We start from the raw sequence: 57,303 nt of genomic DNA, 5'->3' as shown, positions 1-57,303 counted from the left end.
TCATCCGCACCTGGGCACGGCTTTCACTGCGCAGTTTGCGTGCCAGCTTGTGCCGGGTGCGCAAGGGCAGGTTGCGCAGGATGAACAGGGTGATCGGGTTGCGCAGGTAGCGGCGCAGCTTCATATAGCCTTCGTCGCGGGTGCACAGGCTGTCGCCGTGCATCAGCAGCACCGGCTCGCCGTTGAATTGCACTACACTCGGGTCTTTCAGCAGGGTGCAGCCGGCCTGCTTGCAGAAGGCCTTGCCGAGCATGAAATCACGATTGCCGTGCATCAGGAAAATGGCCGTGCCGCTGTCGCTGAGTTCGCGCAGGGCCTGGCAGATGGAACGCTGGAAGGGTGTCATGGCGTCGTCGCCAATCCACACCTCGAAAAAGTCGCCCAGGATGTACAACGCACTCGCCGAGCGGGCGCGTCCGGCGAGCAAATCCAGAAACGCCCGGGTAATGTCCGGGCGCTCCTCTTCCAGATGTAAATCTGAAATCAGCAATATCACTCAATGATCTCGGCTTTCTCGATGATCACGTCGTCTGCCGGTACGTCCTGGTGGCCGGACTTGGAAGTGGTGGCCACGCCTTTGATCTTGTCGACAACGTCGGTGCCGGCGGTCACTTTACCGAATACCGCGTAGCCCCAGCCTTGAACGTTCTTGCCGCTGTGGTTGAGGAAGCTGTTGTCCGCCACGTTGATGAAGAACTGTGCGGAAGCCGAATGCGGCTCCATGGTGCGGGCCATGGCGATGGTGTACTTGTCGTTGGAAAGACCGTTGTCGGCTTCGTTCTGGATGCTTGGACGCTTGTCTTTCTTTTCTTTCATGCCTGGCTCGAAACCGCCGCCCTGGATCATGAAGTTACCGATGACGCGGTGGAAAACGGTGTTTTCGTAGTGACCGGCTTTAACGTACTCGACGAAGTTGGCCACGGTGATCGGGGCCTTGTCGGCGTTCAGTTCGATGACGATGTCGCCGAAGTTGGTAGTCAGTTTGACTTGGGTCATGATCGGTACTCATTGAAGGAATTCGTGGTGTTGGAACATCATGCCCCGCCACCGGTTCAGCCTTTTTGGCCAAGGTGCGCAGTTTAGCGTGCCAGACGCGAATTTCGAGGCAGTTTTTTCATTTGCCGCCCATTAAATGCGACGGTTTACAGAGTGCGCTCTGTCAGGCACTTGACGGCATCGGCTATGATAGCGGCTTTGTTTTGTCCGGCCTTCATTACGGCCACGCACTTGTACGTTCAAGGATCCTATGAGCAAGCCCACTGTCGACCCTACCTCGAATGCCAAGACCGGCCCAGCCGTGCCGGTCAACTTCCTGCGGCCGATCATCCAGGCAGACCTGGACTCGGGCAAGCACACGCAGATCGTCACCCGTTTCCCGCCTGAGCCCAACGGCTACCTGCATATCGGCCATGCCAAGTCGATCTGTGTGAACTTCGGCCTGGCCCAGGAGTTCGGCGGCGTCACGCACCTGCGTTTCGACGACACCAACCCGGCCAAGGAAGACCAGGAATACATCGACGCGATCGAAAGCGACGTCAAATGGCTGGGCTTCGAGTGGTCCGGTGAAGTGCGCTACGCCTCGCAATATTTCGACCAGTTGCATGACTGGGCGGTGGAGTTGATCAAATCCGGCAATGCCTACGTCGATGACCTGACTCCGGAGCAAGCCAAGGAATACCGTGGCAGCCTGACCGAACCGGGCAAGAACAGCCCGTTCCGCGACCGCAGCGTCGAAGAGAACCTGGACCTGTTCGCCCGTATGAAGGCCGGCGAGTTCAAGGACGGCGCACGCGTGCTGCGGGCCAAGATCGACATGGCTTCGCCGAACATGAACCTGCGTGATCCGATCATGTATCGCATCCGTCACGCTCACCACCACCAGACCGGTGACAAGTGGTGCATCTACCCGAACTACGACTTCACCCACGGTCAGTCGGACGCCATCGAAGGCATCACTCACTCGATCTGCACCCTGGAGTTCGAAAGCCACCGTCCGCTGTACGAGTGGTTCCTCGAGCATCTGCCGGTGCCGGCCAATCCGCGCCAGTACGAGTTCAGCCGCCTGAACCTGAACTACACCATCACCAGCAAGCGCAAGCTCAAGCAGCTGGTCGATGAAAAGCACGTCAACGGCTGGGACGACCCGCGCATGTCCACGCTGTCGGGTTTCCGCCGCCGTGGCTACACGCCGAAATCGATCCGGAACTTCTGCGAAATGATCGGCACCAACCGTTCCGACGGCGTGGTCGACTTCGGCATGCTCGAATTCAGCATCCGTGACGACCTCGACCAGAGCGCCCCGCGTGCCATGTGCGTGCTGCGTCCGCTGAAAGTCGTGATCACCAACTACCCGGAAGGCCAGGTCGAAAACCTCGAACTGCCGCGTCATCCGAAAGAAGACATGGGCGTGCGCGCTTTGCCGTTCGCCCGTGAAATCTACATCGACCGTGAAGACTTCATGGAAGAGCCGCCGAAGGGCTACAAGCGCCTGGAGCCGGCCGGTGAAGTGCGTCTGCGCGGCAGCTACGTGATCCGCGCCGACGAAGCGATCAAGGACGCCGATGGCAACATCGTCGAACTGCGCTGCTCGTACGATCCGGACACCCTGGGCAAGAACCCGGAAGGCCGCAAGGTCAAAGGCGTGATCCACTGGGTGCCGGCCGCGGCCAGCGTCGAGTGCGAAGTGCGCCTGTACGATCGCCTGTTCCGTTCCCCGAACCCGGAGAAGGCCGAAGACAGCGCCAGTTTCCTGGACAACATCAACCCTGACTCGCTGCAGGTACTCACCGGTTGTCGTGCTGAACCCTCGCTGGGCAATGCACAGCCGGAAGACCGTTTCCAGTTCGAGCGCGAAGGTTATTTCGTCGCCGATCTCAAGGACTCGAAACCAGGTCAGCCGGTATTCAACCGTACCGTGACCCTGCGTGATTCGTGGGGCCAGTGATTCAAGGAAGTTAACGTGCTAACGATTTACAACACGCTCACCAAGAGCAAAGAAGTCTTCAAGCCGCTCGATGGCAACAAGGTGCGCATGTACGTGTGCGGCATGACCGTGTACGACTACTGCCACCTGGGCCACGGCCGCAGCATGGTTGCGTTCGACCTTGTGACCCGCTGGTTGCGCTTCAGCGGCTACGATCTGACTTATGTGCGCAACATCACCGACATCGACGACAAGATCATCAATCGGGCCAACGAGAACGGCGAGTCGTTCGAAGCCTTGACCGAGCGCATGATCGCGGCGATGCACGAAGACGAAGCGCGCCTGAACATCAAGAAGCCGGACATGGAGCCGCGTGCCACCGATCACATCCCGGGCATGCACGCGATGATCCAGACCCTGATCGACAAGGGTTATGCCTACGCCCCGGGCAATGGCGACGTGTACTACCGCGTCGGCAAGTTCATGGGCTACGGCAAACTGTCGCGCAAGAAGATCGAAGACCTGCGTATCGGTGCGCGCATTGAAGTCGACGAGTCCAAGCAGGACCCGCTGGACTTCGTGCTGTGGAAAGCCGCCAAGCCGGGCGAGCCGAGCTGGGAATCGCCGTGGGGCGCCGGGCGTCCGGGCTGGCACATCGAGTGCTCGGTGATGTCGACCTGCTGCCTCGGTGAGACTTTCGACATTCATGGCGGCGGCAGCGACCTTGAGTTCCCGCACCACGAAAACGAAATCGCCCAGAGCGAAGCGGCCACCGGCAAGACCTACGCCAACGCGTGGATGCATTGCGGCATGATCCGTATCAATGGCGAGAAGATGTCCAAGTCCTTGAACAACTTCTTCACCATTCGCGACGTGCTCGACAAGTACCATCCGGAGGTCGTGCGTTACCTGCTGGTGTCGAGCCACTACCGCAGCGCGATCAACTATTCGGAAGACAACCTCAAGGACGCCAAGGGCGCCCTGGAGCGTTTCTACCACGCGTTGAAAGGCCTGCCGAACGTGGCGCCGGCCGGCGGCGAAGCCTTCGTCGAGCGTTTCACCCAGGTGATGAACGACGACTTCGGCACGCCGGAAGCCTGCGCGGTGCTGTTCGAGATGGTTCGCGAGATCAACCGTCTGCGCGAGAGCGATCTCAATGCAGCGGCCGGCCTGGCGGCGCGTTTGAAAGAACTGGCCAGCGTGCTGGGTGTGTTGCAGCTCGAAGCCGATGACTTCCTGCAGGCCGGTGCCGAAGGGCGCGTGGATGCAGCTGAAGTCGAGGCGCTGATTGCCGCTCGCCTGGCGGCACGTGCCGGCAAGGACTGGGCCGAATCCGACCGCATCCGCGACCAGCTCACCGCCATGGGCGTGGTGCTGGAAGACGGCAAGGGCGGCACGACGTGGCGTCTGGCTGACTGATTGCTGCTTGAGTTACAGACAAAACCCGCCTTGTGCGGGTTTTTGTTTTTTCAAGATCAAAAGATCGCAGCCTTCGGCAGCTCCTACATATGGATTGCGTACACCTTGTAGGAGCTGCCGAAGGCTGCGATCTTTTGATCTTCGCTTTCAACCGTCCAACTGCCGCAACCGCTTGTAAAGTGTGTTTCGGCTAACCCCCAACAGCCGCGCCAGATACGAAATATTCCCCCCGACCGCCTGCAACTGCCGATTCAGTGCTTCCACATCATTCAAGTCGATGCCAAGCGGCTCCGGCGTCTCCACCGGTTCTATCTCCAGGTCGACAAAAAAATCATCCGGCAAGTGCTCTGCCCGCACCGGTTGCTCCTCGGCCATAGCCAGGGCCACCTGAATCACGCTGCTGACCTGGCGCAAGTTGCCCGGCCACGGGTGGCGGCCGAACAACGCCAGCACTTCCTGGCTCAAACCGGCCCATTGCGCCGGTTCGCGGTGCTGCTCCCACAGGCGCTTGAACAGCGCCTCCTTATCGCTGCGTTCGCGCAGGGGCGGCAGTTCCAAGGTCAGGCCGCCGATGCGGTAGTACAAGTCTTCACGAAACCGCCCCAGTTGTACTTGTTCGCGCAGCGAGCGGTTGGTCGCTGAAATGATGCGCAAGTCCACAGGGAACAATTCGCTGCTGCCCACTGGCTGAACGCAACGCTCCTGCAACACCCGCAACAGTCGCGCCTGTGTCGGCAGCGGCATGTCACCGATTTCGTCGAGAAACAGCGTGCCTTTGTCAGCCTTGCGGATCAGCCCGATGCTGCCTTTCTGGTTGGCGCCGGTGAACGCGCCTTTCTCATAGCCGAACAGCTCGGATTCCACCAATTCGGCGGGAATCGCCGCACAGTTGACGGCGATGAGCGCTTGTTTGCTGCGTGAGCTGGCCTGGTGCAGGGCTTTGACGAACACTTCCTTGCCGACCCCGGTTTCACCGTGGATCAGCAGTGGAATGTCTTTTTCCAGCAAGCGTTCGGCCTGGCGCACGGCTTTTTCCACGCGGCTGTCGCCGAAATGCAGGCTGTTGAGGCTGATGGCCGCAGGTGGAGTTACAACCGGCTCGGTGAACACTCGGGGTTGAATGGATGCCTGTTTCGGCCGCTTCAGCAGGCACTGGAAGCGGTTGCGTCCGGAGGTTTGCAAGGCGAAGGGCAGGCCTTCGGGTTGATTGAGCAGCTCCAGCAGCGAGACCTTGAACAGGCTCTCGACACTGACCCGCGACAGGCGGATGCCCAGCAGATTGTCGGCCCGGCGATTGGCCGACAGCACCTGGCCGCTTTCATCGAAAATCAGCAAGCCGGCCCATTGGCTGTCGAGGTTGTTCAGCCCGGTGTTGAACGTCAACTGGAAATGCTGGCCATGGAACAGGTTGAGGATCAGCCGGTTTTCCACGGTCTGGCTCATCATCTTGACCATGCCCAGGGTATGGGAGGGCGGCAGGTAGCTGTCGCTGGACACGTCCAGCACCGCGATCACCTTGCGCTCGGCATCGAAAATCGGCGCGGCGGAACCGGTCATGAAGCGGTTGGCCTTGAGGAAATGTTCATCGTGCTCGATGTGCACGGCTTGTTCGCAGGCCAGGGCGGTGCCAATGGCGTTGGTGCCGGTGCAACGTTCCATCCAGCTGGCGCCGGCGCTGAAACCCCGGGCCAGCTTCGGCTCGATAAAGCGCTGGGTGCCCCACGAGGTGAGTACCTGGCCCTGATGGTCGGCGAGCATGATCAGGCAATTGGAGTTGCTCAGGATGTTCTCGTAGTAGGGCAGCACTTCCTGATGGGTGGTTTGCACCAGTGAATGCTGGCTTTCCAGCAATTGCGCGATGCCCGCGGCCGGCAATTGGTCGAATGCCGGCGCGCTCTGATGACTGAGGCCGAACGCGCGGCAACGCGACCAGGAGTCCTGGATGATGGCGTCGTGGGACAGCGGCGATGCGGGTGCGGGCATGGCAGTCAGTCTCTGAATCAGCATTTTATTGTTGTTATGGCTACATGCACCCCCTGTAGGAGCTGCCGCAGGCTGCGATCTTTTGATCTTGTTTTTGAAGAGCAAGATCAAAAGATCGCAGCCTGCGGCAGCTCCTACAGATAGGCGTGAACGGTGTCTAGAGTGTTGTTCACTATTGTTCACTGTCAATGGGTGAACTGTTCAATTGTTCATTTCAGATTGTTCATTTGTGTTCAGCAACGAACGTCGACGGGCTGTGGTTTTCACTCATTTCAAGCTGAATCAAGGGCTTGGGATTTTTGGCACGGATGTCGCTTTATCGCTCCGGTCGCTTGATTCCAATAATAAAAGGCCGAGCCATGTCACTCACCCTGGAGCACGTCAGCCGCACCGTCGAGGGCCAGACCTGGATCGACGATGCCAACCTGAGTTTTGAACCCGGTTCCTTCAACGTTTTGCTGGGGCGCACCCTGTCCGGCAAAACCAGCCTGATGCGCCTGATGGCCGGTCTGGACAAGCCCGACAGCGGCCGCATCCTGATGAACGGCGTCGACGTTACCCAACGGCCGGTGCGCTTGCGCAATGTGTCGATGGTCTACCAGCAATTCATCAATTACCCGACCATGACGGTGTTCGACAACATCGCTTCACCGCTGCGCCAGGCCGGTGTATCCAGTGAGCTGATCCAGAGCAAGGTGCTGGAAACCGCGAAGATGCTGCGCATCGAAAAATTTCTGAAGCGTTATCCGCTGGAGCTTTCCGGTGGCCAGCAACAACGCACGGCCATGGCCCGGGCGCTGGTCAAGGATGCCGAGTTGATCCTGTTCGACGAGCCGCTGGTCAACCTCGACTACAAGTTGCGCGAGGAACTGCGCCAGGAAATGCGCGAGCTGTTCAAGGCGCGCCACACCATCGCGATCTACGCCACCACCGAACCCAACGAAGCCCTGGCCCTGGGCGGCACCACCACCATTCTTCACGAAGGCCGGGTGATCCAGAGCGGCCAGTCGTCCTCGGTTTATCACCAGCCGCAAACCGTGCTGGCGGCGGAGCTGTTCTCCGAACCGCCGATCAACCTGATGCCGGGGCGCATTGCCGGCAACGAAGTGAGTTTCGCCAACTTCGTGCACTTTCCGCTGAACGTCGATTTGCGCCCGGTGGGCGAGGGCGAGTTCCGTTTCGGCGTGCGACCCAGCCATATCTCGCTGGTGCCGAGCAATGACGATGACCTCGAACTGGCGGTGACCGTCGAGGTGGCCGAAATCAGTGGCTCGGAAACCTTCCTGCACGTGCGCAACGAGCATTTCCTGCTGGTGCTGCACTTGCCGGGTGTTCACGAATACGACGTCGATGCGCCGATCCGTATCTACATCCCGACCCATAAACTGTTTGTGTTCGATACGCAGGGCCGGCTGGTGCAGGCGCCGGGCCAGCGTGTCGCGAGGGTAGCCTGATGGCCGAAATCCGTTTGCAGAACCTCGCCCACAGCTACACCAAAACCCCGATGGGACCCGAGGACTACGCGATCCGCGAGATGGACCACATCTGGGAGCAGGGCGGCGCCTATGCGTTGCTCGGTCCTTCGGGCTGTGGCAAATCAACCTTGCTCAACATTATTTCCGGGTTGCTCAGCCCGTCCCAGGGGCATGTGCTGTTCGACGGCAAAGCGGTCAACGACCTGACGCCGGAGAAGCGCAACATTGCTCAGGTTTTCCAGTTCCCGGTGGTCTACGACACCATGACGGTGTTCGACAACTTGGCCTTCCCGCTGCGCAACCAGGGCATGGCCGAGGCAAGAATTCATACCAAGGTGCAGGAAATCGCCGAAGTCCTCGACCTGCAGAACCTGCTGAGCAAAAAGGCGCGCAACCTCACCGCCGACGAAAAACAGAAAGTCTCCATGGGGCGCGGGCTGGTGCGCGACGATGTGTCGGCGATCCTGTTCGATGAGCCGCTGACGGTGATCGACCCGCACCTGAAGTGGAAGCTGCGACGCAAGCTCAAGCAGATCCACGAGCAGTTCAACATCACCATGGTCTACGTCACCCACGATCAGCTGGAGGCCTCGACCTTCGCCGACAAGATTGCGGTGATGTACGGCGGGCAGATCGTGCAATTCGGCACACCACGGGAATTGTTCGAGCGCCCGAGCCACACCTTTGTCGGCTACTTCATCGGCAGCCCGGGGATGAACCTGATCGAGGTGCAGCCGCAACCGGGGGGCGTCGGGTTCGCCTCGACCCACCTGCCGCTGTCCGAGGCCATGCAGCAACGCATCGCCGAATCCGAATGGAAAACCCTGAAGGTCGGCATTCGCCCGGAGTTCATCCATGTGTGGGACGAAGCCTTTGATGATGCGCTGCGGGCACAGGTCGTACACGTCGAGGACCTGGGCACCTACAAGATCATGAGCCTCGACCTCGATGGCACGCCACTGAAAGTGCGTCTGGCCGAAGACAAACCGGTGCCACAGGGCACGGCGTACATCAGCTTTCCTGCGCAATGGCTGATGGTCTATGCCGATGATTTCCTGCTCGAAGCCCATGCCAACCAGGAGGCGCAGCCATGAACAAGGTGCAGAACAACAAGGCCTGGTGGCTGGTGCTGCCGGTGTTCCTGCTGGTGGCGTTCAGTGCGGTGATCCCGATGATGACCGTGGTCAACTATTCGGTGCAGGACATTTTCGACCAGTCCAGCCGCTATTTCGTCGGTGCCGACTGGTACAAGCAGGTACTGCTCGACCCTCGGCTGCACGACTCGCTGTTGCGCCAGTTCATCTATTCCGCCTGCGTGCTGCTGATCGAAATTCCGCTGGGCATTGCCATCGCCCTGACCATGCCGACCAAGGGCCGCTGGTCTTCGGTGGTGTTGATCGTGCTGGCGATCCCGCTACTGATCCCGTGGAACGTGGTCGGCACCATCTGGCAGATCTTCGGCCGCGCCGACATCGGCTTGCTGGGGGCGAGCCTCAAGGCCATGGGCATCAACTACAACTATGCGGCGAACACCGCGGACGCCTGGGTCACCGTGCTGGTGATGGACGTCTGGCACTGGACCTCGTTGGTGGCGCTGTTGTGCTTCTCCGGGTTGCGGGCGATTCCGGATGTGTATTACCAGGCGGCGCGAATCGACCGTGCCTCCGCCTGGGCAGTGTTTCGCCACATCCAGTTGCCCAAGCTCAAGAGCGTGCTGTTGATCGCCGTGATGCTGCGTTTCATGGACAGTTTCATGATCTACACCGAGCCGTTCGTGCTGACCGGCGGCGGCCCGGGCAATGCCACGACCTTTCTCAGCCAGACCCTGACGCAGATGGCCGTAGGGCAATTCGACCTGGGGCCGGCCGCGGCGTTCTCGCTGGTGTACTTCCTGATCATCCTGTTGGTGTCCTGGCTGTTCTACACCGCCATGACTCACTCTGACGCCAACCGTTGAGGCCCGCGCCATGAGCAAAAGAAAGCTTATCCCTTTGCTGCTCTACATCCTGTTCCTGCTGGTGCCGATCTACTGGCTGCTGAACATGTCCTTCAAGAGCAACAGCGAAATCCTCGGCGGCCTGACGCTGTTCCCGCAGGATTTCACCCTGGCCAACTACAAGGTGATCTTCACCGACCCGAGCTGGTACACCGGCTACATCAACTCGGCGTATTACGTGAGCCTGAACACGATCATTTCCCTGACCGTGGCACTGCCGGCGGCCTATGCCTTCTCGCGCTATCGCTTCCTGGGTGACAAGCACCTGTTCTTCTGGCTGCTGACCAACCGCATGGCGCCGCCGGCGGTGTTCCTGTTGCCGTTTTTCCAGCTGTATTCGTCGATCGGGTTGTTCGACACCCATATTGCCGTGGCCCTGGCTCACTGCCTGTTCAACGTGCCGCTGGCTGTATGGATTCTCGAAGGCTTCATGTCCGGCGTGCCCAAGGAAATCGACGAAACCGCCTACATCGATGGCTACAGTTTCCCCAAGTTCTTCATGAAGATTTTCATCCCTTTGATCGGCTCCGGCATCGGTGTGACGGCGTTCTTCTGCTTCATGTTTTCCTGGGTCGAACTGCTGCTGGCACGAACCCTCACCTCGGTGAACGCCAAGCCCATCGCGGCGGTGATGACCCGCACCGTTTCGGCATCCGGTATCGACTGGGGTGTACTGGCGGCGGCGGGGGTGTTGACCATCCTGCCGGGCATGCTGGTGATCTGGTTTGTTCGCAACCACGTGGCCAAGGGCTTTGCCCTGGGCCGGGTATGAGGAACTGATGATGGAATGGATGAGTTGGACCGCCCCCACAGCGGCGTTCTTCAGCGTGATTGGCCTGATCCTGGTGGTCATGACCACCTGGGAGTTGCGTTCGCCGAGCATCCTTCGGCGAGGTTTTCTACCGATTGCCACCACCCGTGGCGATCGCTTGTTCATCGGTCTTCTCGGCAGCGCCTACCTGCACTTGCTGGTAATCGGCGTCACCGACTGGAGCATCTGGGTGGCGTTCGCGTTGTCCCTGGTGTGGCTGTTGGCTGTGATGCGTTGGGGCTAGTCGAATCGCTCGGCACTGTTGCTCCGAAACCCTAAAAGGAGGTCTCTATGTTCGACAAAAACAATAAGCTGCGACATAGCATTTCATTGGCAGCCATGCTGGCACTCAGCGGTTTGAGCGCTTCGGCCTGGGCCGATGCCTACGAAGATGCCGCAAAAAAATGGATCGGCAGTGAATTCAAGCCATCCACACTGACGGCCGATCAGCAGCTGGAAGAATTGAAGTGGTTCATCAAGACGGCGGAGCCCTTCCGCGGAATGAGCATCAAGGTGGTGTCGGAAACCATCGCGACCCACGAGTACGAGTCCAAGGTGCTGGCCAAGGCCTTCACCGAGATCACCGGGATCAAGTTGACCCACGACCTGCTGCAGGAAGGCGACGTGGTGGAAAAGCTGCAGACCGTGATGCAATCGGACAAGAGCATCTATGACGGCTGGGTCAACGACTCGGACTTGATCGGTACGCACTTTCGGTACGGCAAGACCGAATCGATCACCGACCTCATGGCTAACGAAGGCAAGGACTTCACCTCGCCGACCCTCGACATCAAGGACTTCATCGGCATTTCCTTCACCACTGCGCCGGACGGCAAGATCTACCAGTTGCCTGACCAGCAGTTCGCCAACCTGTACTGGTTCCGTGCCGACTGGTTCGAACGCGCGGACCTCAAGGCCAAGTTCAAGGAAAAGTACGGCTACGACCTGGGCGTACCGGTGAACTGGTCGGCCTATGAAGACATTGCCAAGTTCTTCAGCGAAGACGTCAAGGAAATCGACGGCAAGCGCGTCTACGGGCACATGGACTACGGCAAGAAGGACCCGTCCCTGGGCTGGCGTTTTACCGATGCCTGGTTCTCCATGGCCGGTGGCGGCGACAAGGGCATTCCCAACGGCTTGCCGGTGGACGAGTGGGGCATTCGTGTCGAGGACTGCCACCCGGTGGGTTCCAGTGTGACCCGCGGCGGCGACACCAACGGCCCGGCGGCGGTGTTTGCCACCACCAAATACGTCGAATGGCTGAAGAAGTACGCGCCACCGGAAGCGGCGGGCATGACTTTCTCCGAATCCGGCCCGGTGCCGTCCCAGGGCAACATCGCCCAGCAGATTTTCTGGTACACCGCCTTCACCGCCGACATGACCAAGCCAGGCCTGGCGGTGATGAACGCTGATGGCACGCCGAAATGGCGCATGGCGCCGTCACCACGGGGACCGTACTGGGAGGAGGGCATGAAGCTGGGCTATCAGGACGTGGGGTCCTGGACCTTCATGAAGTCTACGCCTGAGAAGCAGAAACTGGCGGCCTGGCTTTATGCGCAGTTCGTAACCTCGAAAACCGTGTCGCTGAAGAAAACCATCGTCGGCCTGACGCCAATCCGCGAGTCGGACATCAACTCGCAAGCGATGACCGACCTGGCACCGAAACTCGGCGGCCTGGTGGAGTTCTACCGCAGCCCGGCCCGCGTGCAATGGACCCCGACCGGGACCAACGTGCCTGATTATCCTCGCCTCGCGCAGTTGTGGTGGAGCCACATCGCCGAAGCGGCCAGCGGCGACAAAACCCCGCAACAGGCGCTCGACGGCCTGGCCAAGGATCAGGATGCGATCATGACCCGCCTGGAACGTTCGAAGGCACAAGCCACCTGCGCACCGAAAATGAACCCTGAGCGCGATGCGCAGTACTGGTTCGATCAGCCGGGGGCACCGAAACCTAAACTTGAAAACGAGAAGCCTAAGGGCGAGACCGTGAGCTACAGCGAACTGCTGAAATCGTGGGCGGATGCGCGTAAGTAAGGGTTTGGGAGTGTGAAAAGCGAACGGCACCGAAAGGTGCCGTTTTCTTTTTTGCCTGTTGCGCCGCTTGCCTCCTGTCGAATGTCAGCTATTGCCCATCGCTTTGCAGGTTACTTCCTATAAAGAGGGGGGCACTGGAAAGCAAAAGATCGCAGCCTGCGGCAGCTCCTACAGGATGTACGCCTCCCAAATGTAGGAGCTGCCGCAGGCTGCGATCTTTTGACCTTGAAAACCCCCAAACGCAAAAACGGCACCCGAAGGTGCCGTTTCTGTTTGTTGCCGAGAGTCGCCTAAGCGATCAACCCGCCAGACCCGACTGTTGAACCAGGTTCAGCAGCGGTTGTGGGTACAGGCCGAGGAAGAACGCCAATACCGCGATGGCCAGCAGCATCACGCCGCCTGCACGTTGTTCCCAGTGCAGTTGCGCATCGTGGCGACGCAGGTTCGGTTCGATCAGGTACAGGGTGACCATCACACGCAGGTAGTAGAACACGCCGATGGCGCTGCCCAGTACCAGGGAGGCGACCAGCCACCACTGATGCGACTCGACGCCGGTGGCGATGATGTAGAACTTGCCGATGAAGCCGGCGGTCAGCGGGATACCGGCCAGGGACAGCATCATCACGGTCAGTACGGCAGTCAGGTACGGACGGCGCCAGAACAGGCCGCGGTATTCGTACAGGGCGTCCGCGTCACGGCCGTTGTACGGCGAGGACATCAGGGTGATCACGCCGAAGGCGCCGAGGCTGGTGATCACGTAGGTGACCAGGTACACGCCGATGGCTTCCACGGCCAGGCCCTTGCTCGCCACCAGGGCGATCAGCAGGTAGCCGAAGTGGGCGATGGACGAGTAACCCAGCAGACGCTTGAGGTTGCTCTGGGTCAGGGCCAGCAGGTTACCGAACAGGATCGACGCGATGGCGATGATGGTCAGTACGTTGCTCAGCACGCCGCTGCTCGCCGCTGGCGAGATCTGGAACAGACGCACCATCACCGCGAACACCGCCACTTTCGAAGCGGTCGCCAGGAACGCTGCGACCGGCGCCGGAGCACCTTCGTAGACGTCCGGGGTCCAGAGATGGAAGGGTACCAGCGACAGCTTGAACGCCAGGCCGATCAGCATCATGCCCAGGCCCAGTTGTGCCAGCGAGCTTGGCAGGCCGGTGGCCGCCAGCGCCTGGCCGATGCCGACGAAGCTCAGGGAACCGGAGTCTGCGTAGAGCAGGGCCATACCGAACAACAGGAACGCGGAACCGGCCGCCGACAGCACCATGTACTTGATACCGGCTTCCAGCGAACGCTTGTTGAAGAAGGCATAGGCCACCAGACCGTAGACCGGCACCGACAGCAGTTCCAGACCGACGAACAACCCGGCCAGGTGCTGCGCGCTGACCAGTACCAGGCCACCGGCGGCGGCCATCAGGATCAGCAGGTACAGTTCTTCACGGTTGCCCGGGTAACCCGAACCGCCATCGCCAAGGTAGGCGTGGGCGAGGGTCACACAGGCGAGGGTGGCGACCAGGATCAGCGCCATGTACAGGCAGGCAAAGGTGTCGATCTGCAGCAATGGGGTCACGGCCAGGGGCGCGACTTTCAAGGCAGGCAGGATCGACAGCAATGCCAGGTTCAGACCGGCCACCGACAGCAGGAAGGTCTGGGAGTGGTTGCGGCGCCAGGCGATCGCCAGCATCACCACGATGATCGTGGCGCTGGTAATCAACAGCGGCGCTAGCGCGATAAAGTGTTGAGTCGTGAATTCCATAGCGCTCTTACCGGGCCGAAGCGAGTTGAGTGAAGGCGGTACCGAGCCACTGCTGCACGCCATGCATCGTAGCGGCAGAGGTATCGAGGAACGGTTGTGGGTACACGCCGATGTAGATCAGCAGTGCAGCCAGACCGACCACCATGATCATTTCGCGACCGTCCATGCCATGCAGCACCGCGTCCGATTTGGCCGGGCCGAAGTAGGCACGATGGATCATGATCAGCGAGTAGACCGAACCGAACACCAGGCCGGACGTTGCGATGATGGTGACCCATGGGGCAATCGGGAAGGTACCGATCAGGATCAGGAACTCACCGACGAAGTTACCGGTACCCGGCAGGCCCAGGGACGCCGCCGCGAAGAACAGGCTGAGGGCCGGCAGGTAGGCGATCTTCGACCACAGGCCACCCATTTCACGCATGTCGCGGGTGTGAGTGCGTTCGTACAGCTGGCCGCTCAGGATAAAGAGTGCCGCCGCCGACAGACCGTGGGCCAGCATCTGCATCACCGCGCCCTGCAGTGCCAGTTGGCTGCCGGAGTAGATGCCGATCAGTACGAAGCCCATGTGGGAAACGGACGAGAAGGCGATCAGACGCTTGATGTCGGTTTGCGCGAACGCCAGGAACGCACCGTAGAAGATCCCGATCAGACCCAGGGTCATGGCGAACGGCGCGAACTCGGCCGACGCATTCGGGAACAGTGGCAGGGCGAAACGCAGCAGGCCGTAGGCCGCGGTCTTCAGCAAGATACCGGCGAGGTCGACGGAACCGGCGGTCGGCGCCTGGGCGTGAGCGTCAGGCAACCAGGAGTGGAACGGCACGACCGGCAGCTTGACCGCGAAGGCGATGAAGAAGCCGAGCATCAGGATGTACTCGGTGGTCGTCGACATCTTGGTCTTCAACAGGTCGGCGTAGTTGAAGGTAATCACGCCGGTGTCGTTGAAGTTGACCAGTACCAGGCCCAGGATCGCCACCAGCATGATCAGGCCGGAAGCCTGAGTGAAGATGAAGAACTTGGTCGCCGCGTAGATCCGGGTTTTCTTGCCGTCCGAAGAACTGTGACCCCAGAGCGCGATGAGGAAGTACATCGGCACCAGCATCATTTCCCAGAAGAAGAAGAACATGAACAGGTCGAGGGCCAGGAACACGCCGACGACACCGCCCAGGATCCACATCAGGTTCAGGTGGAAGAAGCCAACGTGACGCTGGATCTCTTTCCACGAGCAGAGTACCGAGAGGACACCCAGCAGGCCGGTCAGCATGATCATCAACAGCGACAGGCCGTCGAGGGCCAGGTGCACATTGATGCCGAAGCGCTGGATCCAGACGTGCTTGAACTCAAGCGCCCAGGTCGGATCGGCACCCGGTGCCGGAGCAAATGAATAGTCACCGTTAGCCCACAGCCAGAGGCCGAGGGAGAGCAGCAGGGACATGGTGATCAGCGCAATCCAGCGGGGGAGGGTGGCGCCGAAGCGCTCACCCATCCAGCACAGCAGGCCGCCGATGAAGGGGATCAGGATTAGCCAAGGCAGAATCATGACGGGTTCGTTTCCTTTCGCAAATTCGCAAGGTTCATATCAGACCGCTACCAGCACGACGGCGCCGATGACCAGCACGGCACCAGCAGCCATCGAGGCGGCATACCAACGCAGTTGACCGGTCTCGGTACGGCTCAGGGCGGTGTGACCGCCTTTGGCCATGCGCGGGATCAGACCGATGGTCTGGTCGAGCGGGTCTTTGCGCAGGATGTGGCTGATCGCCAGGTACGGCTTGACGAACAGTTTGTCGTAGATCCAGTCGAAGCCCCAGGCAGCGAACCACCAGGCCGAAAGGACACGGCCGATGCCGCTGTTGGCGATGGCCGTCACGAAGCGACGCTTGCCGAGGAACAGCAGCGCGGACAGCAGGATACCGGCCAGGGCGATGGCGCCCGAGGCGATTTCCAGGCTGTGCTTGGCTTCGCCGCCGGCATGGCCGACGCTCTCAGGCAGCACGCCGTGCAGTGGCGGCACGATCATGGCGCCGACGAAGGTCGACAGCACGATCAGTACCGACAGTGGCAGCCAGTGGGCAATGCCGTGGCCGGCGTGGGCTTCGGTCTTCGCTTCACCGTGGAACGCGATGAAGATCAGGCGGAAGGTGTACAGCGAAGTCATGAACGCACCGACCAGACCTGCGTAGAGCAGACCGTGGTTGCCGCTGGCGAACGCTTCCCAGAGGATTTCGTCCTTGGAGTAGAAGCCCGCGGTGACCAGTGGCAGGGCCGCGAGGGCCGCGCCGCCGACGATGAAGCTGGCGTAGGCCAGTGGCAGTTTCTTCCACAGGCCACCCATCTTGAAGATGTCCTGCTCGTGGTGGCAGGCAACGATCACCGCACCGGATGCAAGGAACAGCAGGGCCTTGAAGAAGGCGTGGGTCATCAGGTGGAAGATCGCGCCATCCCAGGCACCGACGCCCAGGGCCAGGAACATGTAGCCGATCTGGCTCATGGTCGAGTAGGCGAGGATACGCTTGATGTCGGTCTGAACCAGGGCTGCAAACCCTGCCAGGACCAGGGTCACGCCACCGACAATGCCTACCAGGTGCAGGATTTCCGGTGCCAGGGTGAACAGGCCGTGGGTACGGGCGATCAGGTAGACACCGGCGGTCACCATGGTTGCGGCGTGGATCAGTGCCGAAACCGGAGTAGGACCGGCCATCGCGTCCGCCAGCCAGGTTTGCAGTGGCAGTTGCGCGGATTTACCGACAGCGCCGCCCAGCAGCATCAGGGTGGCCATGACCATCCAGAAGTCGCCGGCCTGGAATTTCTGCGGTGCCAGCACCAACAGTTCCTGGACGTTCAGCGTGCCCAGTTGGGCAAACAGAATGAACAGGCCGATGGCCATGAACACGTCACCGATGCGGGTCACGATGAAGGCTTTGAGTGCGGCGTTACCGTTGTTGCGGTTGCTGTAGTAGAAACCGATCAACAGGTACGAGCACAGGCCCACGCCTTCCCAGCCGAAGTACAGGAACAACAGGTTATCGCCCAGCACGAGGAACAGCATGCTGGCGATGAACAGGTTGGTGTAGGCGAAGAAACGCGAGTAACCGGCTTCACCGCGCATGTACCAGGACGCGAACAGGTGGATCAGGAAGCCGACGCCGACGACCACACCGAGCATGGTCACGGACAGGCCATCCAGGTACAGGGCGAAGTTCGGCGTGAAGCCTTCAACTGCCATCCACTGCCACAACACCTGGGTGTAGTGGCCGCCTTCCGGCGGGGCGACGTTGAATTGCCAGATCACGTAGGCGGTAACGATCGCCGACAGACCGATGGAGCCGACGCCAATCAGCGCGGCCAGGTTTTCCGAGATGCGTCCACGGGAGAACGACAGCAGCAGGAAACCGATGAGAGGGAATACGAAAGTCAGATAGAGAAGGTTCATCCGCGCATCTCACTGGCAGCGTCGATATCGAGCGTGTGGAAGCGGCGATACAGTTGCAGCAGGATCGCCAGGCCAATGCTGGCCTCGGCGGCTGCCAGGCTGATCACCAGGATGAACATGATCTGTCCATCCGGCTGCGCCCAGCGGCTACCGGCAACGATGAACGCCAAGGCGGAGGCATTCATCATGACCTCCAGGCTCATCAGCACGAAAAGGATGTTGCGGCGGACCATCAGGCCGACCAGACCGAGGCAGAACAGGATGCCGGCGACCGCCAGACCATGCTCCATGGGGATAGCAGGCATCGTCATTGCTCCTTGGCTTCGTTGCGGCCCAAGTGGAACGCCGTGACGGCTGCGGCGAGCAGCAGCATCGAGGCGAGTTCAACCACCAGCAGGTAAGGACCGAACAGGCTGATGCCCACGGCCTTGGCGTCTACGGTGGTGTGGCCGACGGCCTGGCCGCTCTGGTGGGAGAACAGCACGTACAGCAGTTCCACCAGCAGCAGCGCGGCGAGGAGGACCGGGCCGCCCCATATGCCGGGCTTGAGCCAGACGCGCTCTTGCTGAACCGAGGCGGGGCCCAGGTTCAGCATCATCACCACGAACACGAACAGCACCATGATGGCGCCAGCGTAGGCGATCACTTCCAGGACACCGGCAAACGGTGCGCCGAGGGCGAAGAACGTCATGGCCACGGCGATCAGCGAAATGATCAGGTAGAGCAGGGCGTGCACAGGGTTGGTGTGGGTGATCACGCGAAGCGTGGACACCACAGCGATACCCGATGCGAAATAGAAAGCGAATTCCATCTTTCTTCCTTAAGGCAGCAAGCTCTTCACGTTGATCGGCTGGGCTTCGTTCTGCGCGGAGCCTTTCGGCTTCCCGGCAATCGCCATACCTGCAACACGATAGAAGTTGTAATCAGGGTTTTTGCCGGGGCCGGAGATCAGCAGATCTTCTTTCTCGTAAACCAGGTCCTGACGTTTGAACTCGGCCATCTCGAAATCCGGTGTCAGCTGGATCGCGGTGGTCGGGCAGGCTTCCTCGCAGAGGCCACAGAAAATGCAGCGCGAGAAGTTGATGCGGAAGAAGTCCGGGTACCAGCGACCGTCTTCGGTTTCAGCTTTCTGCAGCGAGATGCAACCGACCGGGCAGGCCACGGCGCACAGGTTGCAGGCTACGCAACGCTCTTCGCCGTCGGGGTCGCGGGTCAGGACGATACGTCCACGGTAGCGCGGCGGCAGGTAGACCGGTTCTTCCGGGTACTGCAGCGTGTCGCGCTTGCGGAAGGCGTGGCCGAAAATCATCACCAGGCTGCGAAGCTGGGTGTAGAAGCCATGCACGATGTCAAATATGTACTTCATGATTCTCTATCCTCACTGAGCCGCGACGGCGGGCGTGTTGAGCAACACGATCGCAGCGGTCACCAGCATGTTGACGAGGGTCAGCGGCAGGCAGAACTTCCAGCTGAAATCCATCACCTGGTCATACCGTGGACGCGGGATCGAAGCGCGCAGCAGGATGAACATCATGATGAAGAACGCGGTTTTCAGTGCAAACCAGATGAACGGGATCTGCGGCAGGAGACCAAACGGACCGTGCCAGCCACCGAAGAACAAGGTCACCAGCAGCGCCGAAATCAACACGATGCCGATGTACTCGCCGACGAAGAACATGCCCCATTTCATGCCGGCGTATTCAATGTGGTAACCGTCGGCCAGTTCCTGTTCCGCTTCCGGCTGGTCGAACGGGTGACGGTGAGTCACGGCCACGCCAGCGATGAAGAAGGTCAGGAACCCGAAGATCTGCGGAATGATGAACCACAGGTTCTGCGCTTGATATTCAACGATGTCGCGCATGTTGAACGAGCCGACCTGGATCACGATGCCCATCAGCGACAGGCCCATGAACACTTCGTACGACACGGTTTGCGCCGAGGCACGCAAGCTGCCCAGCAGGGCGAACTTGTTGTTGCTCGACCAGCCGGCGAACAGCACCGCGTAGACCGAGAGGCCGGCCATGGCGAAGAAGAACAGGATGCCGATGTTGATGTCCGCCACGCCCCAGGTCGGGGTGATCGGGATGATCGCGAAGGCAATCAGCAGGGCGCTCATGGCCACGACTGGTGCCAGGGTGAAGATCATCTTGTCGGCGAATGGAGGCGTCCAGTCTTCCTTGAAGAACATCTTGATCATGTCGGCGGCGATCTGGAACGCGCCGAACGGACCGACGCGGTTCGGACCGTAACGGTCCTGCCAGAGGGCGAGCAAACGACGCTCGACCCAGCTGAGCAGGGCGCCGCAAACCACCACGGCGAGCAGAATCACCACGGCCTTGAGGACCGCGATGATCACGTCGATCACTTCAGGAGTGAACCAGGTCATTGAGCTGCCTCCTGCAGACCGTCAACGGATTTGCCAAAGATTGCTGGCGGAATGCCGGCGATGCCCGCAGGCAAGGCCACCAGGCCTGCGCCCAGTTCTTCATCGATGCGCAGCGGCAGACGCAGGGTCTGGCCGGCCACGTTCAGGCTCAGCATGGCACCGTCGTTGACGCCCAGGCGGTCGGCTTCGGACTTGGCCAGTGCAACGTAGGCCGCCGGAATGCGTTCCTGAACCGGAGCGGCTTTCGAAGAGTTCTCTTCGCTGCCGAACAGGTGGAAGAACGGCACGACCTGCCAGGTGCCTGGAGCCGGGTTGAACGCGCGCGGAACGCTGGCGAACCAGTTCAGCGAGTCACCGGTGCTTTCGATCAGGCGGGTGCCCGGGTCGCCAGCGCGGATGTGACCACCGACTTCGTCCTGGAACTTGTTCCAGGCTTGCGGCGAGTTCCAGCCCGGAGACCAGGCGAATGGCACTTGCTGACGCGGTTCGGCCGAACCCGAGTAACCCTCCATGGAGAAGGCGAACGCGGTGTCCTTGTCCTGCGGGGTACGCGGTTCGTGCACGCTGATGTCGGCACGCATGGCGGTACGACCGGAGTAGCGCAGCGGTTCACGGGCCAGCTTCATGCCCTTGATGCGGAACGCGGCGGACGGTGCGGCGTCGACAATGCGGTTCAGGACCGGTGTGCTGGAAGCGACAGCGGCGGTGGCGTGGTCCAGCTGGGTCCAGTCGATCGGCTGGTTCAGCAGGGTGGCGCGCAGGGCATGCAGCCAGCGCCAGCCTTCGTGAACCAGGATGCTCGCGTCCATGTACTTCGGATCGAAGACCTGGAAGAAGCGCTGGGCGCGGCCTTCCTGGCTGACCAGGGTACCGTCGCCTTCAGCGAAGCTGGCGGCTGGCAGAACCAGGTGCGCGCGATCGCTGGTGGCAGTCTTCTGATGGTCGGCCACGATCACCACTTTCGCGGCATTCAGGGCGGCATCGACACGGGCTTTGTCGGTACGGGTGTACAGATCGTTTTCCAGCACGACGATGGCGTCGGCCTTGCCATCGATCACCGCTTGCAGCGCGGCGTCGACCGATTCGCCACCGAGCATGGCCAGGCCGAGGCTGTTGGCCTCCGGCACGATCAGGCTGATGGAGCCGTTCTTCTCGCGCAGCTTCAGGGCCTTGGCGATGTTCGCGGCAGCTTCGATCAGGGCTTTGGAGCCCAGGGAAGTACCGGCGATGATCAGTGGGCGCTTGGCCGCGAGCAGGGCGTCGGCAATGCGCTTGGCCAGCTCGAGGGCTTCAGCGTCCAGGCCTTCAACGGCCGGTGCGCTGGCGTCGAGGGCGTGAGCCACGGCGAAACCAATGCGGGCCAGGTCGTCGGGAGCGGCGTGAACGCACTCTTCGGCGATGTCGTCGAGCTTGGTTTCAGCCAGGCTGGCGATGAACAGCGGGTTCAGCGCGTGCTGGCCGATGTTCTTCACGGCGGCGTCGAGCCAAGGCTGGACGCGCATGGCGTCGGCCATGTCTTCGGCCTTGCCCTTGACCGATTGACGCAGGGACAGGGCCATGCGCGCGGCCGTCTGGGTCAGGTCTTCACCGAGCACGAACACGGCGTCGTGGTCTTCGATGTCGCGCATGTTCGGCACTGGCAGCGGGCTGTCCTTGAGCACTTGCAGGACCAGGCGGATGCGTTCCAGTTCGGACGCTTCGATACCCGAGTAGAAGTGCTCGGCACCGACCAGTTCGCGCAACGCGTAGTTGCTTTCGAGGCTGGCGCGAGGCGAACCGATGCCGACGATGTTGCGACCGCGCAGCAGGTCGGCGGCTTTATCCAGGGCTTCGTCGAGGCTCAGCTTGGTGCCGTTGGCCAGCAGCGGCTGACGTGGGCGGTCCTCGCGGTTGACGTAGCCATAGCCAAAGCGGCCACGGTCGCACAGGAAGTACTGGTTCACCGAACCGTTGAAACGGTTTTCGATGCGGCGCAGTTCACCGTAACGCTCGCCCGGGGAAATGTTGCAACCGCTGGAGCAGCCATGGCAGATGCTCGGCGAGAATTGCATGTCCCACTTGCGGTTGTAGCGCTCGGAGTGAGTCTTGTCGGTGAACACACCGGTCGGGCAGACCTCGGTGAGGTTGCCGGAGAACTCGCTTTCCAGGGTGCCGTCTTCAACGCGACCGAAATACACGTTGTCGTGGGCGCCGAACACACCCAGATCGGTGCCGCCGGCGTAGTCCTTGTAGAAGCGCACGCAGCGGTAGCAAGCGATGCAGCGGTTCATTTCGTGGGAAATGAACGGGCCCAGTTGCTGGTTCTGGTGGGTACGCTTGGTGAAGCGGTAACGGCGCTCGTTGTGGCCGGTCATTACCGTCATGTCTTGCAGGTGGCAGTGACCGCCTTCTTCACAGACCGGGCAGTCGTGAGGGTGGTTGGTCATCAGCCATTCAACAACACTGGCACGGAAAGCCTTGGATTCTTCATCGTCGATGGAGATCCAGGTGTTGTCGGTGGCAGGGGTCATGCAGGACATGACGATACGACCACGGGTGTCGTTCTCGTCGGTGTACTGCTTGACCGCGCACTGGCGGCAAGCGCCAACGCTGCCCAGGGCAGGGTGCCAGCAGAAATACGGAATATCGAGGCCCAGAGACAGACATGCCTGTAACAGGTTGTCTGCCCCATCGACTTCGAGCGCTTTGCCGTCTACGTGGATAGTGGCCATGGTTCAAAGTTCTTCGTTGGCCCGGTGTCAGCGGGCGTGGCTAATGGAATCTTGTTATCCGTGTGAATCAACACAGCCGCTTACGGCGTCATCACACGAAAAGCGAAGGGCACGGACCCTTCGCCTTTTTAAGCGGTTACGCGCCGACTACGATCGGCCTTGCCAGAGGGGGACGGCGGCGCTGACAGGCGCGATACCGGCTTCGAACTCATGGCGGAAGTATTTGATTGCGCTGCCCAACGGCTCCACGGCGCCCGGTGCGTGAGCACAGAAGGTCTTGCCCGGGCCGAGGAAGCCGACCAGACCCAGCAGGGTCTCGATGTCGCCTGGCTGGCCTTCACCGTTCTCGATGGCCATCAGGAGCTTGACGCTCCATGGCAAGCCATCGCGGCACGGGGTGCAGAAGCCACAGGATTCGCGGGCGAAGAACTGCTCCATGTTGCGCAGCAGGGACACCATGTTGACGCTGTCGTCCACCGCCATGGCCAGGCCGGTACCCATACGGGTGCCCACTTTGGCGATGCCGCCGGCATACATTTGTGCGTCCAGGTGTTCCGGCAACAGGAAGCCGGTACCGGCGCCGCCTGGCTGCCAGGCCTTGAGCTTGTAACCGTCGCGCATGCCACCGGCGTAGTCTTCGAACAGCTCGCGACCGGTGACGCCGAACGGCAATTCCCACAGGCCCGGGTTCTTGACCTTGCCGGAGAAGCCCATGAGCTTGGTGCCCATGTCTTCGCTACCTTCACGGGCCAACGATTTGTACCAGTCCACGCCGTCGGCAATGATCGCCGGCACGTTGCACAGGGTCTCGACGTTGTTCACGCAAGTCGGCTTGCCCCACACGCCAACGGCGGCAGGGAAGGGCGGCTTGGAGCGCGGGTTGGCGCGGCGGCCTTCGAGGGAGTTGATCAGTGCGGTTTCTTCACCGCAGATGTAACGCCCGGCACCGGTGTGGACGAACAGCTCGAAATCGAAACCGCTGCCCAGGATGTTCTTGCCCAAAAGGCCCGCTGCCTTGGCTTCTTCCACGGCACGGTTCAGGTGCTTGGCGGCGGTGGTGTACTCGCCACGCAGGAAGATGTAGCCACGGTAGGTTTTCAGCGCGCGGGCGCTGATCAGCATGCCTTCGATCAGCAGATGGGGCAGTTGCTCCATCAGCATGCGGTCTTTCCAGGTGTTCGGCTCCATTTCATCCGCGTTGCACAGCAGGTAGCGGATGTTGATGGATTCGTCCTTGGGCATCAGGCCCCACTTCACGCCAGTGGGGAAGCCTGCACCGCCGCGACCCTTGAGGCCGGAATCTTTCACGGTCTGGACGATGTCGTCCTGGGCCATGTCGGCGAAGGCCTTGCGCGCAGCGGCGTAACCGTTCTTGGCCTGGTATTCGTCGAGCCAGACGGCTTCGCCGTCGTCGCGTAGACGCCAGGTGAGCGGGTGAGTCTCGGCCGAACGCTTGATGCGGTTGGCTGGACCGAAGGAAGTCAGGGTCATACGTAGCCCTCGAGCAATTTGGCAACGCCGGCAGGCTGCACATCACCGAAAGTGTCGTCGTCGATCATCAGCGCCGGCGCCTTGTCGCAGTTGCCGAGGCAGCAGACCGGCAGCAGGGTGAAACGACCGTCGGTGGTGGTCTGACCCAGGCCGATACCGAGCTTGCTCTGGATTTCGCTGACCACGGACTCGTGGCCGCCGATGTAGCAGACCATGCTGTCGCAGACGCGAATGATGTGACGGCCGACCGGCTGACGGAAGATCTGGCTGTAGAACGTCGCCACGCCTTCAACGTCGCTGGCCGGGATCCCGAGGATCTCGCCGATGGCGTACAGGGCGCCGTCCGGCACCCAGCCACGTTCCTTCTGGACGATCTTCAGGGCTTCGATCGACGCCGCGCGCGGGTCTTCGTAGTGATGCAGCTCGTGCTCGATGGCCGAGCGCTCGGTTTCACTCAAGGTGAAACGGTCTGTCTGGATAAGCGTGCTGTTCATGCTTAGCGGTCCACGTCGGCCATAACGAAATCGATACTACCCAGGTACGCGATCAAGTCCGCGACCATGCTGCCTTTGATCACCGAAGGGATCTGCTGCAGGTGCGGGAAGCTTGGGGTACGAATCCGGGTGCGGTAGCTCATGGTGCCGCCATCGCTCGTCAGGTAATAACTGTTGATGCCCTTGGTCGCTTCGATCATCTGGAAGGATTCGTTGGCCGGCATGACCGGGCCCCACGAAACTTGCAGGAAGTGCGTGATCAAGGTTTCGATGTGCTGCAGGGTGCGCTCTTTCGGCGGCGGCGTGGTCAGCGGGTGATCCGCCTTGTACGGGCCTTCCGGCATGTTGCGCAGGCACTGGTCGATGATCCTGATGCTCTGGCGCATCTCCTCGACACGCACGATGCAGCGGTCGTAGGCATCGCCGTTGGCGGCCAGCGGCACTTCGAATTCGAAGTTCTCGTAGCCCGAGTACGGGCGCGCTTTACGCAGGTCGAAATCGCAACCGGTCGAACGCAGGCCGGCACCGGTGACGCCCCATTCCAGGGCCTCTTTGGTGTTGTAGTCGGCAACGCCGATGGTCCGGCCACGCAGGATGCTGTTGTCCAGGGCGGCTTTCTGGTATTCGTCCAGACGCTTGGGCATCCACTCGACGAAGTCCTTGACCAGCTTTTCCCAGCCGCGCGGCAGGTCGTGGGCGACGCCACCGATGCGGTACCAGGCCGGGTGCAGGCGGAAACCGGTAATGGCCTCGATCACCGTGTAGGCGCGCTGGCGGTCGGTGAAAGTGAAGAACACCGGGGTCATGGCGCCGACGTCCTGGATGTAGGTACCCAGGAACAGCAGGTGGCTGGTGATCCGGAAGAACTCGGCCATCATGATGCGGATGACGTCGACCTTCTCGGGCACCTTGATGCCGGCCAGCTTCTCGACAGAGAGCACGTACGGCAGGTTGTTCATCACGCCGCCGAGGTAATCGATACGGTCGGTGTACGGGATGAAGCTGTGCCACGACTGACGCTCGGCCATCTTCTCTGCACCACGGTGGTGGTAGCCGATGTCCGGTACGCAATCGACGATCTCTTCACCGTCCAGCTGCAGGATGATGCGGAATGCACCGTGCGCCGAAGGGTGGTTCGGGCCGAGGTTGAGGAACATGTAGTCCTCGTTCGGGCCGGAGCGCTTCATGCCCCAGTCTTCCGGCTTGAAGCGCGCAGACTCTTCTTCGAGCTGCTGCTTGGCCAGGTTCAGGGTGAACGGGTCGAACTCGGTGGCGCGCGCCGGGAAGTCCTTGCGCAGCGGGTGACCTTCCCAGGTTGGCGGCATCATGATGCGCGACAGGTGTGGGTGGCCTTTGAAGTCGATGCCGTACATGTCCCAGACTTCACGCTCGTACCAGTTGGCGTTCGGCCAGATGCTGGTGACAGTCGGCAAGCTGAGGTCGCTCTCGGACAAGGCGACCTTGATCATTACGTCACTATTACGTTCGATCGACATCAAGTGGTAGAACACGGAGAAGTCGACGCCGTTCGGCAGCCCTTGACGCTTGGTGCGCAGACGCTCGTCCACGCCGTGCAGGTCATAGAGCATGACGTACGGCTTGGGCAGGTTACGCAGGAAAGTCAGGACTTCGACGAGTTTGGCGCGGGCAACCCAAAGCACCGGCATGCCGGTGCGGGTAGGCTGGGCGGTGAACGCCTCCGGGCCAAAACGGTTGTTCAGTTCGACGACCACATCCTGGTCGTCTGCCTTGTAAGGCGGGATGTACAGAGCACTGCCTGTAGTCATGGTTATTTATCGCTTTCGGTCAACGTAAAGAATGAAGCCAGCTTCTCGTTTCTTTGAAACAGCAGATCTGGATCAGACTTCGTCGGGGCTGCGCAGGTTGGTTACCTGAATACGCTGTTCGCGGCGCTTTTCCTTCTCGGAAGGCATCTCGGCGCGATACACGCCTTGATCGCCAACGACCCAGGAAAGTGGGCGACGCTCCTGGCCAATCGACTCCTGCAACAGCATCAGGCCTTGCAGGAAAGCTTCAGGGCGGGGCGGGCAGCCAGGCACGTAGACGTCCACGGGCAGGAACTTGTCCACCCCTTGAACGACGGAGTAGATGTCGTACATGCCACCGGAGTTGGCGCACGAGCCCATGGAAATGACCCATTTAGGCTCGAGCATTTGCTCGTAGAGACGCTGAATGATCGGCGCCATCTTGATGAAGCAGGTACCGGCGATAACCATGAAATCCGCCTGGCGCGGCGATGCCCGGATAACCTCGGCGCCAAAGCGCGCGATGTCGTGGGGCGCCGTGAAGGCGGTGGTCATTTCCACGTAGCAGCACGAAAGACCGAAGTTATACGGCCACAGGGAGTTCTTGCGCCCCCAGTTGATCGTGCCGTTGAGCACGTCTTCGAGCTTGCCCATGAAAATGTTTTTGTGGACTTGATCTTCTAACGGATCGGAAACGGTTTCCCGCTGGCCAATCGGATACTGCTCGTTAGGAGCATCGGGGTCGATCCTGGTGAGATTGTATTGCATTGCCAAAGCCTCATTGTTTCAGCTTCGCTTGCCGCTTGCGCCGAGCTTCCGGAGCCCAGTCAAGGGCGCCCACTCGGAATAGGTAGACAAGGCCTGCCAACAGAATTGCTATGAAAACGAGAGCTTCGACGAATCCGGTCCAGCCGCTTTCGCGGACGGACACAGACCATGCAAAGAGAAAGAGGGCTTCGATATCGAAGATCACGAAGAGCATCGCGACCAGATAGAATTTGGCTGAGAGCCGCAAGCGGGCGCCACCTGTAGGTAGCATGCCGGACTCGAACGGTTCGTTTTTGCTGCGGCCCCAGGCTTTTGACCCGAGGAGGCTGGAGACGCCCAGCATGAAGGCGCAGAGGCCGACGACGCCTAGAAGGAAAATGGCAAAGCCCCAGTTGTGGGCCATGAGTCCTGTCGCTTCGGGCATGCTGGTAATCCTTAACAGAGAGCAAAGGTCTCTGAGCTTGAAAAGAAACAAAAGCAGTGACGATATGTCGCAGCAATCAATCCCGCTGATTTTATGGCTAAACACCCGGCAAGTAAAATTCCTATAGCGAAATTATTTATAGGAATAAGGACATAGGGAACCCCAAAAGCCCTGTGGCCCTTGGCCCGTGGGCATTAGCCGGCATTTCGTCAATTATGTTTTGTAAGGAATGTAACGAACATCGTTGCGGCTAAATGATAATCAATATTGTTTGGCTTGGTTTTTATACTGCTTGTCCTTCAGATACTCGGGAAGTTGTCTTATATGGGCATTACTTGTAGGAGCGAGCTCGCTCGCGATGGTCGTGAACGATAACGCGGGGAACCAGATTCCCCAGCGGCGTCCTTGAGTTTTTCGCGAGCAGGCTCGCTCCTACAGGGAGAGTGTGGTGTTGGTGAAATCGCAGGCAAAAAAAACGCCCCGAACCAGGCGGTCGGGGCGTCAGATGTGCAGCGCTGCGGTTAGCTTTCTATTCGGCCCGCAGCGGCTGATGTCTCAGGCGAAGCAGATCAGTGGAACTGTTCTTCTTCAGTCGAACCGGTCAGCGCGGTTACCGAAGACGAGCCACCCTGGATCACGGTGGTCATATCGTCGAAGTAGCCGGTGCCCACTTCCTGCTGGTGAGCCACGAAGGTGTAGCCCTTGGCGGCGTCAGCGAATTCCTGCTCCTGCAGCTTCACGTAGGCAGTCATGTCGTTGCGGGCGTAGTCGTGCGCCAGGTTGAACATGCTGTGCCACATGTTGTGAATGCCGGCCAGGGTGATGAACTGGTGCTTGTAGCCCATGGCGGACAGTTCGCGCTGGAACTTGGCGATGGTCGCGTCGTCCAGGTTTTTCTTCCAGTTGAAGGAAGGCGAGCAGTTGTACGACAGCAGTTGGTCCGGGTATTCCTTCTTGATCGCTTCAGCGAAGCGACGAGCCTCGTCCAGGTCCGGCTTGGCGGTTTCGCACCAGATCAGGTCGGCGTACGGCGCGTAGGCCAGGCCGCGAGCGATGGCCTGGTCCAGACCGGCGCGCACTTTGTAGAAGCCTTCCTGGGTACGTTCGCCAGTCACGAATGGCTGGTCGTACGGGTCGCAGTCGGACGTCAGCAGGTCAGCGGCGTTGGCGTCGGTACGGGCCAGGATGATGGTCGGAGTACCGGCGACGTCAGCTGCCAGACGGGCAGCGGTCAGCTTCTGTACGGCTTCCTGGGTAGGAACCAGTACCTTGCCGCCCATGTGGCCGCATTTTTTCACGGAAGCCAGCTGGTCTTCGAAGTGAACGCCGGCGGCGCCTGCTTCGATCATGCTCTTCATCAGCTCGTAGGCGTTCAGTACGCCGCCGAAACCGGCTTCAGCGTCAGCCACGATTGGCGCGAAGTAGTCGATGTAGCCAGCGTCGCCAGGGTTCTTGCCGGCTTTCCACTGGATCTGGTCGGCACGACGGAACGAGTTGTTGATGCGCTTGACCACGGTTGGAACCGAGTCTACCGGGTACAGCGACTGATCCGGGTACATCGATTCGGCGGAGTTGTTGTCCGCAGCAACCTGCCAGCCCGACAGGTAGATCGCCTGGATACCGGCTTTGACTTGTTGTACAGCCTGGCCGCCGGTCAGGGCGCCCATGCAGTTGACGAAATCTTTCTCAGGACGGAAGGCTGGCTTGGCACCCTGGGTGACCAGGTTCCACAGCTTCTCGGCGCCCATTTTTGCAAAGGTGTGCTCAGGTTGAACCGAGCCACGCAGGCGGACGACGTCAGCAGCGGAGTAAGTGCGTGTCACGCCTTTCCAGCGCGGGTTTTCAGCCCAGTCTTTTTCGAGGGCTGCAATTTGCTGTTCGCGTGTCAGTGCCATGGGAGATAAACCTCGTCGCGTCTTTATGAAAAGTTGTTCTGCGGTGGAAAATTCCTGCGCTCGCTGACCAGAAGCTTAAGCGGTCAAGTCGGATTCGGCGGGGAGGGCGACGGGATGAACGATGGGCTCGAGGGGAAGTGAGCAGGTAAAGGCGAACTGCGGGCGCATTCGGGCGTCGTGGGCCTTGGTACGAACATCAGTGTGCTGCCGGGTTACCTATTACGCTTCCGTCCCTCGGGACAACTTCGTTCCAGTCGACAACCTCGTCAAACACACCTTGTGGGCGGTACAGACACGAAGCGGTTCGCGGGGTAGGTGCGAACATCGCCTCGAAGGCCCTTGCCAGGGCCCCTGATTAGCGGGAGCGAGGCCATCATGCCTTCGCTTTTTAGGCTCGTCAAACGTTTTGTAGTGCTTTTTTTAAAGCACTACATCTTTGGTCTAATACGACTCGCCAGTCAGTTTTCGGTGGTTTAGTCCAAGGTGTCGACTTTCACCCGCAAAGTCATGTCGTTGCGGCCCTGGGTTGAGTAGCTGCGGGTCTGGCCCTGTTTGTCGGCCTGGGTCTGGCCATTGACCCCGGCCAACAGGATCCACTCACCGAGGTGGCCGGTGACGGTTGTGTCGGTACTTTGCACGTTCACTACATCCTGACGTTCCTGGCTCAGGCGGTCACGGTTGGTACTGATCGAGAGGTGAACGATGTCGCCGGTGACGTTTGCGGTGACGTAAAAGCCCTGGGTGACGTTGCGGTATTCGGTCTGGCTGCGCAGGTCGCCATAGGAATCGGTCTGCGAACTGGTCAGCGGCACGCTCTGGCCGACCTGGATCAGCGCCGGTGCGCCTTCGCTGGCCTGCACTTGCTGAATGCCGCCGTCGCGGCTGTCGGTGCTGTAGTTGATGATGCGGGTCTTGGCGCTGTTGGCTGAAGAACCCTGGTCACCCTGGAAGTTGTTGTCGCTGGTGTCGACAGTGATCAGCAGGCGCTTGGGTGCCGTGTCGAGTTGGGAAAGAAGGGCTTTAAGTTCGTCGATCTTGCGCTGATCGGCGTTGACGATGAGTTGATTGCCGTAGGCGCTGACCTGTCCGTCCTTGCCGACGAAATCCTGCGCCACCGGTAGAAGATCGGCACTGGTGTGGTACTTGAGGGGGACGATTTCTGTGGCTGCCATCACCGAAAAACTGCAGCCCAGCAGCAGGGTGGTGAGCAGGGTGCGTAGGGACATATCCGTTATCTCCGGCTTCGTGATTTGTGTAGGAGCGAGCTTGCTCGCGATGGTCGTGAACGAAAATGCTGGAAGCCTGACACCCCGCGGCGCTCTCAAGTCCATCGGGAGCAAGCTCGCTCCTACAAGTGTTGATAGTGCCAGTTTGTCGGCCCGGTGTGGCACTAGTTGAATCCTAGACAGCAAAACGCCCCGGTATCCGAAGATAGCGGGGCGTTTTGTGGTGTGCTGCATATAAAGATCGCAGCCTGCGGCAGCTCCTACAGGAGAATGTAAAACCCTGTAGGAGCTGCCGAAGACTGCGATCTTTTGATCTTAACTGTGCCGAACCATGTCCACATGCGGAATCCCGGCTTCCAGGAACTCCTCACTGACCAAGTGAAAGCCCAGGCGCTCATAGAACGCCGTGGCTTGTACCTGGGCGCTGAGCATCTGCTGCTTGAGTCCGCGCTCTTCGGCTTCACCGATGACCGCTTGCATCAGCGCATCGCCGACTTTCAGGCCGCGCCAGTCCTTGAGTACCGAGACCCGGCCGACGTGACCGTCAGGCAGTAAGCGCGCGGTGCCAATCGGAAAGTCGCCTTCGTAAGCGAGGAAATGCACTGCATCAATGTCATCGGCGTCCCATTCCAGTTCTGGCGGAACGGATTGCTCGGCGACGAACACCGCTTCACGAATGCGCCGGATCTCGGCGTTGTCCTTTTGCCAGTCTGCGACACGTACGTGAATCTTATTCATCGGCAAACCCCAGGCTTCCTTGCTTGACCAGTTCGCACAGCAGGCCGCGGCCGTCTTCATCGCTCAACCATTCGCCGAGGTTGTCGGCGTGCAGCGCGTCGGCGGCGCAGATCATCTTCAGCAGTTCGCGCAGTTTGCCCGGCAGGTAACGGCTCTGGCCGCTGGCGAACAGCAGCAGGTCGTCATCGACTTCGGACCACGCCAGGCGCGCGCTCGGGTTGCGAATCAGGATCGCGCCTTGTTCCAGGGCGGACATGAAGTCCTCTTCTTCGACGTCTTCCGGACCCACCACCAGTTCCGGGTAGCGTGGCTCGGTCATGAACTGGCCGAACCAGGTCAGCAGCAGGCGCTCGTCGCTCATGTGCTCAGCCAGCAGGCCTTTGAGGCGGTCGAGTGCATCGCGCTGGATCTGGTGAGGATCGGCAGTCGGCAAGGCGTCGGCGTCGGTGTAGCGTTCTTCGTCCGACAGGAACTGGCTGAGGAAGTCAGTGAAGTGGGTCAGCACTTCAGCAGCGCTCGGCGCGCGGAAGCCCACCGAGTAGGTCATGCAGTCATCCACGGCGACGCCACAGTGGGCCAGGCGCGGCGGCAGGTAGAGCATGTCGCCCGGTTCCAGCACCCATTCATCGGTGGCTTCGAATTCGGAGAGGATGCGCAGGTCGGCGTGGGCCAGCATCGGGCTCTCGGCGTTGCACATCTGGCCGATCTTCCAGTTGCGCTTGCCGTGGCCTTGCAGAAGGAACACGTCGTAGTTGTCGAAGTGTGGACCCACGCTGCCGCCCGGCGCGGCGTAGCTGATCATCACGTCGTCGATGCGCCAGCTCGGCAGGAAGCGGAAATTTTCCAGCAGTTCGCTGACTTCCGGGACGAACTGATCCACGGCCTGAACCAGCAGGGTCCAGTCACGCTCAGGCAGCTTGCTGAATTCATCTTCGGCGAACGGGCCGCGACGCAATTCCCATGGGCGCTCGCCATTCTCAATGATCAGGCGCGATTCGACTTCTTCTTCCAGCGCCAGGCCGGCCAGTTCGTCGGCGTCGATCGGGCTTTCGAAATCAGGAATCGCCTGGCGGATCAACAGCGGCTTTTTCTGCCAGTAATCGCGCAGGAATTCCCGTGCCGTGATGCCGCCCAGAAGTTGAAGAGGAATATCAGGATTCATGTGTAACCTATTGAAAAAATGCACTTTTCAGACGGGAATAAAAACGCCCGGCGCGGCCGGGCGTCTTCAAAGGGTCTAGCGATCGATCAGATGCGTTTGGCTTGTTCCACGGCATTGCCGATGTAGTTCGCCGGGGTGAGCAGTTTCAGCTCGGCCTTGGCGGCGGCTGGCATGTCCAGGCCGTCGATGAAAGTCTGCAGCGCTTCAGGGCTGATGCCCTTGCCGCGGGTCAGTTCTTTCAGTTTTTCGTACGGGTTTTCGATGTTGTAGCGGCGCATCACGGTCTGGATCGGCTCGGCCAATACTTCCCAGCAAGCGTCCAGGTCGGCGGCAATCTTCTGCTCGTTGAGCTCAAGTTTGCTGATGCCCTTGAGGCTGGCTTCGTACGCGATCACGCTGTGGGCGAAGCCGACGCCGAGGTTGCGCAGTACGGTGGAGTCGGTCAGGTCGCGCTGCCAGCGGGAGATCGGCAGCTTGCTCGCCAGGTGCTGGAACAGTGCGTTGGCGATGCCCAGGTTGCCTTCGGAGTTTTCGAAGTCGATCGGGTTGACCTTGTGCGGCATGGTCGACGAACCGATTTCGCCAGCGATGGTGCGCTGTTTGAAATAACCCAGGGAGATGTAGCCCCAGATGTCGCGGTCGAAGTCGATCAGGATGGTGTTGAAGCGGGCGATCGCGTCGAACAGCTCGGCAATGTAGTCGTGCGGTTCGATCTGCGTGGTGTACGGGTTGAAGCCCAGGCCCAGTTCGTCTTCGATGAAGGCGCGGGCATTGGCTTCCCAGTCGATCTCAGGGTAGGCCGACAGGTGGGCGTTGTAGTTGCCGACAGCGCCGTTGATCTTGCCCAGCAGCGGAACGGCAGCGACTTGAGCGATCTGGCGCTCCAGGCGGTAAACCACGTTCGCCAGTTCTTTGCCCAGGGTGGTCGGCGAGGCCGGTTGACCGTGGGTGCGCGACAGCATCGGCACGTCGGCGAAACGGATGGCCAGTTCGCGGATGGCGTTGGCGGTCTGGCGCATCAGCGGCAGCATCACGTCATCACGGCCTTCGCGCAGCATCAGGGCGTGGGACAGGTTGTTGATGTCCTCGCTGGTGCAGGCAAAGTGGATGAACTCGCTGACCTTGGCCAGTTCCGGCAGCTTGGCCGCTTGCTCTTTGAGCAGGTACTCGATGGCCTTGACGTCGTGGTTGGTGGTGCGCTCGATCTCTTTGACGCGCTCGGCGTGCTCCAGAGAGAAGTTTTCCGCCAGGGTGTTGAGCACAGCGTTGGCTTCGGCGGAGAACGCCGGCACTTCGCTGATGGCAGGGTGAGCGGCCAGGCGCTGGAGCCAGCGCACTTCAACCAGAACGCGGGCACGGATCAGGCCGTACTCGCTGAAAATTGGGCGCAGGGCCTGGGTTTTGCCGGCGTAGCGGCCGTCAACAGGGGAAACCGCAGTGAGCGAAGAGAGCTGCATGGGGTGTTCTCGGACAGTCGGGCAACGAAATGGGGCGCGTATCATACATGAAAAAATCCGCCGGTCCGTCGCCAACTGACCGGCGTATTACGCGTATTGCAGAGTTCGGTACTGTCGATGCGGGTTATTCGTTACGCATCAAGGGGTAAAGCTCTTTGAGCAATTTGCGACGGCTGATCACCAGCTGCCAGCGATGACCGCCCAATTGCCGCCACAGGCGTGCAGAACGGATGCCGGCCAGCAGCAGGGCACGAATTTTCGAGGCGTTGCTCGGTTGTTGCAGGTTGCGCATGTCGCCGTGCACCTGGATGCGTTGGCGCAGGGTGCTCAACGTGTCCTGGTACAGCGCGCCGCAGGCGGCGATCACATTTTCGTGAGCCGGGCCGAAGTGTTCGACCTGGGACTGAATCTGCGGCAAGCGCTTGCCGATCACCTCGAGCATGTCGCCACGTTTTGCCAGTTGGCGCTCAAGACCGAGCATGGCCAGGGCATAGCGCAGCGGCTCGCGCTGCAGGGCGCTCGGGTCGCGCTCGAGGGCGCCGATCAGGGCGCGATAGCCTTCACGCAGGTTGATGTCATCGCCGCCATAGACTTCCAGGGTGTCCTTGGGGTCGCGGATCAGAAGGCTGCCGAGCATGCAGGTCAGGCCGGCCTCGTTGGTCTGGCCGCTCTTGGCAATCCTGTCCACCAGCACCGCGGCGAGAAACACGCCGCCCAGTGCTGTCAGTTGCTCCTGAATCGGGTTCATAGGGCCTGGCCCTTGCTCGTCCACGGCTCGGCTACTTCAATCACACCACCGCCGAGGCAGATTTCACCGTCATAGAACACCACGGACTGGCCTGGGGTCACCGCGCGTTGCGGATCATCGAACGTCGCGCGATAACCGGTGGCGGTTTTTTCCAGGGTGCAGGGCTGGTCGCTCTGACGATAACGAACCTTGGCGGTCAGCTTGCGTGGCTGGCTCAGGTCGATCGGGTTGACCCAGTAGATATCGGAAGTGAGCAGGGCGCGGGAGAACAGCCACGGGTGGTCATTGCCCTGGCCAACGATCAGTTCGTTGTGCTCCAGGTCCTTGATCAGCACGTACCACGGCTCGTCACTGGCGTCTTTCAGGCCGCCGATGCCCAGGCCCTGACGCTGGCCGATGGTGTGATACATCAGGCCATGATGACGGCCGATGATTTCACCTTCGGTGGTCTTGATCTCGCCCGGTTGTGCCGGCAGGTACTGTTTGAGGAAATCGCTGAAACGGCGCTCGCCGATAAAGCAGATCCCGGTGGAGTCCTTCTTCTTCGCGGTCGCCAGTTCGTATTTCTCGGCAATCGCGCGCACTTGCGGTTTTTCCAGTTCGCCGACCGGGAACAGGGTCTTGGCGATCTGTTCGCCGCCGACGGCGTGCAGGAAGTAGCTCTGGTCCTTGTTCGGGTCCAGGCCCTTGAGCAGTTCGGTGCGGCCATCGATGTCGCGGCGACGCACGTAGTGACCGGTGGCGATCAGGTCTGCGCCAAGCATCATGGCGTAGTCGAGGAACGCCTTGAACTTGATTTCGCGGTTGCACAGGATGTCCGGGTTCGGCGTGCGTCCGGCCTTGTATTCGGCCAGGAAATGCTCGAACACGTTGTCCCAGTACTCGGCGGCGAAGTTGGCGGTGTGCAGCTTGATGCCGATCTTGTCGCACACGGCCTGGGCGTCCGCCAGGTCATCCATGGCGGTGCAGTATTCCGTTCCATCGTCTTCCTCCCAGTTCTTCATGAACAGGCCTTCCACCTCATAACCCTGCTCGATCAGCAGGAGGGCGGAAACGGAAGAGTCCACGCCGCCGGACATGCCGACAATGACGCGCTTCTTTTGTGTGTCAGAAGGGGCTGGATCACGCATAGGGATTCAATGAGTGTCTTGAAAAAGGACGCGATTCTAACAGGCTGGAGCCTGCATGGCTAAAGAGAAGGACGGATCAATTCAAGGTCGAAGTGAATGCCTGCCAGATAGTCGTCGATACAGCGGATGATCAACTCGCTGCGCCAGTTGTCGCGTTGTTCCATTAATTCGTCGCGGGTCAACCACTTGGCACCGACGATGCCGTCGTCCAGTTGATAATCCGGGTGGTGTTTCAGTGGTTTTGCGATGAAGCAGACCCGCTGGTAGGTTACGCCGTTGCTCGGGGCGGTGTAGAGGTAAATGCCCAGTACGCCGGTCGGTTCGACGTCCCAGCCGGTTTCCTCGAGGGTTTCGCGCACGGCGGCTTCGGTCAGGGTTTCGTTCGGGTCCAGGTGGCCGGCGGGCTGGTTCAGTACCAGGCGACCGTGCTTGAGTTCTTCGACCATCAGGAAGCGGCCGTTGTCTTCGACGATGGTGGCGACGGTGATGTGGGGTTTCCAGTCCATGAGATTTCCTCGGTATTCGGAATTGACAAGATCGCAGCCTTCGGCAGCTCCTACAAGGATCGGTGTAGGAGCTGCCGAAGGCTGCGATCTTTTGATCTTTGCCAGAAACACAAACCCCGGCACATGGCCGGGGTTTGTGGTGCTTCCTTACAACCTTAAACCAACGCTGCAACCGCTGCGTTGAAGGTTGCGCTTGGGCGCATGGCCTTGCTGATCAGCTCGGCGTCGGCGTAGTAGTAACCGCCGATGTCCACTGGCTTGCCCTGAACGGCGTTGAGTTCGGCAACGATGGTCGCCTCGTTCTCGGTCAGGGTTTTGGCCAGGGTCGCGAACTGCGCTTGCAGTGCAGTGTCTTCGGTCTGGGCGGCCAGGGCTTGAGCCCAGTACAGCGCCAGGTAGAAGTGGCTGCCGCGGTTGTCGATGTTGCCGACTTTGCGCGATGGCGACTTGTTGTTGTCCAGGAACTGGCCGGTGGCCTGGTCCAGGGTCTTGGCCAGTACCAGCGCCTTTGGATTGTCGTAGGTCGCGCCCAGGTGTTCCAGGGACGCGGCCAGGGCCAGGAATTCACCCAGCGAATCCCAGCGCAGGAAGTTCTCTTCCAGCAGTTGCTGAACGTGCTTCGGCGCCGAACCGCCAGCGCCGGTTTCGAACAGGCCACCGCCGTTCATCAGCGGCACAATCGACAGCATCTTGGCGCTGGTGCCCAGTTCCATGATCGGGAACAGGTCGGTCAGGTAGTCGCGCAGTACGTTGCCGGTCACCGAGATGGTGTCCTTGCCTTCGCGGGTGCGCTGCAGGGTGAACTTCATGGCGTCGACAGGCGACATGATCTGGATGTCCAGGCCGGCGGTGTCGTGGTCCTTCAGGTAAGCCTGAACTTTCTCGATCACCACGCCGTCGTGGGCGCGCATTGGGTCCAGCCAGAAAATCGCCGGAGTGCTGCTGGCGCGAGCACGGTTGACCGCCAGTTTGACCCAGTCCTGGATCGGTGCATCTTTGGTCTGGCACATGCGGAAGATGTCGCCGGCTTCGACCGACTGTTCCAGCAGCAGGTTGCCCTTGCTGTCGGTGACGCGAACAACGCCGTCAGCCTTGATCTGGAAGGTCTTGTCGTGGGAGCCGTACTCTTCGGCTTTCTTCGCCATCAAGCCAACGTTCGGCACGCTGCCCATGGTGGTCGGGTCGAATGCGCCGTTGGCTTTGCAATCTTCGATCACGGCCTGGTAGATGGTGGCGTAGCAACGATCCGGGATCACGGCCTTGGTGTCGTGCAACTGGCCGTCGGTGCCCCACATCTTGCCGGAGTCGCGGATCATCGCTGGCATCGAGGCGTCGACGATCACGTCGCTCGGCACGTGCAGGTTGGTGATGCCTTTGTCGGAGTTGACCATCGCCAGGGAAGGGCGAGCGGCGTAGACCGCCTGGATGTCAGCTTCGATGGCCGCTTGCTGTTCAGCAGGCAGGGCCTTGATGCGAGCGTACAGGTCGCCGATGCCGTTGTTCAGGTTGAAGCCGATCTGTGCCAGCACGTCAGCGTGCTTGGCCAGTGCGTCTTTATAGAACTCGGCAACGATCTGGCCGAACATGATCGGGTCGGAGACCTTCATCATGGTCGCTTTCAAGTGAACCGACAGCAGCACGCCTTGTGCCTTGGCGTCTTCGATTTCGGCGGCGATGAAGCTGCGCAGGGCGTTTTTGCTCATGACCGCGCAATCGAGGATCTCACCGGCTTGTACGCTGGTCTTTTCTTTCAGGACGGTGGCGGTGCCGTCCTGAGCGATCAGTTCGATTTTCACGGCGTCAGCGGCGTCGATCAGGGCGGCTTTTTCGCTGCCGTAGAAATCGCCGGTGCTCATGTGCGCGATGTGGGACTTGGAGTCCTTGGCCCAGGCGCCCATTTTGTGCGGGTGCTTGCGCGCGTAGTTCTTGACCGACAGCGGAGCGCGACGGTCGGAGTTGCCTTCACGCAGAACCGGGTTCACGGCGCTGCCCTTGACCTTGTCGTAGCGCGCCTTGGCTTCTTTGTCGGCGTCGCAGGTCACGGTTTCCGGGTAGTCCGGCAGGTTGTAGCCCTGGGCTTGCAGCTCTTTGATCGCCGCTTGCAGTTGTGGAACCGAAGCACTGATGTTCGGCAGCTTGATGATGTTGGCTTCAGGCGTAACGGCCAGGGCGCCCAGTTCGGCGAGGTGGTCGGCTACGGCTTTGTCACCCAGTTGCTCGGGGAAGCTGGCCAGGATGCGCCCTGCAAGAGAGATATCGCGGGTTTCAACGGCGATATCAGCCGAGGCGGTGAACGCCTCTACGATAGGCAACAGTGAATAGGTGGCGAGGGCAGGAGCTTCGTCGGTGAAGGTATAGATGATCTTCGAGCGGGTGGGCATATTCGGATTAACTCTCTCTTCTTTGCTAAAGCGTGCGCAGAAACTCGAGGGCGCCGGGTAAGCGCGTTCGTTCAAAGTCATCCATGAGCCGAATATCGAGGTTTCGTTGCTGTGATGTTGGGTGCATCAGTAGGGTGTCAAGTAGCCGGGCTGCGGTAACAGATCGGCTTTCGGCGGAAACGCTCGTCGCTTTTTATCAAGCGGCGGGCCGTTCAACCTGACGTGACCCTTTAGTCAGCGGCGGCATTATACATAGGTAGCTGGCAATCTGCCGATGGTTCATACGCAACGAATGTCGTCCATTGGTCTAAAGGTCGCAGGGGCGAGGAGGGCGTAAGGTCATTCGTCGTGCTTGAGTTTGGCGTTTTTCCCTTTGCTTTCAGGCTTGTAGGCCGCTGGTTGTGCGGCTTTGCGGCATATGGATAGAACATAGGGTTTGCGCGCCGATTCAACTGGGTTACGCTCGAACCAAGCCAGATGTTCAATCCAATCAATGGAGTTCAGCATGGGTTACAAGAAGATTCAGGTTCCAGCCGTCGGCGACAAAATCACCGTCAATGCAGACCATTCTCTCAATGTTCCTAATAACCCGATCATCCCCTTCATCGAAGGCGACGGCATTGGTGTCGACATCAGCCCGGTCATGATCAAGGTTGTCGATGCTGCTGTTAAGAAGGCTTATGGTGGCGAGCGCAAGATTTCCTGGATGGAGGTGTACGCCGGGGAAAAAGCGACTCAGGTCTACGATCAGGACACTTGGCTGCCTCAGGAAACCCTGGACGCGGTCAAGGATTACGTGGTTTCCATCAAGGGCCCGCTGACCACCCCGGTCGGTGGCGGCATCCGTTCGCTGAACGTGGCCCTGCGCCAGCAACTGGACCTGTACGTCTGCCTGCGCCCGGTGCGCTGGTTCGAAGGCGTGCCTAGCCCGGTCAAGAAGCCGGGCGATGTCGACATGACCATCTTCCGCGAGAACTCCGAAGACATCTACGCCGGCATTGAGTGGAAGGCCGGTACGCCGGAAGCCACCAAGGTCATCAAGTTCCTCAAGGAAGAAATGGGCGTCACCAAGATCCGTTTCGACGAGAACTGCGGTATCGGTGTCAAGCCGGTTTCGCTGCAAGGCACCAAGCGTCTGGCGCGCAAGGCCCTGCAATATGTGGTCGACAACGATCGCGATTCGCTGACCATCGTGCACAAAGGCAACATCATGAAGTTCACCGAAGGTGCCTTCAAGGAATGGGCCTACGAAGTGGCGGCTGAAGAATTCGGCGCGACCCTGCTCGACGGCGGTCCGTGGATGCAGTTCAAGAACCCGAAAACCGGCAAGAACGTCATCGTCAAGGATGCCATCGCCGACGCCATGCTCCAGCAGATCCTGCTGCGCCCGGCCGAGTACGATGTGATCGCGACCCTGAACCTGAACGGTGACTACCTCTCCGACGCCCTGGCGGCGGAAGTGGGCGGTATCGGTATCGCACCGGGTGCCAACCTGTCCGACACCGTGGCCATGTTCGAAGCCACCCACGGTACGGCGCCGAAGTACGCCGGCAAGGACCAGGTCAACCCGGGTTCGCTGATCCTCTCCGCTGAAATGATGCTGCGCCACATGGGCTGGACCGAAGCGGCCGACCTGATCATCAAGGGCACCAATGGCGCGATTTCCGCCAAGACCGTGACCTATGATTTCGAGCGTCTGATGGAGGGCGCGAAACTGGTGTCGTCCTCCGGTTTCGGTGATGCGCTGATCTCGCACATGTAAGAAAACGCAGGTACACAAAAACCGCCTGATTCAAGAAGTTGAGTCAGGCGGTTTTTTATGACTGGGCGACGGTGTGCGCTTAAGCTGTAACGGTTTGCGGCACAGTAGTCGAAGGAGTGATCGCCGTATCCGCAGGGGCACCGATGTTGACCGCATGCAGGCCTTTGGGGCCCTGGATGATGTCGAATACGACAGCTTGCCCGGCTTTCAGGGTTTTATAACCTTCCATTTTAATGGTCGAGTAGTGGGCAAACAGATCTTCTGTCTTGCCTTCCTCGTTGATGAAACCGTAACCCTTGGCGTTGTTGAACCACTTCACCTTGCCGACTGCCATACCCAACTCCCTCTGCAACAGACTCCATCACTGGAGTATCATCCAGTACATCCGCAGTCAAACCTGTAAATAAGTTTGACTCCGCGGACCTTTTTTACCCACTGTGGGCTCTATTGGTTGTAACACCCTTTTGCCGATAGTCAAGCTGACCGGCAGTCGGAGTTGAAATCGCTGATAGCCGCCCCCACCACTGTTTTTGAACAACTGACGAACCTTTCTTTCCATGCATGCAATCAGCCAGATTCGACTAACATTCAATCAGGATCGCCCTGATTTACACGACGACGATTCCGCAGGCATTGCTGTTCAGGAGGCAAAGCCTGCTCTACAGGCGCCGCCGATGTACAAGGTGGTTTTGTTCAACGATGACTACACACCGATGGATTTCGTCGTCGAAGTGCTCGAGGTGTTTTTTAACCTGAATCGCGAGCTGGCGACCAAGGTCATGCTGGCCGTCCATACAGAAGGACGGGCAGTATGTGGAGTGTTTACCCGCGACATCGCGGAGACCAAGGCCATGCAGGTCAACCAGTACGCCAGGGAAAGCCAGCATCCGCTACTCTGTGAAATCGAGAAGGACGGTTAATCGCCGACCACTTGGGTATGAGGTGAAGCTATGTTAAACCGCGAGCTCGAAGTCACCCTCAATCTTGCCTTCAAGGAGGCCCGTTCGAAGCGTCATGAGTTCATGACCGTCGAACACCTCCTGCTGGCCCTATTGGACAATGAGGCTGCCGCCACCGTTCTGCGTGCGTGCGGCGCAAACCTCGACAAACTCAAGCATGACCTGCAGGAGTTCATCGACTCCACCACGCCATTGATCCCCGTGCATGACGAGGATCGCGAAACCCAGCCAACCCTGGGCTTCCAGCGTGTCCTGCAACGTGCTGTGTTTCACGTACAGAGCTCGGGCAAACGCGAAGTGACTGGTGCCAACGTGCTGGTCGCGATCTTCAGTGAGCAAGAGAGTCAGGCGGTGTTCCTGCTGAAACAGCAGAGCGTTGCCCGCATAGATGTCGTCAACTACATCGCCCATGGCATTTCCAAGGTGCCGGGGCATGGCGATCACTCTGAAGGTGAGCAAGATATGCAGGACGATGAGGGTGGTGAGTCTTCTTCCTCGGGCAATCCCCTGGATGCTTATGCCAGCAACCTCAACGAACTCGCGCGCCAGGGTCGTATCGATCCGTTGGTGGGGCGTGAGCTGGAAGTCGAGCGTGTCGCACAGATCCTGGCGCGTCGGCGCAAAAACAACCCGCTGCTGGTGGGCGAGGCGGGCGTGGGTAAAACTGCGATTGCCGAAGGCCTGGCCAAGCGCATTGTCGACAACCAGGTGCCGGACCTGCTGGCCAACAGCGTGGTTTACTCCCTAGACCTGGGTGCCCTGCTGGCCGGTACCAAGTACCGTGGCGATTTCGAGAAGCGCTTCAAGGCGTTGCTCAATGAGCTGAAAAAACGGCCGCAGGCGATCCTGTTCATCGACGAGATCCACACCATCATTGGTGCGGGTGCTGCGTCCGGTGGCGTCATGGATGCCTCGAACCTGCTCAAGCCGCTGCTGTCTTCGGGTGATATCCGTTGCATCGGATCGACCACCTTCCAGGAATTCCGCGGCATCTTCGAGAAGGACCGTGCCTTGGCCCGGCGTTTCCAGAAGGTCGATGTGTCGGAGCCTTCGGTGGAAGACACCATTGGCATTCTGCGCGGCCTGAAGGGGCGTTTCGAAAGCCATCACAATATCGAATACAGCGATGAAGCCCTGCGCGCGGCTGCCGAACTGGCTTCGCGTTACATCAATGACCGGCACATGCCGGACAAGGCGATCGATGTGATCGACGAAGCGGGTGCCTACCAGCGCCTGCAACCGGTCGAGATGCGTGTTAAACGCATCGAAGTGCCTCAGGTCGAAGATATCGTCGCGAAAATCGCGCGGATTCCGCCAAAACACGTCACCAGCTCCGACAAGGAATTGCTGCGTAACCTCGAGCGTGACCTGAAGTTGACCGTGTTTGGTCAGGATGCCGCGATCGACTCGCTGGCAACCGCGATCAAGTTGTCCCGTGCCGGCCTCAAGTCCCCTGACAAGCCTGTCGGTTCGTTCCTGTTCGCAGGGCCTACCGGTGTCGGTAAAACCGAAGCGGCGCGTCAGTTGGCCAAGGCACTGGGGGTCGAGCTGATTCGCTTCGACATGTCCGAGTACATGGAGCGCCACACCGTATCGCGTCTGATCGGTGCGCCTCCGGGCTATGTCGGGTTCGACCAGGGCGGTCTGCTGACCGAAGCCATCACCAAGCAGCCACACTGCGTGCTGTTGCTCGATGAGATCGAGAAAGCGCATCCGGAAGTCTTCAACCTGCTGCTGCAGGTCATGGACCACGGTACCTTGACCGATAACAACGGGCGCAAGGCGGATTTCCGTAACGTGATCGTCATCATGACGACCAACGCCGGTGCCGAGACAGCTGCTCGTGCTTCGATCGGTTTCACCTTCCAGGACCATTCGTCCGATGCGATGGAAGTGATCAAGAAGAGCTTCACGCCGGAATTCCGCAACCGTCTGGACACCATTATCCAGTTTGGTCGCCTCAGCCATGAGGTCATCAAGAGCGTGGTGGACAAGTTCCTTACCGAGCTTCAGGCGCAGCTGGAAGACAAACGAGTGTTGCTGGAAGTCACTGATGCGGCCCGCAGCTGGCTGGCCGAAGGTGGCTACGACGCAGCGATGGGTGCTCGCCCAATGGCTCGCCTGATCCAGGACAAGATCAAGCGTCCACTGGCGGAGGAGATTCTCTTTGGCGAACTGGCCGAACATGGCGGTGTGGTACACATCGACATCAAGGATGGCGAGCTGACCTTCGAGTTCGAGACCACGGCCGAGATGGCCTGACGTTAAACCGCAACAAAGCAAAAAGGCGCCGAAAGGCGCCTTTTTGTTATCCCTGTAGGAGCTGCCGAAGGCTGCGATCTTTTGATCTTGTTTTTAAAAAATCAAAGTCAAAAGATCGCAGCCTTCGGCAGCTCCTACAGGGATCGGCGGCGAGCAAATCCCGCACAAACAAAAACGCCCGGCATAAGCCGGGCGTTTTGTATTGACCTGATTAACGGGCGCGGTAAGTGATGCGCCCTTTGCTCAAGTCATAGGGAGTCAGCTCTACGCGCACTTTGTCGCCGGTAAGAATACGGATGTAGTTCTTGCGCATCTTGCCGGAGATGTGCGCGGTTACGACGTGCCCATTTTCCAACTCCACACGAAACATGGTGTTGGGCAGGGTGTCGACGACAGTGCCTTCCATTTCGAAGCTGTCTTCTTTCGACATGCAGTAAAGCCCTCGGTGTCCAATGAATGGCCCGGTGCAACTGCGCCAGGCAAAAGCGGCGTGCATTGTGCCCGAAAAGTGGGGTTTAAGCCAAGGGTTTTAGGGCCGGCTCTAGTTTAGAACCACCCAGCGCTGATTAATCAGCAACTCAATAGGGCGATATTGAGTCTTGTAATTCATTTTTTTGCAGTTTTTGATCCAGTAGCCAAGGTAGACCGCTTCCAGCCCCAGTCGCTTGGCCTCGGCGATTTGCCACAGGATTGCATAACGCCCAAGGCTGCGACGCTCTTCGGCCGGTTCGTAGAAGGTGTAGACCGCCGAAATACCGTTCGGCAGCAAATCGGTGACGGCGACGGCCAGCAGTTGGCCGTTCAGGCGGAACTCATAAAACCGTGAAAACGGCAGGTCCCGCACCAGGAAGGTCGAAAACTGGTCGCGACTGGGCGGGTACATGTCGCCATCGGCGTGACGCTGTTCGATGTAGCGCTGGTAAAGCTCGAAGTACTCTTCGTTGAAGCGGGGCTTGGCCGGACGCACCTGCAAGTCCGTGTTGCGCTTGAAGATGCGTTTCTGTTGCCGGTTGGGCGTGAACGGCCCCACGGGAATGCGCGCCGGAACGCAGGCATTGCAATTCTGGCAATGCGGCCGGTAGAGATGATCGCCACTGCGACGAAACCCCATCTCCGACAGGTCTGCATAGACATGCACATCCATGGGCTGGCTAGGGTCGAGGAACAGGGTTGTGGCCTGCTCATCGGGCAGATAACTGCAAGAGTGCGGCTGAGTGGCATAGAACTTCAAACGCGCCAACTCGGTCATGATCAACCCTCGGGATAATGCTTTTGAATAAGTGTAAGCCACGCGCGCAAATGTCGCTCAGCAAACCCAGGTGGCATGGTTGGGTTGGTCCAGATATCCGGCCAGATAGCTGGCAAACTCACGGCGCGGGATGGCCCGGGCTCCCAAACTATGCAGATGATCGGTGGGCATCTGGCAATCGATCAGTACAAAACCCGAGTCTTTCAGATGCCGGACCAGGGTGGCAAAGCCGAATTTAGAGGCGTTGTCAGCGCGGCTGAACATGGACTCGCCAAAAAATAACCGGCCCATCGCCAGGCCATACAGACCGCCGACCAGTTCGTCCCCGTCCCACACTTCCACCGAGTGCGCGTGACCCCGCCTGTGCAACTCGATGTAGGCCTCTTGCATTGCTTCGGTGATCCAGGTGCCGTCGGCGTAATCCCGGGGGGCCGCACACGCGCGAATGACGGCGGCGAAGTCCTGGTCGAAGGTCACTTGATAGCGTTGCTGGCGCAGCAGTTTGTTCAGGCTGCGCGAGACGTGCAATTCGTCGGGAAACAGAACCGTGCGCGGGTCCGGCGACCACCAGAGAATCGGCTGGCCTTCGGAAAACCATGGGAAGCAGCCGTGGCGATAAGCCGAGATCAGCCGATCGGCGGACAGGTCGCCACCGGCAGCCAGCAGCCCGTTGGGGTCGCGCATGGCCTTTTCCAGCGGTGGGAAATGCAAGGTGTTGCGTTGTAACCAAGTCAGCATGGCATCCAGGCCTGCAGAAGGGGAGGGCAGTGGCGGGCGTTGGCCCGACATAAAGTTTGCCTTCAAACGGCAGGAATGTCGTCGAGGTATTTTTCGGCGTCCAGCGCCGCCATGCAACCGGCCCCGGCAGACGTAACGGCCTGGCGATAAACATGATCGGCCACGTCGCCGGCGGCAAACACACCTGCAATCGCCGTGGCGGTAGCATCGCCTTCGCTGCCGCCCTTGACCAGCAGATACCCGTCGCGCATTTCCAGTTGCCCGATGAACAGGTCGGTGTTGGGTTTGTGGCCGATGGCGATAAACACCCCGGCCAGCGGCAGCTCTCTGGTTTCACCCGTTTGGCTGTCCCGCAGGCGGGCGCCGGTCACGCCACTGGCATCGCCGAGCACTTCGTCCAGATTCTGGTTCCAATGCAGCCGGATATTGCCGTTGGCGGCTTTTTCGAAGAGTTTGTCCTGGAGGATTTTCTCCGAGCGCAGTTTGTCGCGTCGATGGATCAGGTGCACTTCCCTGGCGATGTTCGACAGGTACAAGGCTTCTTCGACCGCTGTGTTGCCACCGCCGACCACCGCGACCACCTGGTTGCGATAGAAGAACCCGTCACAGGTCGCGCACGCCGACACCCCTTTGCCGGCAAAGGCTTCCTCCGACGGCAGGCCCAGGTATTGTGCGGAGGCGCCGGTGGCAATAATCAGGGCGTCGCAGGTGTAGGTGCCGCCATCGCCGATCAGTTCGAACGGCCGTTGTTGCAACTTGGCGGTATGGATGTGGTCGTAAACGATCTCGGTGGCAAAACGCTCGGCGTGTTTTTGCATGCGCTCCATCAGGACCGGGCCGGTCAGGCCTTCGACGTCGCCTGGCCAGTTATCGACTTCGACGGTGGTGGTGAGCTGGCCACCTGCCTGTATGCCGGTAATGACAACGGGCTTGAGGTTGGCGCGGGCGGCATAAACGGCTGCGCTGTAACCGGCAGGACCGGAGCCCAGGATAATCAGGCGGGAATGCTTCGCTTCGCTCATAAAAACACCTCATAAGCCTTTGTCACAAAAGACAATGCATGCTCAAATTGAATAGCATGTCATGTGCTGTTGACTATGCTACACCCAAGGGTCTCAAGCATGGCGTCGTGCGTACAAACCCGTACAATGCCCTGCGTGTTACATATATTCAGTGCGCACCGTGTTTATAAAAACCGGGACGCAGTGTTAAAAGTAGTCCCGGTTACGTGTGTTAACTTTTTACCTGCCTGGATTGGGCAGTTTTTTAGACATTCAACAGATGGACGCGCCATTGGCGCAGGAAAAGTAGCGTTTTGAAGAAATCCACCGCAGCACCTAAACCAGCCGTCGTTCCGCTCTGGCGCCAGCACTTGCACTACCGACTAAAGGAAGGTGCGCTGATTGCCATCGGTGCCCTGTGCCTGTTCCTGATGATGGCCTTGCTGACCTATGGCAAGGATGATCCGGGCTGGAGCCATAACAGCAAGATCGACGACGTGCAGAATTTCGGCGGGCCCGCGGGCTCCTACAGTGCCGATATCCTGTTCATGGTGCTGGGTTACTTCGCCTACATCTTTCCGTTGCTGCTGGCGGTCAAGGCGTACCAGATCTTCCGCCAGCGTCACGAACCGTGGCAGTGGAGCGGCTGGCTGTTCTCCTGGCGCCTGATCGGCCTGGTGTTCCTGGTGCTGTCGGGTGCCGCGCTGGCCCATATCCATTTCCATGCCGCGACCGGTCTGCCGGCCGGTGCGGGCGGTGCGCTGGGTGAAAGCCTCGGCGAACTGGCGAGGAACGCCCTGAATATCCAGGGCAGTACGCTGCTGTTCATCGCGTTGTTCCTGTTCGGCCTGACGGTGTTTACCGACCTGTCGTGGTTCAAGGTGATGGACATCACCGGCAAGATCACCCTCGACCTGTTCGAACTGTTCCAGGGCGCGGCCAATCGCTGGTGGGCGGCCCGTACCGAGCGCAAACAACTGGTCGCCCAATTGCGTGAAGTCGATGACCGTATGGATGAAGTGGTAGCGCCGACCGTCACCGACAAGCGCGAGCAGGCCAAGGTCAAGGAGCGTTTGATCGAGCGTGAGCAGGCCCTGAGCAAGCACATGTCCGAGCGTGAGAAGCAGGTGCCGCCGGTGATTGCACCCGCGCCGCCAAAACCGGCCGCGCCGAGCAAACGCGTCGAAAAAGAGAAGCAGGCGCCCCTGTTCGTCGACAGCGCCGTGGAAGGCACCTTGCCGCCGATCTCGATTCTCGATCCCGCGGAAAAGAAACAGCTCAATTACTCGCCCGAATCCCTGGCGGCGGTCGGCCACCTGCTGGAAATCAAGCTCAAGGAGTTCGGCGTCGAAGTGACCGTGGACTCGATCCACCCGGGTCCGGTGATTACCCGTTACGAAATCCAGCCCGCCGCCGGCGTCAAGGTCAGCCGCATCGCCAACCTGGCCAAAGACCTGGCCCGTTCCCTGGCCGTGACCAGCGTGCGCGTGGTGGAAGTGATTCCGGGCAAGACCACGGTCGGTATCGAGATTCCCAACGAAGACCGGCAGATCGTGCGTTTCTCCGAGGTGTTGTCGACCCCCGAGTACGACAACTTCAAATCCCCGGTCACCCTGGCCCTGGGCCACGACATCGGCGGCAAGCCGGTCATCACCGACCTGGCGAAGATGCCACACCTGCTGGTGGCCGGTACCACCGGTTCCGGTAAGTCGGTGGGTGTGAACGCGATGATCCTGTCGATCCTGTTCAAGTCCGGCCCGGAAGACGCCAAGCTGATCATGATCGACCCGAAAATGTTGGAACTGTCGATCTACGAGGGCATTCCGCACCTGCTGTGCCCGGTGGTCACCGACATGAAGGACGCCGCCAACGCCCTGCGCTGGAGCGTTGCCGAGATGGAGCGACGCTACAAGCTGATGGCCAAGATGGGCGTGCGAAACCTGTCGGGCTTCAACGCCAAGGTCAAGGAAGCCCAGGACGCCGGCGAGCCGTTGAGCGATCCGCTGTACAAGCGCGAAAGCATCCACGACGAAGCGCCGCTCCTGCAAAAGCTGCCGACCATCGTGGTGGTGGTCGACGAATTCGCCGACATGATGATGATCGTCGGCAAGAAGGTTGAAGAGCTGATCGCCCGTATCGCCCAGAAGGCGCGTGCGGCCGGTATCCACTTGATCCTCGCGACCCAGCGTCCGTCGGTGGACGTGATCACCGGTCTGATCAAGGCCAACATCCCGACCCGCATGGCGTTCCAGGTATCGAGCAAGATCGACTCGCGGACCATCATCGACCAGGGCGGTGCCGAGCAACTGCTGGGCCACGGTGACATGCTGTACATGCCGCCGGGCACCAGTCTGCCGATTCGTGTCCACGGTGCCTTCGTGTCCGACGATGAGGTTCACCGCGTGGTGGAGGCCTGGAAGCTACGGGGCGCGCCGGAATACAACGACGACATCCTCAATGGCGTCGAAGAGGCGGGCAGCGGCTTCGAAGGCAGCAGCGGGGGCGGCGACGGTGACGATCCCGAGGCCGACGCGCTGTACGACGAAGCGGTCCAGTTCGTGCTGGAAAGCCGTCGCGCCTCCATTTCCGCGGTTCAGCGCAAGCTCAAGATCGGCTACAACCGCGCCGCGCGCATGATCGAAGCCATGGAAATGGCCGGGGTCGTGACGTCCATGAACACCAACGGTTCGCGTGAAGTCCTGGCCCCTGGCCCGGTGCGCGACTGACCCGAATTTGAAAGGGTGGCGCCCTTTGGCGCCGCTCGCACTCCCACGAATGTTATGAGGACTCCCATGCGTCTGATCCGCATGCTGTTGCTGCCGGTACTGGCTTTGACCACGCTCCAGGCTAACGCCGATGACAAGGATGTGGCACGCCTGACCCAACTGCTGGAAAAATCCCAGACCCTGACAGCGCGTTTCTCGCAACTGACCCTTGATGGCACCGGCACCCAGTTGCAGGAAACCGCCGGCGAGATGTCCCTGCAGCGTCCGGGCCTGTTCTACTGGCACACCGATGCACCGGCCGAACAGACCATGGTGTCCGATGGCAAGAAGGTCACCCTGTGGGACCCGGACCTGGAACAGGCCACCATCAAGAACCTCGACCAGCGCCTGACCCAGACGCCGGCCTTGCTGCTGTCCGGTGACGTGTCCAAAATCAGCCAGAGCTTCGACATCAGCGCCAAGGAAGCCGGCGGCGTGATCGACTTCACCTTGAAGCCGAAGACCAAGGACACCCTGTTCGACAGCCTGCGCCTGTCGTTCCGCAATGGTCTGGTCAACGACATGCAGTTGATCGACAGCGTGGGTCAGCGCACCAATATCCTGTTCACCGGGGTGAAGGCCAACGAGCCGATCCCGGCGTCCAAGTTCAAGTTCGACATCCCCAAGGGTGCCGATGTAATCCAGGAATAAAACGCAGAACCCTTGTAGGAGCGAGCCTGCTCGCGATGGACTCAAGGACACCACTGGGTGTCAGGCTGCCAGCGTTATCGTTAACGTCCATCGCGAGCAGACTCGCTCCTACAGGGGATAGAGAACCAGTGAGGTTTTGTAGATAGTCATGGACCTGTTTCGCAGCACCCCCATCGCCCAGCCCCTGGCTGCTCGCCTGCGCGCGGCCAATCTGGACGAGTACGTCGGTCAGGAACACGTGCTCGCTCGCGGCAAGCCCTTGCGCGAAGCGCTGGAGCAGGGTGCCCTGCATTCGATGATTTTCTGGGGGCCGCCGGGCGTGGGCAAAACCACCCTGGCGCGATTGCTCGCGGAAGTCTCGGATGCACACTTCGAAACGGTCTCGGCGGTGCTGGCCGGGGTCAAGGAGATCCGGCAGGCGGTGGAAATCGCCAAGCAGCAGGCCGCGCAGTACGGCCGCCGCACCATTCTGTTCGTCGACGAAGTGCATCGTTTCAACAAGTCCCAGCAGGACGCGTTCCTGCCTTATGTCGAGGACGGCACGCTGATTTTCATCGGCGCGACCACGGAAAACCCTTCGTTCGAACTCAACAACGCCTTGCTGTCGCGGGCGCGTGTCTATGTGCTGAAAAGCCTCGACGAAGCGGCCCTGCGCAAGCTGGTGCAGCGTGCGCTGACCGAAGAGCGGGGCCTGGGCAAGCGCAACCTGACCCTCAGCGATGAAGGCTTCCAGATGCTGCTGTCGGCCGCGGACGGCGATGGTCGACGCCTGCTCAACCTGCTGGAGAACGCCTCGGACCTGGCCGAAGACAACAGCGAGATCGGTACCGAGCTCCTGCAAAGCCTGCTCGGCGACACCCGTCGACGCTTCGACAAGGGTGGCGAAGCGTTCTACGACCAGATATCCGCGCTGCACAAATCGGTGCGCGGCTCCAACCCTGACGGCGCGCTGTACTGGTTCGCGCGCATGATCGACGGCGGTTGCGACCCGCTGTACCTTGCCCGGCGTGTGGTGCGTATGGCCAGCGAAGACATCGGCAACGCCGACCCGCGCGCCCTGAGCCTGTGCCTGGCGGCGTGGGAAGTGCAGGAGCGTCTTGGCAGCCCCGAAGGCGAACTGGCGGTGGCCCAGGCCATCACCTATCTAGCCTGCGCGCCGAAAAGCAACGCGGTGTACATGGGCTTCAAGACTGCATTGCGCGCGGCCGCCGAACACGGTTCGCTGGAAGTGCCGCTGCACCTGCGCAACGCGCCGACCAAACTGATGAAGCAATTGGGCTATGGCGACGAATACCGCTATGCCCACGATGAACCTGATGCTTACGCTGCCGGGGAAGACTATTTCCCCGAAGAACTCGACCCGATTCCGTTCTATCAGCCCGTGCCCCGTGGCCTGGAGTTGAAGATCGGCGAAAAACTCAACCACCTGGCAAAACTCGACCGTTTAAGCCCCCGGCAGCGGAGAAAATAGTGCTTCCCTTGATCGTTGCGGTTTCCGCTGGCGGGATGGCCGGCACGCTGTTGCGCTTTGCCACGGGTAACTGGATCAACGCGAATTGGCCGCGGCACTTCTATACCGCGACGCTGGCCGTTAATATCGTGGGCTGTTTGCTGATCGGCGTTCTATACGGTCTGTTTTTGATACGCCCGGAGGTGCCCATCGAGGTGCGCGCCGGGTTGATGGTCGGCTTCCTCGGGGGGCTGACGACTTTTTCATCCTTTTCACTGGATACGGTGCGCCTGCTGGAAAGCGGGCAAGTGCCGCTGGCCCTGGGCTATGCGGCGCTCAGCGTATTCGGCGGGCTGCTTGCCACCTGGGCCGGCCTGTCCTTGACCAAACTTTGATAAACGAGAAACCGACATGCTCGATTCCAAACTGTTACGTAGCAACCTTCAGGACGTAGCGGACCGCCTGGCATCCCGTGGCTTTGTGCTGGATGTTGCGCGCATCGAAGCGCTGGAAGAACAGCGCAAGACCGTCCAGACCCGCACCGAAGCACTGCAGGCTGAGCGTAACGCGCGTTCCAAATCCATCGGTCAGGCCAAGCAGCGCGGCGAAGACATCGCGCCGCTGATGGCGGACGTCGAGCGCATGGCGGGCGAATTGAGCGCCGGTAAAGTCGAACTGGACGCGATCCAGACCGAACTGGACTCGATCCTGCTGGGCATTCCCAACCTGCCACACGAATCCGTGCCGGTCGGCGAAGACGAAGAAGGCAACGTCGAAGTGCGCCGTTGGGGCACCCCGACTGCCTTCGATTTCCCGGTTCAGGACCACGTGGCTCTGGGCGAGAAGTTCGGCTGGCTGGACTTCGAAACCGCCGCCAAGCTGTCCGGTGCCCGTTTCGCCTTGCTGCGCGGCCCGATCGCCCGTCTGCACCGCGCCCTGGCGCAGTTCATGATCAACCTGCACGTCACCGAGCACGGCTACGAAGAGGCCTACACGCCTTACCTGGTCCAGGCCCCGGCGCTGCAAGGCACCGGCCAACTGCCGAAGTTCGAGGAAGACCTGTTCAAGATCGCCCGCGAAGGCGAGGCCGACCTGTACCTGATCCCGACTGCCGAAGTGTCGTTGACCAACATCGTCGCCGGCGAAATCGTCGATTCGAAACTGCTGCCGATCAAGTTCGTCGCCCACACGCCGTGCTTCCGCAGCGAAGCCGGCGCTTCGGGCCGCGACACCCGCGGCATGATCCGTCAGCACCAGTTCGACAAGGTTGAAATGGTGCAGATCGTCGAGCCGTCGAAATCGATGGAAGCGCTGGAAGGCCTGACTGCCAACGCCGAGAAAGTCCTGCAACTGCTGGAACTGCCTTACCGCACCCTGGCGCTGTGCACCGGCGACATGGGCTTCAGCGCGGTCAAGACCTACGACCTGGAAGTGTGGATCCCGAGCCAGGACAAGTACCGCGAAATCTCGTCGTGCTCCAACTGTGGTGACTTCCAGGCCCGCCGCATGCAGGCGCGCTTCCGCAACCCGGAAACCGGCAAGCCGGAACTGGTACACACCCTGAACGGCTCCGGCCTGGCAGTGGGCCGCACCCTGGTGGCGGTGCTGGAGAACTATCAGCAGGCCGACGGTTCGATCCGTGTACCCGAGGTTCTCAAGCCGTACATGGGTGGCCTTGAGGTCATCGGCTAAATGAAATATCTGCCGCTGTTTCACAACCTTCGCGGCAGTCGTGTGTTGGTCGTCGGTGGGGGGGAAATTGCCTTGCGCAAATCCCGCCTGCTGGCCGATGCCGGTGCGCAGCTGCGGGTGGTTGCACCTGAAATCGAAGCACAACTGCGCGAACTGGTTGCCGGCAGCGGTGGCGAGTGCCTGTTGCGTGGCTACTCCGAGGCGGATCTGGACGGTTGCGGGCTGATCATTGCCGCCACCGACGACGAAGCGCTGAACGCACAAGTCTCCGCCGATGCCCATCGGCGTTGTGTGCCGGTCAACGTGGTGGACGCGCCGGCCCTGTGCAGCGTGATCTTCCCGGCCATCGTCGACCGCTCCCCATTGATCATTGCCGTGTCCAGCGGTGGCGATGCGCCGGTGCTGGCACGCTTGATCCGCGCCAAGATCGAAACCTGGATTCCTTCCACCTACGGTCAACTGGCCGGTCTGGCGGCGCGTTTTCGCCATCAGGTCAAAGGCCTGTTTCCGGATGTGCAGCAGCGTCGGGCATTCTGGGAAGATGTTTTCCAGGGCCCGGTTGCCGATCGGCAACTGGCCGGGCAGGGCGCTGAAGCCGAGCGATTGCTCCAGGCGAAAATCGATGGTGAAGCTCCCGTGGCGACCGGTGAGGTCTATCTGGTGGGCGCAGGGCCAGGTGATCCCGATCTGCTGACGTTCAAAGCACTGCGTCTGATGCAGCAAGCCGACGTGGTGCTGTACGACCGTCTGGTGGCACCGGCGATTCTGGAACTGTGCCGCCGCGACGCCGAACGTATTTACGTTGGCAAGCGCCGTGCCGATCACGCGGTGCCGCAGGATCAGATCAACCAGCAATTGGTGGACCTGGCCAAACAGGGCAAGCGTGTGGTGCGACTGAAGGGCGGCGATCCGTTCATCTTCGGTCGTGGCGGTGAAGAGATCGAAGAACTGGCGGCCCATGGCATCCCGTTCCAGGTCGTGCCGGGGATCACGGCGGCCAGTGGTTGCGCGGCCTATGCCGGGATTCCGCTGACCCACCGCGATTACGCGCAATCGGTACGCTTTGTCACCGGGCACCTGAAGGACGGCTCAACCGATTTGCCGTGGGCCGATCTGGTCGCGCCAGCGCAGACGCTGGTGTTCTACATGGGGCTGGTAGGCTTGCCGATCATCTGCGAGCAACTGATCAAGCACGGTCGCGGTGCTGATACTCCGGCGGCGTTGATCCAGCAGGGCACCACGGTCAATCAGCGGGTCTTCACCGGAACCCTGGCCGACTTGCCACGATTGGTGGCGGAGCATGAAGTGCATGCGCCGACGCTGGTGATCGTCGGTGAAGTGGTGCAACTGCGCGAGAAACTGGCGTGGTTCGAAGGGGCTCAGGGTCAGGTCTGATTTCTGCGTTGGCTGTTGCAAAAAAGATCGCAGCCTTCGGCAGCTCCTACACGGGTATGGTGTACACCCTGTAGGAGCTGCCGAAGGCTGCGATCTTTTGCTTTTAGCTCTTTTCCCAAACCCCTTTGCCGCTCAACCGCTCCCGGTCATGCGCCACGGTAAAGTCCTGCGCCGGCCCCTTGGGCACCACACCCGTCGGGTTGATGGTGCGATGGCTGGCGTAGTAGTGGTGCTTGATGTGTTCAAAATCCACCGTCTCGGCAATCCCCGGCCACTGATAGATCTCCCGCAGCCAGTTCGACAGATTCGGATAATCCGCAATCCGCCGCAGATTGCACTTGAAGTGCCCGTAGTACACCGCATCGAAGCGAATCAGCGTGGTGAACAGGCGGATGTCCGCTTCGGTCAGGTATTCGCCTGCCAGATAGCGGTTGGCGTCCAGCAGCAGCTCCAGGCGATCCAGTTCGGCAAACACCTCATCGAAGGCCTCTTCGTAAGCCTGTTGCGACGTGGCAAACCCGGCACGGTACACGCCATTGTTCACCGCGGGATAAATCCGCTCGTTCAACGCATCGATCTCACCGCGCAGCGGCGCCGGGTAGAAGTCCAGGTCGTTACCGGTCAGATCATCGAAGGCACCGTTGAACATGCGGATGATTTCCGATGATTCATTGTTGACGATGCGTTTGTGCTGTTTGTCCCACAGCACCGGCACGGTGACGCGGCCGGTGTAGTCAGCGGTATCGGCGGTGTAGCGCTGGTGCATGAAGTCGAAGTGATCGAGCTTGTCGCCGGTGGAGCCGAGGGTTATGTCGAAGGTCCAGCCGTTTTCCAGCATCAGCCAACTGACCACCGAAACGTCGATCAGGCTTTCGAGGCCTTTGAGTTTGCGCAGGATCAGGGTGCGATGGGCCCACGGACAAGCCAGGGACACGTACAGGTGATAGCGACCGGGTTCTGCCGCAAAACCGCCGACGCCGGTCGGTCCCGGTTTGCCGTCTGCGGTCAGCCAGTGCCGACGTTGCGCCTGTTCACGCTGGAACGCGCCGTCCTTGCTGCTTTCGTACCACTTGTCCTGCCAGCGGCCATCGACTAACAAACCCATGTTCAAGACTCCAGAAGCCAATAATCGTTGGAGTCGAGTCTATTCCCATGGGTTCGAACAAAAAGCGCAAAGATCGGGCGCGAATGATCGGTTAAATCGATTTGTTGCGCGCGGCCCAGTATTGCCCGGCGGTTTCAAAGGCCTGGTCGCGGCTCTGGCCGAGTCCACGCAGGGCCAGGGCCATGGTCGAGATCAAGGCCATTTGCGGGTAGCTGTCGACCACCTCGCCACGCCACACCGCTTTCAAATGCTCGGGGTCGAGCGAGGCAGGTTTGACATGACGCTGCGCCGACAACTGCGGCCATTCCTCGTCCCAACTCTCGCCTCCAGTAGTGCCGTACAGGTGGCTGTCGGCGTCCGGGTTGATCTCGATCTCGCCGCCATCGCCCTTGATCACGATCGCGGTATCGCCGAGCAAGCCGCTGGCATCGCGATGCACAGCCTGATAGCCGGGGTGGAAAATGCTCTGCAGGCCGCAACGCGCGCCCAGCGGATTGAGAATCCGCGCCAGCGAGTGGATCGGCGAGCGCAGGCCGAGGGTGTTGCGCAGGTCGATCATCCGTTGCAGCTGCGGTGCCCAGTCCACCAGTGGCATGAAGGCCAAACCGCCGTTATCCAGCGCCGAGTCGACCTGTTGCCAGTTGCGGCACAGTGGGATGTTCAATTCACCCAGCAGTTGCTCGCTGTACAGGCGACCGGCGGTGTGGGCGCCGCCGCCATGCATGAAAATCCGCACGCCGTTTTGCGCCAGGCATTTGGCTGCCAACAGGTACCACGGCAAGTGCCGCTTCTTGCCGGCGTAGGTCGGCCAGTCCAGGTCAACCGCCAGTGCCGGAGGGTTCAGGCGTTCGCGCAAGGCTTCGGTGAACCCGGCCATTTCCTCGGCGCTTTCTTCCTTGTGCCGCAACAGCATCAGGAATGCGCCGAGCTGGGTTTCCTCGATCTTTTCATCGAGCACCATGCCCATGGCTTCGCGGGCTTCGATCCGGGTCAGGTCACGGGCGCCGCGCTTGCCTTTGCCAAGGATCCGCACGAACTGGGCGAACGGATGCTCGGCGGGCGTTTCGAGGGTCAGTGCAGGGTAATCGGTCATAAGCAATTCGTCGGTTTGGGCAGGCCCGCCAGCTTCGCGGCGAGTTTGGCGGGGGTGCCTTT

Annotated in this window: 50 protein-coding genes and 1 pseudogene (2 of these 51 running past the window's edge); 17 read left to right on the top strand and 34 right to left on the bottom strand. The window is 60.3% G+C overall.

Going from position 1 to position 57,303, the window contains the following annotated elements; translation table 11 throughout:
* Both lpxH and CD175_RS04285 read right to left on the bottom strand, forming a co-directional pair.
* Positions 1–496, bottom strand: partial view of a UDP-2,3-diacylglucosamine diphosphatase gene (gene lpxH, locus CD175_RS04290; RefSeq protein ID WP_104447798.1) — the 5' portion only. The gene continues 233 nt to the left of window position 1, outside the view; 496 of the gene's 729 nt are visible here — the first part of the coding sequence; the start codon lies at positions 494–496; its stop codon lies beyond the left edge, outside the window.
* Positions 493–996 (bottom strand): peptidylprolyl isomerase, encoded by a 504-nt coding sequence (locus tag CD175_RS04285; protein WP_104447797.1) that lies wholly within the window; start codon positions 994–996, stop codon positions 493–495. Before CD175_RS04285 ends, lpxH begins: the two co-directional genes overlap by 4 nt.
* A gap of 250 nt (positions 997–1,246) precedes the next feature.
* On the opposite strand from CD175_RS04285, the gene CD175_RS04280 reads away from it, so the two are divergent.
* Together CD175_RS04280 and cysS are read left to right on the top strand one after the other, a co-directional pair.
* Entirely contained in the window at positions 1,247–2,944 is a 1,698-nt protein-coding gene (locus CD175_RS04280; protein ID WP_104447796.1) for a glutamine--tRNA ligase/YqeY domain fusion protein, read from the top strand.
* 15 nt (positions 2,945–2,959) lie between these two features.
* The gene (cysS, locus tag CD175_RS04275; RefSeq protein ID WP_007970481.1) at positions 2,960–4,342 is read left to right on the top strand and encodes a cysteine--tRNA ligase; all 1,383 of its coding nucleotides are present in this window, start codon (positions 2,960–2,962) and stop codon (positions 4,340–4,342) included.
* A 147-nt stretch (positions 4,343–4,489) separates the two neighbouring features.
* Here cysS and CD175_RS04270 read toward each other — a convergent pair whose 3' ends face one another.
* Positions 4,490–6,325: a sigma-54-dependent Fis family transcriptional regulator gene (locus tag CD175_RS04270; RefSeq protein ID WP_104448074.1), complete on the bottom strand. Its 1,836-nt coding sequence runs from the start codon at positions 6,323–6,325 to the stop codon at positions 4,490–4,492.
* 359 nt (positions 6,326–6,684) lie between these two features.
* On the opposite strand from CD175_RS04270, the gene CD175_RS04260 reads away from it, so the two are divergent.
* Genes CD175_RS04260 through CD175_RS04235 form a run of 6 tightly spaced genes read left to right on the top strand, consistent with a single transcriptional unit; the run spans position 6,685 to position 12,641 of the window.
* Positions 6,685–7,779: an ABC transporter ATP-binding protein gene (locus CD175_RS04260; RefSeq protein ID WP_015094365.1), complete on the top strand. Its 1,095-nt coding sequence runs from the start codon at positions 6,685–6,687 to the stop codon at positions 7,777–7,779.
* Positions 7,779–8,894, top strand: coding sequence for an ABC transporter ATP-binding protein (locus tag CD175_RS04255; RefSeq protein WP_104447795.1), 1,116 nt, complete (start codon positions 7,779–7,781; stop codon positions 8,892–8,894). The genes CD175_RS04260 and CD175_RS04255 overlap by 1 nt, the downstream gene beginning before the upstream one ends.
* On the top strand, positions 8,891–9,757 hold the full coding sequence (locus tag CD175_RS04250; RefSeq protein WP_104447794.1) for a carbohydrate ABC transporter permease: 867 nt from the start codon (positions 8,891–8,893) through the stop codon (positions 9,755–9,757). The genes CD175_RS04255 and CD175_RS04250 overlap by 4 nt, the downstream gene beginning before the upstream one ends.
* 10 nt (positions 9,758–9,767) lie before the next feature.
* Entirely contained in the window at positions 9,768–10,568 is an 801-nt protein-coding gene (locus tag CD175_RS04245; protein ID WP_104447793.1) for a carbohydrate ABC transporter permease, read from the top strand.
* A 10-nt stretch (positions 10,569–10,578) separates the two neighbouring features.
* Positions 10,579–10,851, top strand: coding sequence for a DUF2160 domain-containing protein (locus CD175_RS04240; protein ID WP_104447792.1), 273 nt, complete (start codon positions 10,579–10,581; stop codon positions 10,849–10,851).
* A 47-nt stretch (positions 10,852–10,898) separates the two neighbouring features.
* Positions 10,899–12,641: an ABC transporter substrate-binding protein gene (locus tag CD175_RS04235; RefSeq protein WP_104447791.1), complete on the top strand. Its 1,743-nt coding sequence runs from the start codon at positions 10,899–10,901 to the stop codon at positions 12,639–12,641.
* Between the two features lie 298 nt (positions 12,642–12,939).
* On the opposite strand, the gene nuoN is transcribed toward CD175_RS04235, so the two are convergent.
* The 23 genes and pseudogenes from nuoN to CD175_RS31290 all read right to left on the bottom strand — a co-directional run bounded on the left by nuoN (position 12,940) and on the right by CD175_RS31290 (position 39,626).
* Positions 12,940–14,403 (bottom strand): NADH-quinone oxidoreductase subunit NuoN, encoded by a 1,464-nt coding sequence (nuoN, locus tag CD175_RS04230; RefSeq protein ID WP_104447790.1) that lies wholly within the window; start codon positions 14,401–14,403, stop codon positions 12,940–12,942.
* A gap of 7 nt (positions 14,404–14,410) precedes the next feature.
* Positions 14,411–15,943, bottom strand: coding sequence for an NADH-quinone oxidoreductase subunit M (nuoM, locus tag CD175_RS04225; protein WP_104447789.1), 1,533 nt, complete (start codon positions 15,941–15,943; stop codon positions 14,411–14,413).
* Between the two features lie 39 nt (positions 15,944–15,982).
* Complete coding sequence (gene nuoL, locus CD175_RS04220; RefSeq protein ID WP_104447788.1) at positions 15,983–17,836, bottom strand: NADH-quinone oxidoreductase subunit L; 1,854 nt, start codon at positions 17,834–17,836, stop codon at positions 15,983–15,985.
* Positions 17,833–18,141 carry an NADH-quinone oxidoreductase subunit NuoK gene (nuoK, locus tag CD175_RS04215; protein WP_007946416.1) on the bottom strand — a complete coding sequence of 103 codons (309 nt, stop codon included), beginning with the start codon at positions 18,139–18,141 and terminating at the stop codon, positions 17,833–17,835. Before nuoK ends, nuoL begins: the two co-directional genes overlap by 4 nt.
* A 2-nt stretch (positions 18,142–18,143) precedes the next feature.
* Positions 18,144–18,647, bottom strand: a complete 504-nt coding sequence (gene nuoJ / locus CD175_RS04210; protein WP_104447787.1) for an NADH-quinone oxidoreductase subunit J — start codon at positions 18,645–18,647, stop codon at positions 18,144–18,146.
* A gap of 9 nt (positions 18,648–18,656) precedes the next feature.
* Positions 18,657–19,202: an NADH-quinone oxidoreductase subunit NuoI gene (gene nuoI / locus CD175_RS04205; RefSeq protein ID WP_015094374.1), complete on the bottom strand. Its 546-nt coding sequence runs from the start codon at positions 19,200–19,202 to the stop codon at positions 18,657–18,659.
* Between the two features lie 12 nt (positions 19,203–19,214).
* On the bottom strand, positions 19,215–20,222 hold the full coding sequence (nuoH, locus tag CD175_RS04200; RefSeq protein ID WP_007970448.1) for an NADH-quinone oxidoreductase subunit NuoH: 1,008 nt from the start codon (positions 20,220–20,222) through the stop codon (positions 19,215–19,217).
* A complete protein-coding gene (gene nuoG / locus CD175_RS04195) occupies positions 20,219–22,933 on the bottom strand; it encodes an NADH-quinone oxidoreductase subunit NuoG (RefSeq protein ID WP_104447786.1) in 2,715 nt (904 codons plus the stop codon). Before nuoG ends, nuoH begins: the two co-directional genes overlap by 4 nt.
* A 136-nt stretch (positions 22,934–23,069) precedes the next feature.
* Positions 23,070–24,424, bottom strand: a pseudogene (gene nuoF, locus CD175_RS04190) (NADH-quinone oxidoreductase subunit NuoF).
* A complete protein-coding gene (gene nuoE, locus CD175_RS04185) occupies positions 24,421–24,918 on the bottom strand; it encodes an NADH-quinone oxidoreductase subunit NuoE (protein WP_008053447.1) in 498 nt (165 codons plus the stop codon). Before nuoE ends, nuoF begins: the two are co-directional and overlap by 4 nt.
* 2 nt (positions 24,919–24,920) lie before the next feature.
* Positions 24,921–26,705 (bottom strand): NADH-quinone oxidoreductase subunit C/D, encoded by a 1,785-nt coding sequence (gene nuoC / locus CD175_RS04180; protein WP_008020717.1) that lies wholly within the window; start codon positions 26,703–26,705, stop codon positions 24,921–24,923.
* Between the two features lie 72 nt (positions 26,706–26,777).
* A complete protein-coding gene (locus CD175_RS04175; RefSeq protein WP_007970441.1) occupies positions 26,778–27,452 on the bottom strand; it encodes a NuoB/complex I 20 kDa subunit family protein in 675 nt (224 codons plus the stop codon).
* A gap of 10 nt (positions 27,453–27,462) precedes the next feature.
* On the bottom strand, positions 27,463–27,876 hold the full coding sequence (locus CD175_RS04170) for an NADH-quinone oxidoreductase subunit A (RefSeq protein ID WP_003223812.1): 414 nt from the start codon (positions 27,874–27,876) through the stop codon (positions 27,463–27,465).
* 569 nt (positions 27,877–28,445) lie between these two features.
* Entirely contained in the window at positions 28,446–29,771 is a 1,326-nt protein-coding gene (aceA, locus tag CD175_RS04165) for an isocitrate lyase (protein WP_007970439.1), read from the bottom strand.
* A 473-nt stretch (positions 29,772–30,244) separates the two neighbouring features.
* Entirely contained in the window at positions 30,245–30,997 is a 753-nt protein-coding gene (locus CD175_RS04160) for a secretin N-terminal domain-containing protein (RefSeq protein WP_104447784.1), read from the bottom strand.
* 315 nt (positions 30,998–31,312) lie between these two features.
* Positions 31,313–31,735 carry a GNAT family N-acetyltransferase gene (locus CD175_RS04155; protein WP_104447783.1) on the bottom strand — a complete coding sequence of 141 codons (423 nt, stop codon included), beginning with the start codon at positions 31,733–31,735 and terminating at the stop codon, positions 31,313–31,315.
* On the bottom strand, positions 31,728–32,897 hold the full coding sequence (locus CD175_RS04150) for a ribosomal protein uL16 3-hydroxylase (protein ID WP_104447782.1): 1,170 nt from the start codon (positions 32,895–32,897) through the stop codon (positions 31,728–31,730). The genes CD175_RS04155 and CD175_RS04150 overlap by 8 nt, the downstream gene beginning before the upstream one ends.
* An 86-nt stretch (positions 32,898–32,983) precedes the next feature.
* Positions 32,984–34,354: an adenylosuccinate lyase gene (gene purB, locus CD175_RS04145; RefSeq protein ID WP_007972090.1), complete on the bottom strand. Its 1,371-nt coding sequence runs from the start codon at positions 34,352–34,354 to the stop codon at positions 32,984–32,986.
* Between the two features lie 124 nt (positions 34,355–34,478).
* A complete protein-coding gene (gene hflD, locus CD175_RS04140) occupies positions 34,479–35,102 on the bottom strand; it encodes a high frequency lysogenization protein HflD (protein ID WP_104447781.1) in 624 nt (207 codons plus the stop codon).
* Positions 35,099–36,232, bottom strand: a complete 1,134-nt coding sequence (gene mnmA, locus CD175_RS04135) for a tRNA 2-thiouridine(34) synthase MnmA (RefSeq protein ID WP_104447780.1) — start codon at positions 36,230–36,232, stop codon at positions 35,099–35,101. The genes hflD and mnmA overlap by 4 nt, the downstream gene beginning before the upstream one ends.
* A 59-nt stretch (positions 36,233–36,291) precedes the next feature.
* Entirely contained in the window at positions 36,292–36,738 is a 447-nt protein-coding gene (locus tag CD175_RS04130) for an NUDIX hydrolase (RefSeq protein WP_104447779.1), read from the bottom strand.
* Between the two features lie 155 nt (positions 36,739–36,893).
* Positions 36,894–39,119, bottom strand: coding sequence for an NADP-dependent isocitrate dehydrogenase (locus tag CD175_RS04125; RefSeq protein WP_104447778.1), 2,226 nt, complete (start codon positions 39,117–39,119; stop codon positions 36,894–36,896).
* Positions 39,120–39,458: 339 nt separating this feature from the next.
* Positions 39,459–39,626 (bottom strand): hypothetical protein, encoded by a 168-nt coding sequence (locus tag CD175_RS31290; RefSeq protein WP_162831814.1) that lies wholly within the window; start codon positions 39,624–39,626, stop codon positions 39,459–39,461.
* Between CD175_RS31290 and icd the strand changes: the two genes are divergently transcribed.
* Positions 39,625–40,881: an NADP-dependent isocitrate dehydrogenase gene (icd, locus tag CD175_RS04120; protein ID WP_007972065.1), complete on the top strand. Its 1,257-nt coding sequence runs from the start codon at positions 39,625–39,627 to the stop codon at positions 40,879–40,881. The two genes, CD175_RS31290 and icd, sit on opposite strands and share 2 nt — an antisense overlap.
* 79 nt (positions 40,882–40,960) lie before the next feature.
* On the opposite strand, the gene cspD is transcribed toward icd, so the two are convergent.
* Positions 40,961–41,215 carry a cold shock domain-containing protein CspD gene (gene cspD / locus CD175_RS04115; RefSeq protein WP_104447777.1) on the bottom strand — a complete coding sequence of 85 codons (255 nt, stop codon included), beginning with the start codon at positions 41,213–41,215 and terminating at the stop codon, positions 40,961–40,963.
* 223 nt (positions 41,216–41,438) lie between these two features.
* On the opposite strand from cspD, the gene clpS reads away from it, so the two are divergent.
* A complete protein-coding gene (gene clpS, locus CD175_RS04110) occupies positions 41,439–41,801 on the top strand; it encodes an ATP-dependent Clp protease adapter ClpS (protein WP_015094394.1) in 363 nt (120 codons plus the stop codon).
* Between the two features lie 30 nt (positions 41,802–41,831).
* Entirely contained in the window at positions 41,832–44,102 is a 2,271-nt protein-coding gene (clpA, locus tag CD175_RS04105; RefSeq protein ID WP_007972069.1) for an ATP-dependent Clp protease ATP-binding subunit ClpA, read from the top strand.
* Between the two features lie 211 nt (positions 44,103–44,313).
* Here clpA and infA read toward each other — a convergent pair whose 3' ends face one another.
* From infA to trxB, 4 genes are all read right to left on the bottom strand, one after another.
* A complete protein-coding gene (gene infA, locus CD175_RS04100) occupies positions 44,314–44,532 on the bottom strand; it encodes a translation initiation factor IF-1 (RefSeq protein WP_002553999.1) in 219 nt (72 codons plus the stop codon).
* A gap of 111 nt (positions 44,533–44,643) precedes the next feature.
* Positions 44,644–45,351: an arginyltransferase gene (locus tag CD175_RS04095; RefSeq protein ID WP_104447776.1), complete on the bottom strand. Its 708-nt coding sequence runs from the start codon at positions 45,349–45,351 to the stop codon at positions 44,644–44,646.
* 57 nt (positions 45,352–45,408) lie between these two features.
* Entirely contained in the window at positions 45,409–46,089 is a 681-nt protein-coding gene (gene aat, locus CD175_RS04090; protein ID WP_095966494.1) for a leucyl/phenylalanyl-tRNA--protein transferase, read from the bottom strand.
* Between the two features lie 62 nt (positions 46,090–46,151).
* The gene (gene trxB / locus CD175_RS04085; protein WP_104447775.1) at positions 46,152–47,111 is read right to left on the bottom strand and encodes a thioredoxin-disulfide reductase; all 960 of its coding nucleotides are present in this window, start codon (positions 47,109–47,111) and stop codon (positions 46,152–46,154) included.
* 293 nt (positions 47,112–47,404) lie between these two features.
* Here trxB and CD175_RS04080 point away from each other — a divergent pair, with 293 nt between their 5' ends.
* The 6 genes from CD175_RS04080 (at position 47,405) to cysG (ending at position 55,043) form a co-directional block, all read left to right on the top strand.
* Positions 47,405–49,816 carry a DNA translocase FtsK gene (locus tag CD175_RS04080; protein ID WP_015094398.1) on the top strand — a complete coding sequence of 804 codons (2,412 nt, stop codon included), beginning with the start codon at positions 47,405–47,407 and terminating at the stop codon, positions 49,814–49,816.
* Positions 49,817–49,882: 66 nt separating this feature from the next.
* Complete coding sequence (lolA, locus tag CD175_RS04075) at positions 49,883–50,506, top strand: outer membrane lipoprotein periplasmic chaperone LolA (RefSeq protein ID WP_104447774.1); 624 nt, start codon at positions 49,883–49,885, stop codon at positions 50,504–50,506.
* A gap of 148 nt (positions 50,507–50,654) precedes the next feature.
* A complete protein-coding gene (locus CD175_RS04070; RefSeq protein ID WP_015094400.1) occupies positions 50,655–51,977 on the top strand; it encodes a replication-associated recombination protein A in 1,323 nt (440 codons plus the stop codon).
* Positions 51,977–52,351, top strand: coding sequence for a fluoride efflux transporter CrcB (crcB, locus tag CD175_RS04065; RefSeq protein ID WP_102673993.1), 375 nt, complete (start codon positions 51,977–51,979; stop codon positions 52,349–52,351). Before CD175_RS04070 ends, crcB begins: the two co-directional genes overlap by 1 nt.
* Before the next feature lie 16 nt (positions 52,352–52,367).
* Complete coding sequence (gene serS / locus CD175_RS04060) at positions 52,368–53,648, top strand: serine--tRNA ligase (protein ID WP_104447773.1); 1,281 nt, start codon at positions 52,368–52,370, stop codon at positions 53,646–53,648.
* Positions 53,649–55,043 carry a siroheme synthase CysG gene (gene cysG / locus CD175_RS04055; protein ID WP_104447772.1) on the top strand — a complete coding sequence of 465 codons (1,395 nt, stop codon included), beginning with the start codon at positions 53,649–53,651 and terminating at the stop codon, positions 55,041–55,043.
* A 103-nt stretch (positions 55,044–55,146) separates the two neighbouring features.
* Here the strand turns inward: cysG and CD175_RS04050 are convergent, their stop codons facing one another.
* The 3 genes from CD175_RS04050 to CD175_RS04040 all read right to left on the bottom strand — a co-directional run.
* Positions 55,147–56,148 carry a glutathione S-transferase family protein gene (locus CD175_RS04050; RefSeq protein ID WP_104447771.1) on the bottom strand — a complete coding sequence of 334 codons (1,002 nt, stop codon included), beginning with the start codon at positions 56,146–56,148 and terminating at the stop codon, positions 55,147–55,149.
* 91 nt (positions 56,149–56,239) lie between these two features.
* Positions 56,240–57,241, bottom strand: a complete 1,002-nt coding sequence (locus CD175_RS04045; protein ID WP_104447770.1) for a glycosyl transferase family protein — start codon at positions 57,239–57,241, stop codon at positions 56,240–56,242.
* Positions 57,238–57,303, bottom strand: the end of a protein-coding gene (locus tag CD175_RS04040; RefSeq protein WP_104447769.1) for a TusE/DsrC/DsvC family sulfur relay protein. It continues 270 nt past the right edge of the window; only the last 66 of its 336 coding nucleotides appear in the window; the start codon falls outside the window, past its right edge; it ends in the stop codon at positions 57,238–57,240. The genes CD175_RS04045 and CD175_RS04040 overlap by 4 nt, the downstream gene beginning before the upstream one ends.

Origin of the sequence: Pseudomonas laurylsulfatiphila (assembly GCF_002934665.1) — a bacterium.
GTDB classification, from domain to species: domain Bacteria; phylum Pseudomonadota; class Gammaproteobacteria; order Pseudomonadales; family Pseudomonadaceae; genus Aquipseudomonas; species Aquipseudomonas laurylsulfatiphila.
The sequence above is the reverse complement of the archived record's forward strand: the minus strand, read 5'-3'. Positions and strand labels throughout refer to the sequence as shown.

What these genes read in the sequence shown, in the direction of transcription:
- nuoE (WP_008053447.1), bottom strand. Translation starts at nt 24,918, where the DNA reads ATGAACAGCACGCTTATCCAGACAGACCGTTTCACCTTGAGTGAAACC.
- nuoJ (WP_104447787.1), bottom strand. Translation starts at nt 18,647, where the DNA reads ATGGAATTCGCTTTCTATTTCGCATCGGGTATCGCTGTGGTGTCCACG.
- nuoN (WP_104447790.1), bottom strand. Translation starts at nt 14,403, where the DNA reads ATGGAATTCACGACTCAACACTTTATCGCGCTAGCGCCGCTGTTGATT.
- CD175_RS04150 (WP_104447782.1), bottom strand. Translation starts at nt 32,897, where the DNA reads ATGAATCCTGATATTCCTCTTCAACTTCTGGGCGGCATCACGGCACGG.
- CD175_RS04155 (WP_104447783.1), bottom strand. Translation starts at nt 31,735, where the DNA reads ATGAATAAGATTCACGTACGTGTCGCAGACTGGCAAAAGGACAACGCC.
- CD175_RS04070 (WP_015094400.1), top strand. Translation starts at nt 50,655, where the DNA reads ATGGACCTGTTTCGCAGCACCCCCATCGCCCAGCCCCTGGCTGCTCGC.
- trxB (WP_104447775.1), bottom strand. Translation starts at nt 47,111, where the DNA reads ATGAGCGAAGCGAAGCATTCCCGCCTGATTATCCTGGGCTCCGGTCCT.
- aat (WP_095966494.1), bottom strand. Translation starts at nt 46,089, where the DNA reads ATGCTGACTTGGTTACAACGCAACACCTTGCATTTCCCACCGCTGGAA.
- CD175_RS04270 (WP_104448074.1), bottom strand. Translation starts at nt 6,325, where the DNA reads ATGCCCGCACCCGCATCGCCGCTGTCCCACGACGCCATCATCCAGGAC.
- CD175_RS04285 (WP_104447797.1), bottom strand. Translation starts at nt 996, where the DNA reads ATGACCCAAGTCAAACTGACTACCAACTTCGGCGACATCGTCATCGAA.
- hflD (WP_104447781.1), bottom strand. Translation starts at nt 35,102, where the DNA reads ATGAACCCGATTCAGGAGCAACTGACAGCACTGGGCGGCGTGTTTCTC.
- CD175_RS04260 (WP_015094365.1), top strand. Translation starts at nt 6,685, where the DNA reads ATGTCACTCACCCTGGAGCACGTCAGCCGCACCGTCGAGGGCCAGACC.
- nuoH (WP_007970448.1), bottom strand. Translation starts at nt 20,222, where the DNA reads ATGACCTGGTTCACTCCTGAAGTGATCGACGTGATCATCGCGGTCCTC.
- nuoM (WP_104447789.1), bottom strand. Translation starts at nt 15,943, where the DNA reads ATGATTCTGCCTTGGCTAATCCTGATCCCCTTCATCGGCGGCCTGCTG.
- CD175_RS04160 (WP_104447784.1), bottom strand. Translation starts at nt 30,997, where the DNA reads ATGTCCCTACGCACCCTGCTCACCACCCTGCTGCTGGGCTGCAGTTTT.
- CD175_RS04235 (WP_104447791.1), top strand. Translation starts at nt 10,899, where the DNA reads ATGTTCGACAAAAACAATAAGCTGCGACATAGCATTTCATTGGCAGCC.
- CD175_RS31290 (WP_162831814.1), bottom strand. Translation starts at nt 39,626, where the DNA reads ATGCTGAACTCCATTGATTGGATTGAACATCTGGCTTGGTTCGAGCGT.
- nuoI (WP_015094374.1), bottom strand. Translation starts at nt 19,202, where the DNA reads ATGAAGTACATATTTGACATCGTGCATGGCTTCTACACCCAGCTTCGC.
- nuoL (WP_104447788.1), bottom strand. Translation starts at nt 17,836, where the DNA reads ATGAACCTTCTCTATCTGACTTTCGTATTCCCTCTCATCGGTTTCCTG.
- CD175_RS04240 (WP_104447792.1), top strand. Translation starts at nt 10,579, where the DNA reads ATGGAATGGATGAGTTGGACCGCCCCCACAGCGGCGTTCTTCAGCGTG.
- cysG (WP_104447772.1), top strand. Translation starts at nt 53,649, where the DNA reads ATGAAATATCTGCCGCTGTTTCACAACCTTCGCGGCAGTCGTGTGTTG.
- nuoC (WP_008020717.1), bottom strand. Translation starts at nt 26,705, where the DNA reads ATGACTACAGGCAGTGCTCTGTACATCCCGCCTTACAAGGCAGACGAC.
- CD175_RS04170 (WP_003223812.1), bottom strand. Translation starts at nt 27,876, where the DNA reads ATGCCCGAAGCGACAGGACTCATGGCCCACAACTGGGGCTTTGCCATT.
- aceA (WP_007970439.1), bottom strand. Translation starts at nt 29,771, where the DNA reads ATGGCACTGACACGCGAACAGCAAATTGCAGCCCTCGAAAAAGACTGG.
- CD175_RS04280 (WP_104447796.1), top strand. Translation starts at nt 1,247, where the DNA reads ATGAGCAAGCCCACTGTCGACCCTACCTCGAATGCCAAGACCGGCCCA.
- icd (WP_007972065.1), top strand. Translation starts at nt 39,625, where the DNA reads ATGGGTTACAAGAAGATTCAGGTTCCAGCCGTCGGCGACAAAATCACC.
- clpA (WP_007972069.1), top strand. Translation starts at nt 41,832, where the DNA reads ATGTTAAACCGCGAGCTCGAAGTCACCCTCAATCTTGCCTTCAAGGAG.
- CD175_RS04125 (WP_104447778.1), bottom strand. Translation starts at nt 39,119, where the DNA reads ATGCCCACCCGCTCGAAGATCATCTATACCTTCACCGACGAAGCTCCT.
- nuoK (WP_007946416.1), bottom strand. Translation starts at nt 18,141, where the DNA reads ATGCCTGCTATCCCCATGGAGCATGGTCTGGCGGTCGCCGGCATCCTG.
- CD175_RS04130 (WP_104447779.1), bottom strand. Translation starts at nt 36,738, where the DNA reads ATGGACTGGAAACCCCACATCACCGTCGCCACCATCGTCGAAGACAAC.
- purB (WP_007972090.1), bottom strand. Translation starts at nt 34,354, where the DNA reads ATGCAGCTCTCTTCGCTCACTGCGGTTTCCCCTGTTGACGGCCGCTAC.
- lolA (WP_104447774.1), top strand. Translation starts at nt 49,883, where the DNA reads ATGCGTCTGATCCGCATGCTGTTGCTGCCGGTACTGGCTTTGACCACG.
- CD175_RS04050 (WP_104447771.1), bottom strand. Translation starts at nt 56,148, where the DNA reads ATGGGTTTGTTAGTCGATGGCCGCTGGCAGGACAAGTGGTACGAAAGC.
- infA (WP_002553999.1), bottom strand. Translation starts at nt 44,532, where the DNA reads ATGTCGAAAGAAGACAGCTTCGAAATGGAAGGCACTGTCGTCGACACC.
- CD175_RS04095 (WP_104447776.1), bottom strand. Translation starts at nt 45,351, where the DNA reads ATGACCGAGTTGGCGCGTTTGAAGTTCTATGCCACTCAGCCGCACTCT.
- CD175_RS04250 (WP_104447794.1), top strand. Translation starts at nt 8,891, where the DNA reads ATGAACAAGGTGCAGAACAACAAGGCCTGGTGGCTGGTGCTGCCGGTG.
- cspD (WP_104447777.1), bottom strand. Translation starts at nt 41,215, where the DNA reads ATGGCAGTCGGCAAGGTGAAGTGGTTCAACAACGCCAAGGGTTACGGT.
- CD175_RS04245 (WP_104447793.1), top strand. Translation starts at nt 9,768, where the DNA reads ATGAGCAAAAGAAAGCTTATCCCTTTGCTGCTCTACATCCTGTTCCTG.
- CD175_RS04255 (WP_104447795.1), top strand. Translation starts at nt 7,779, where the DNA reads ATGGCCGAAATCCGTTTGCAGAACCTCGCCCACAGCTACACCAAAACC.
- mnmA (WP_104447780.1), bottom strand. Translation starts at nt 36,232, where the DNA reads ATGCGTGATCCAGCCCCTTCTGACACACAAAAGAAGCGCGTCATTGTC.
- serS (WP_104447773.1), top strand. Translation starts at nt 52,368, where the DNA reads ATGCTCGATTCCAAACTGTTACGTAGCAACCTTCAGGACGTAGCGGAC.
- CD175_RS04045 (WP_104447770.1), bottom strand. Translation starts at nt 57,241, where the DNA reads ATGACCGATTACCCTGCACTGACCCTCGAAACGCCCGCCGAGCATCCG.
- clpS (WP_015094394.1), top strand. Translation starts at nt 41,439, where the DNA reads ATGCATGCAATCAGCCAGATTCGACTAACATTCAATCAGGATCGCCCT.
- nuoG (WP_104447786.1), bottom strand. Translation starts at nt 22,933, where the DNA reads ATGGCCACTATCCACGTAGACGGCAAAGCGCTCGAAGTCGATGGGGCA.
- CD175_RS04175 (WP_007970441.1), bottom strand. Translation starts at nt 27,452, where the DNA reads ATGCAATACAATCTCACCAGGATCGACCCCGATGCTCCTAACGAGCAG.